Origin of the sequence: Planosporangium spinosum (assembly GCF_049999945.1) — a bacterium.
Classification (GTDB): Bacteria; Actinomycetota; Actinomycetes; order Mycobacteriales; family Micromonosporaceae; genus Planosporangium; species Planosporangium spinosum.
In genome coordinates this window covers 1-55,067 of record NZ_JBLYUB010000006.1, presented here as the reverse complement: position 1 = coordinate 55,067, position 55,067 = coordinate 1, and the positions used below count along the sequence as shown (strand labels likewise).

The following is a 55,067-nucleotide window of genomic DNA, read 5'->3' as shown; positions in this document are numbered from 1 at the left end:
CCAGGACCACGCTCACCGGGGCCGGGTTCAAGAACGTGACCGTGACCTACCGGGACACCGAGGACGCGACCCAGGTGGGCCGGGTCATCTCGCAGAACCCGGACGGCGGCGGCGCCGTCGACCCCGCCAGGACCCAGGTGACGATCTTCGTCGGCAAGGCGGCCGCACCGCCACCGTCCAGCACGCCGAGCGCGACCGCGACGCCGAGTCGGACGCCCGGTGGGGGAATCGGCGGCATCGGCGGTGGCGGAATCGGCGGCGCCGGCACCGGCGGCACCGGCGGCACCGGCGGTGCCGGCGGTGGCCTCGGTATCGGCCTCGGCCTGTAGCGCTGCAGCAACTGCGCCGGCGCGCCGGTCAGGCGAAGGCGGCGACCCGGCGCGCCTCGACCTCGGCGGCCAGCCGCGGCGCCCGCTCCAGCGCGTCGGGGTAGCCGCAAGCGGCTAGCCAGTTGGCGAGCATCAGGTGGCCGCCCTGGGTGAGCACCGACTCGGGGTGGAACTGCACCCCCTCGATCGGCAGATCCCGGTGGCGCATCGCCATCACGATGCCCGAGTCGGTACGTCCGGTCACCTCGATCTCCGGCGGCAGCGTCGACTCCACGACGGCGAGGGAGTGGTACCGCGTCGCGGTGAACGGCTCGGGCAGGCCGGCCAGCACCCCGGCGCTGGCGTGGTGCACGACCGACGTCTTGCCGTGCAGCAGTTCCGGGGCCCGGTCGACCGTGGCGCCGAACGCCGCACCGATCGCCTGGTGTCCCAGGCAGACCCCGAAGATCGGCAGCTTCCCCGCGTACTCGTCGATGACCCGCATGCAGATACCGGCGCGTTCGGGGGTACCCGGGCCGGGCGACAGCAGGACGCCGTCGGCTCCCACGCGACCGACCTCGCTGAGCGAGATCTCGTTGTTGCGGTGGACCACGCAGTCGACGCCCAACTGGCCCAGGTACTGCACGATGTTGAACACGAAGGAGTCGTAGTTGTCGATGACGAGTACGCGCACGGGGCTCACCTGGTCGTTGACGGTGCCGGTTCGTTGGAGACGGTCGAGTACGGGATGACGTCGGGCGGCAGGCTGGCGCTCCCGGAGGGCGTGACCAGGTCCGCACCGCCCGGCCCTCCGCCGTGCTCGGTCCCGGCTATCTGCCCGTCCGTGAACGGCATGTACTGCTCGACGTTGGGGAACACCTGGAACCACAGCAGCGCGGCGGCCGCGCCGACGAGCAGGATCGAGCCGATGATCCGGCCGGCGAGGCCGAACGGCAGGTGGCGCCAGATCCAGGAGTACATCGGTCAGCCTCCCAGCGCGGCCGGACGGCCCTGGTCGTGCGGGCGGGTCTGGCGGGGGTCGAGGACGGCGTGCACGATCAGGCGCTGGTAGTTGTTGAACTTCGGGTTGCAGGTGGTGATCGTCAGCATCGCCTGGGTCGGCGTCGTGCCCGGCTGGCCGGGCACCGGCGCCACCACCTCGACGGCGGTCGGGGCCACGATGCGGGTCTGGCTCGCGCGGTACACGTACCAGGTGTCCCTCGTCTCGACGATGATCTCGTCGTTCTCCTTGATCTGGTCGAGGTCCCAGAAGATCGCTGGGGTCCGGTGACCGGCCACGGAGAAGTTGCCGACCTGACCCGGCATGGCGCTGGTCGGATAGTGGCCGGGGGCGTACCGGATGTCGGCCGGGGTCACGCCCTGCACGACGATCCACTCCTTGCCCAGGCGCGGGATGTACAGCCGGGCGATGGCCTTGCCGTCCGGGGGTGCCAGCACGTTCGGCGCCGCGCTGGCGCCGGTGCTCGGGGTGGCGGACGCCGAGGCACCCCAGTCCTGGGCGAGCTGACCGTTGAGGTCCTGCTGGTACGCGTTGACCGCCGCGGTCTTGCCCCACACCTCGTACGCCGCGAAGAGCAGCAGGATCAGGCCGAGCGTGATGCACAGTTCACCCACGCCGCGCACGATCCCCCGGATCACCGTGCCGGGAGTGCGCCGGGTGAGGTCGGAGTACACGCTGCGGTACCCCTCCTCGGTGCGGACCGGCCGGAGCGGCACAACCTTGGCCCCACGTGGAGGGTCGTCGGCCGGGGAGGAGTCCGGGGTGTCCGCGTCGTCGGTGGCCGTCACCGGGATCTTGTGAATGACCGCGGTGGCGTCGGCCTCCGGCCCGGGAGGGGACGGGATCCGCGCGATGACCGCCGTCGTGTCGGGGTCCACCGCGCCGCCGCCCTGGTGGGCCGGGCCGTGGGGGGAGGCGTCGCGGAGTGGCGGCGGCGTGCCGCCGGCGGCGGTCCCCGGCAGTGGGGCGGCCGGGGGGTGCATCACCTCGGTGTCGGGCTCCATCGCGCCCGGAACCGTGCCCGCGGCGCCGGCCTGAGCCACGGCGGCGCCTGCCGCTGCGGCGCCCGCGGTGCCGCCGGTTCCTGCCTGAGCGGCGGCGGTGCCCGCTGCGGCGGTTCCTGCCTGGGGGGCTGCGCTCCGGAAAATGCCGGAGCGCCGGGGCAGCAGCGGTGGGTCCGCGGGAGCCGGAGTGGCCTCGCGGACCGGTTGCGGCCCGCCGGGAGCCGGCCCGGCACCCTGCTGCGGCCCGCCGGGCGGCACCTCGGCAGCCGGCTGCCGGCCGGCAGGTCCAGGGTCGTCGGCGGATCCCGTAGCGGGTCCGGCCGGCCCCGCCCCGTCGTCCGGTGCCGGAGGTTGCGCGTGCCGCAGCGGTACCGGCGGGACGGGTGCCTGGACCCCGATGGGTTCCTCGTCGACCTGGTCGATCGTCCAGATGATGGCCGGTTCGGCCGGATCGGCGGGCGTGTTCTCCGCACCCGCTGCCCGGCTGGCCCCCGGTGACGTGACGGGGTGAGCGGGGCGTCCGTGCTCTGAGGTCGGCGGCGTGACGGGGTGAGCGGGGCGTCCACGGTCCGGTGCGGGTGCGACGGGGTGCCCCGGGCCCGCCGCCGGCGGCGGCGCGGCGGGATGTGCGGCGCCCGGCGTCGGTACCGGGAATTCGGGGGCCGGTGACGGTGGCGGAGGAACCGGGGAGCGGACCCCCAGCGGTAGGTCGAGCGACGGACCGGGTGTCGTGGACCGGTGGTCGGGCGGCCCGGGCTGAAGCCACGGGACGGGCGGCGTCGATGGTTCCCGTCGCGGCAGCGGACCGGGCCGCTCCGCGGTTTCACGCGGTGGCTCGGGCTCGCGCGGGCTGGCCGCCGGGCCGAACCAGGACTCGGCCTCCGCCGCCCGCGTGGACAGTGGAGGCGTTCCCGGTCGCTGTTCGGCGGGCGGCACCGGGTCGGCCTCGACACGGGCCGCTCGCTCGCCGCCCACCGGCGGGAGCCCGATCGCCGGCATCGGGGCTACGGGTGTGGCGCCCTGCGGCGGGGGTGCGGCCTGCGGCGGGGGTGCGGCCTGCGTCGGGGGGTCGGCCGGGACGACCGGCAGGACGGCCGTCGGGATGGTGTCTTCGTCAGGCGCGCGGTGGCGGGGCCGGTGGCCCCGGTCGGGGGGAGGACTGGTCATCTGCGTGACCTCACGACGACCGTTGAGCGGTTCGCAGGGCGATGGAGCCCTCGTACGCCGGCACGGTGACGTCTCCCTCCACCTTCACCTCGTAGCCGAGGCCGAAGGAGATCGCCGCGCTGCGGAAGGCCCGGACCCCGCTCGATGCGTCGAGTGCGCGCTGGAGTTGCGCCGGGTCTCCGATGGCCGTGACCACGAAGGGCGGTGAGTACACCCGGCCGTCCAGCAGCAGAGTGTTGCCGACACAGCGTACTGCGCTGGTAGAAATCACCCGAACCCCCATGATCGACATGGCCTCGCCGCCGCCGGACCATAAGGCATTCACCACCGCTTGTACATCCTGTTGGTGTACCACCAGGTCGTCGGGTGAGCCGGCCGGTCGGGTACCGTCCGGCCGGCGGGGCGCGTCGTTGAGCCGTACCGTGACGCCCGGGCCGTGTACGGCCACGAGGCCGGCCGGCCCCACCTGGGCCTGGCCGCGGGCGCGCTGCTCCGCCACGTGTGCGTCGGAGCCGGCCTGCGCCTCCGTCCCGGACTCGACCTGGCGCCGTAGGGCGGCCGCCCGTTCCTCGGCTGCCGCGACGTCGAGTTTGCGTTCGCCGATCAGGTTCGCCAACTCCGGACGCCGGTCGTTACGTAGCTCGGTACCGTTGGCGGTGGTCGCGGTGGTGGTCAGCAGCAGTCCGGCGGCCAGCAGGACCACGGGTACGAGTAGCGACCAGACGGACCGCCGGCCGGTGCGGCGACGGGGGAGCAGCTCATCGGTGGCCCGGCGGAGCACCCGACCCCACGAGGGCGTTCCCTGCGCGGTGCCGGTCTGATCGAGGGACTCCTGGTCACGGCCGACGCCGTCACGGCTGACGCCTGCCGGGGTGACCGATGGGTGGCGGTCGCGCCCGGTGTACTCGCTGTCCGTGCTCACGTGCCCCCTTCCCCCACTGGCGTGCTGACTTGACTACGCTAACCGGGGAACATTATTCAGGCTCGCGAGACTCGCCTCGCCATGGTCGTCTGACGTACTGTTTCCGAGACGATCGTTCTCAGGAGAGCGCCGTGCCGAAGTCCCAAGTACGTAAGAAGAAGGTCTACACGCCGCCGGTCGAGCTGCGGCCGCAGCCAACGGCTGCGACGAAGCGGCCGAGTCCGGTGTGGGTGCCGGCCACCGCGGTGGCGCTGCTCGTGCTGGGCATCGCGTGGATGGTCGTGTTCTACCTGACGCAGGGGTTCGTCGACACCCCGGCGCTGCTGTTCCTGGCCAACATCGGCTACTGGAACTTCGCCATCGGCTTCGGTGCGATGATCGGTGCGCTGATCCTGCTGTCGAAGTGGCGCTGACCGGCGGAGCGGCGCCGGCCGTCGGGGTCACGCCCCCCGTTGACATGATGCCGTCCGGCAGCCTCAGGCTGCCGGACGGTCTTACACCGGTGTAGTTCTCCACAGCCTCGTCCACACTATGTGGATTGAAGAAAAGGGCAGACCACCCAAATGCCACGTCAAGGCATACTGGGTGGTCTAGTTTGTATGACGTCTGTGGCGCCTGTCATGTTACTTGGTGGTAACTGACGGGCTAGGCTCCGACGTCAAGGCCACGTTCTCAGGAGGACCCCCGGATGGGACCCGTACAGATCGTCTCGACGATCATCGCGGCGGTGGTGACGATCGCTGCGGTCGTCCTCGCGGTCCGCACGGTCGGCCAGATGGTCCGCGTGATCAGGGTCGGTCAGCCCGACCCGGAGCGCTTCGACCGCAAAGGTCAGCGCACGGCGACGATGCTCAAGGAGATCGTCGGCCACACCCGCATGCTGAAGTGGACCGTGGTCGGTGTCTCGCACTGGTTCGTCATGGTCAGCTTCATCATCCTGTCGACGCTGGTCCTGGGCGCCTACTTCGAGGTCGTCGACCCCAAGCTCGACCTGCCGATCATCGGCGGCTGGTCGGTCTACGGCTTCGTCACCGAGTGGATCGGCGTGCTCGGCTTCATCGGCATCCTGGTGCTGATGGCGATCCGGCTGCGTAACCTGCCGACCCGCACAGGGGGCCGGTCCCGCTTCACCGGATCGACCATGTGGCAGGCCTACTACGTCGAGTACACGATCGTCGGCGTGCTGGTCTGCGGCTTCCTGATCCGTGGCTTCAAGGCGGCGGCCGGCGACCTGCCCTACCCGACCTGGGTCGCCCCGGTCTCGCACGCCATCGGCGCCGCGTTCAGCGGGATGTCCGAATCGGGCGCGCACACCGCCGCGACCATCGTCGCTCTGGTCAAGATCTGCATCAGCATGGCGTGGCTGATCACGATCTCGCTCAACATCACCATGGGCGTGGCCTGGCACCGGTTCTCCGCCTTCTTCAACATCTTCTTCAAGCGCACCGCCAGTGAGAAGCCCGCGCTCGGTGCCTTGCGGCCGATGATGAGCGAGGGCAAGCCACTCGACTTCGAAGAGGCCGACCCGGAGTCCGACCAGTTCGGCGTGGCCCAGGTAGAGCAGTTCACCTGGAAGGGCCTGCTCGACTTCACCACCTGCACCGAGTGCGGCCGCTGCCAGTCGCAGTGCCCCGCGTGGAACACCGGCAAGCCGCTGTCGCCGAAGCTGCTCGTCCTGAGCCTGCGCGACCACGCGTACGCCAAGGCGCCTTACCTGCTCGCTGGCGGCGGCAAGGACCTGACCGGCGAGGAGAAGGCCACCCAGGAGCAGTTGGCCAAGGTCAACGTGCTCGCGCTCGCCGAGGCCGAGCGCCCGTTGATCGGCACCGAGGCCGAGGGCGGCATCATCGACCCCGACGTGCTGTGGTCGTGCACCACCTGCGGCGCCTGCGTCGAGCAGTGCCCGGTCGACATCGAGCACGTCGACCACATCGTCGACATGCGCCGCTACCAGGTGATGATCGAGTCCAACTTCCCCAGCGAGGCCGGCGTGATGCTGCGCAACCTGGAGAACAAGGGCAACCCGTGGGGCGCCGCGCCCAACACCCGCAGTGACTGGACCAAGGGCCTCGGCTTCGAGGTTCCCAAGGTCGGCGAGGTCGAGGACTTCGAGTACCTGTTCTGGGTCGGCTGCGCCGGCGCATTCGAGGACCGGGCGAAGAAGACCACCCGAGCCGTCGCCACGCTGCTGCACGAGGCGGGCGTGAACTTCGCGATCCTCGGCGAGGGCGAGACGTGTACGGGTGACCCGGCGCGCCGCATCGGTAACGAGTTCGTCTTCCAGATGCTCGCCCAGCAGAACGTCGAGACGATGAACGAGGCCGGCGTCAAGAAGATCGTCGCCACCTGCCCGCACTGCTTCAACACCTTGGCCAACGAGTATGGCCAGCTCGGCGGGAAGTTCGAGGTCGTGCACCACACCCAGCTGCTGGCCCACCTGGTCGAGACCGGCAAGCTGACCCCGGTGCAGCCGGTGGACGGCGGCGTCACCTACCACGACCCGTGCTACCTCGGCCGTCACAACCGCGTGTTCGAGCCGCCGCGCGAGGTGCTGGAGGCGGCGATCGGTGCGGGCGGCAACGGTGCCGGTACCGCTCCGAAGGGCGTCACCGAGATGGAGCGGTTCGCTGAGCGCTCGTTCTGCTGCGGCGCCGGTGGCGCCCGCATGTGGATGGAGGAGCGCATCGGTAAGCGCATCAATATCGAGCGCGTCGAGGAAGCCGTCGCCACCGGTGCGCAGACCGTGGCGGTCGGCTGCCCGTTCTGCCTGACCATGCTCGGCGACGGGGTGACCGCCAAGAAGTCGGTCGGCGAGGCGAGCACCGACGTCGAGGTCGTCGATGTGGCGACCGTCCTGCTGCGCTCGATCAAGTCCGAGTAGAAGCCGGCACGCTGCCGGCGTGACCGGCGTGCTCCCCAGGAGGGCCCCCGCTCACCGCGCCCACGCGGTCAGCGGGGGCCCTCCTGGTGAGGGGTCTTCTCGTGAAACCCGGGGGCTTTCTCGCGAAGCCGCACCGTGAACGGCCGCACCGTGAACGGCCGCACCGTGAACGGCCGCACCGTGAACGGCCGCACCGTGAACGGCCGCACCGTGAACGGCCGCACCGTGAACGGCCGCACCGGACGGCTGACCCCTCGCGCATGTGCGCACACGCGGATCAGACGCATGGAACAATTGGGTCCGAGGTGAGGGGATCATCGACAGCACACTACTGACGACGCTGCTGCCACTTCTGGCGTTCGTACTGCTCACCGTGGCCAACGCGGCTTTCGTCGCGGCGGAGTTCTCCCTGGTGACCGTCGATCGGGCGCAGATCGACCGGGATGCCGAAGCCGGTGACCGCGTCGCGCGTACCGTCCGGCACGCTCTGCACGAGCTGTCGTTCCAGCTCTCGGGCACCCAGCTCGGCATCACCCTGGCCGCACTGCTCACCGGTTACCTGGCCGAGCCGGCCCTGGCGCACCTGCTCGCGCCCCTGGTGCACCCCATCGCGGGTACCGCGACGACCGGCGTCACGCACGTGCTCGCGCTCGTGATCGCCACCCTGTTCTCGATGCTGTTCGGTGAGCTCGTGCCCAAGAACGCCGCGCTGGCCCGGCCGATGCCGATCGCGCGGGCGACGGCCGGGCCGCTGCGCGTGTTCTCCCGGCTGCTCTCCTGGATGATCACCGCGCTCAACGAGTCGGCCAACTGGATCGTGCGCCGGCTGGGCGTGGAGCCGCAGGAGGAGCTGGCGAGCGCCCGCTCCCCGGAGGAGCTGGGCCTGCTCGCCGTCATCTCGGCGCGGGCCGGTGCCCTGCCGCCGGAGACGGCGGTGCTGCTGCGCCGCACGATCCGGTTCGGCGACAAGCGGGCCGCCGAGGCGATGACCCCCCGGGTGGACGTGGAGGCGCTGCGCGCCGACGCCACCGTCGCGGATCTCCTCGCCGCGGCGCGTGAGACCGGGCACAGCAGGTTCCCGGTGTACGAGCAGACCCTCGACACGGTCACCGGGGTCGCCACGGTCAAGGACGCGCTGGGCGTACCCCCGGTGCGGAGGGCGACCACGAAGGTGGCCGCGGTGGCCCGCGAGCCGGTCTACGTGCCGGAGAGCCTGGACCTGGACGGGGTGCTGCACGTCCTGCGCAACAGTGCCGCGGACATGGCGATCGTGGTCGACGAGTACGGCGGTACCGACGGCGTGGTGACCGTGGAGGATCTGGTCGAGGAGCTCGTCGGCGAGATCGCCGACGAGCACGACGTGGCGCCGCCGGAGGAGTCCACGACGTACGAGCTGATTCTCCCGGACGCCAACGGTGCGCCCGGTCACGAGTGGCTGGTCGATGGGCTGCTGCGTGAGGACGAACTGGCGGAGCGGACCGGGTTCCGGCTCCCCGAGGGGCCGTACGAGACGCTCGCGGGCTTCCTGATGTCGCGGCTGGGGCACATTCCGGTCGTGGGGGAGAGCGTGCACGAGGACGGGTGGGAGTTCACCGTCGTGGAGGTCGACCGGCGCCGGGTCGAGCAGGTACGCGTCGCGCGTGCGGAGGCCGTCGATGCCTAAGCTGCTCGTCACGGTCCTGCTGTTGCTGGGCAACGCGTTCTTCGTGGGTGCGGAGTTCGCGCTGATCGCGTCCCGGCGTACCGCGATCGAGCCGCTCGCGGCTACCTCGCGGGCGGCCCGGCTGGCGCTGCGGGCGATGAACGAGATCCCGCTGATGATCGCCGGCTCCCAGCTCGGCATCACGATCTGTTCGCTCGCGCTGGGTGCGATCGCCGAGCCGGCGCTGGCGCACCTCCTGAGCGCCCCGCTGACCGCCGTCGGCCTGCACGACCTCGCGCATCCGGCGGGGTTCGTGCTGGCCCTCGTGGTCGTGGTGTTCGCGCACACCGTGATCGGCGAGATGGTGCCCAAGAACCTCACCCTCGCCGGACCGGAGCGGGCCGTCCTCTGGCTGGGCCCGCCGATGTACGCGTTCTGCGTCGCCACCAAGCCGGTGCTGGTGGCGATGCGGTGGGCGTCGCGGCTGATCCTGCGGCTGTGGCACATCGAGGCCACCGACGCGGTCAAGACCGTGTTCACGGCCGAGGAGCTGGCGGGACTGGTCGGCCAGGCGCGTACGGAGGGGCTGCTCGAGCCGGAGGAGCACGCGCGCCTCACCGGTGCGCTCGCGTTGAGCGAACGCGTCGCGTCCGACGCGCTGCGGCCGTGGTCGCGGGTCACGACGGTCGCCGAGGACGTCTCGCCGGCGGCGCTGGAGGTGCTCGCGACGCGTACCCGCCGGTCCCGCTTCCCGGTGGTGGACCGGACCAGCCGGCGCGTGCTCGGCTTCGTGCACGTCAAGGACGTCCTGGGCATCGTGGGGCCGCAGCGGCGCGCGCCGATGCCGGCGGAGCTGATCCGGCCGCTCGCTGTCGTGTCCTCCGATCGGACCCTGGCCGAGCTGCTCCTGGCGATGCGGCGCGAGCGGCGTCACATCGCGCTGGTCAGTGACGGCCGCCGGCCGCTGGGCATCGTGACCCTCGACGACGTACTGAACGCGGTGGTCGGCGAACCCGTTCCGACATCGAGCCCGGCCACCTGACGAATTGACGTAGGTGACGGCGACGAATTGGCCGGCGACTACCCGGGAAATCGTTTCCGATTACATGGACCGGCCGGTCCCGTTACCCATCCGGGCGCCCGGGAACCCGTGTGCCGTAGGCGTTCTCCGCAACTGTCGGTATCGACGTGCGCGCGGTACGAAATGGGTTGAATCATGGCTTGCCCGCGGTACGTGACCTTCACTACGCTCGCGTAGCGTCCGGCCGTACCGAGGTCGTCTCCCCCCACGACCGCGGCGGACACCGCCGAATCGTGCAAACGAGCCGGGGAACCGTGTTTCCCTCGGGGTGAATCCGTGGTCTCCTCGCCACGGTAGGGCCTGCTCCCAGTCCGGACCCGACAGCTAACCCGGCAGGCGGCCAGGGAAGAAGGAGTCGGACTCCCGTGGCACCCAATCGTGTGCTCACCGCGCTTCACACCGTCGCCTTCACCGCCATCGCAGGCGTCACGGCCCTTCTCGTCGCGATCGCTCCGGCGCACGCCGATCCGGCGCCGGCCCCCGGCGACATCGAGGCGCAGATCGAGCAGAAGTGGAACACCCTCGAGCCCACCATCGAGCAGTACAACGCCGTTCACGGCCAACTCACCGCGAACAAGGCCAAGGCCGACCAGTTGCAGGCGCAGTTGCAGCCCCTCCAGTTGCAGGTCGACATGGCGATGTCGACGGTCAGCAACCTCGCTGCCAGCGTCTACAAGGGCGGGCGCGGGTCGACCGTCAACGCCATCCTGAGCACCAACTCGCCCACGGCGCTCGCCGAGCAGTTGACGCTGCTGGACATGGTCGCGCGTAGTCAGCGCGACCAGATCAGCACGGTGGCTGCCGCGCGCGACAAGTTCGCCGCCGACAAGACGTCCCTCGACAATCTGATCGCACAGCAGGCGAAGCAGGACGCCGACCTCGCGGCGAAGAAGAAGCAGATCGAGGAGCAGCTCAGCCAGTTGCAGCGGATGCGCCAGCAGGCGTACGGGAGCAGCGGCTCCACCGGCGTGCTGAAGCCGACCGCCTGCCCGGTGGAGTTCACCGGTGGCCCGGGCGGGACCGCCGCGCAGAAGGCGTGCGGCCTGATCGGCAAGCCGTACTACTGGGGAGCAGCGGGCCCCAACGGTTACGACTGTTCCGGCCTGACGATGGTCGCCTGGCAGGCGGCCGGCGTCCGGCTGGACCACCTGGCCAGCGCCCAGCGGAGGAAGTCGACGGCGATCACCCGGGACCAGTTGCGCACCGGTGACCTGATCTTCTTCGGCTCCGACAACCACCATGTCGGTATCTACGTGGGCGGCGGCTGGATGGTTCACGCACCACACACCGGTGACTACGTCCGGATGGCGCAACTGACCGGGTACTACGCCAACAACGTGTCGGGGTACGGCCGCCCGGCCTGAGTTCCCGATCACAGAGAGCGCCGGCGATCGATTGATTGCCGGCGCTCTTTCGGCGTGTCACCCTTACGGTGAGCAGTGAAACGGTCACCATTCACCGACAACAGGCGTCCAGTTTGGGTGACATTCCGCACGTCCGATGGATTTGCGGGCAGCAAGATTCACATCCTCTGCCAGTTGCGCAATGGTTAGCCGGTGTGGCGATTTACACACCACCGTCCGTAGATGGCTAAGATCCGCTCTGTATCGCCGATGAGGACGCCGGAGCCGCGAAACGGCAGGTCAGAAGGGCTGTTTTGGGAATCCATGGCCGTCCCTGCCCACGGCCCAATCCTGGACTTGCCACAACCCTTGACGCGCCATAGCGTGATTGCTCGTCGGGCGGGAGTCCGTACCCAAAGCGGGTGCGCCGCGCGACACCGCTCAATCGTCTCATCGACGAGCCGGGGACCCAATCGTGTCCCGGGGTGAATCCGCTGCGTCAGCGGTAGGGCGAACTTCCCGCCCGAACCCGTCAGCTAACCCGGTAAGCGGTCATGGAAGTAAGGAGCCGGACTCCGGTGGAATTGCATACGATGCGGCCTTCCGGGTCGCGTCTGAAACCCGTGCGTACTGTCTTCGGTGGCGTCGGGGCGGTCTGCGCCGGACTGGTCATCGCGCTGGGCCTGTCGACCAGCGCCCACGCCGCGCCCGCCGATCCTGCCGCCATCGAGGCGCAGATCAACGAGGCATGGAACAAACTCGAACCCGTGCTGGAGCAGCACAACGGCGTCAAGGTCCAGCTCGCGGACAACCAGGCCAAGGTCGCGCAGCTCGAGGAGCAGATCAGGCCCCTGCGGCTGCAGGTGGACGTCGCGATGAGCCGGGTCGGTTCGATCTCCGAGCGCGCTTACAAGAGCGGCCAGGCGTCGGCGCTGAGTGCACTGCTCACCAGTAGCCAGCCGACCAACCTCGCCGACCAGCTCGCTCTGCTGGACGCCATGGCCAAGAACGAGCGGGACCGGGTCGCCGACGTGGCTCGGATGAAGGAACAGTACGACACGCAGAAGAAGCCGCTCGACGATCTGGTCAAGAAGCTGACGGTCCAGGAGAAGCAGCTCGCCGACCAGGAGAAGCAGCTCAACGACCAGATCGCGCAGTTCAACAAGATGCGCCTGGAGGCCTACGGCACCAACGCCCCGCAGGGCAACCTGCGCCCGGCGCCGTGCCCGGTCTTCCTGGACGGCAGCCCCGGCTCCAAGGCCGCCCAGATCGCTTGTAGCAAGATCGGAACCGCGTACATCTTCGGCGCCGAGGGTCCGAAGAACTTCGACTGCTCCGGCCTTACGAAGTGGGCCTGGGCGCAGGCGACCGGCGGCCGGGTCAACCTGTACCACTACACGGTGACCCAGTTCCAGACGACCAAGCGGGTCAGTCGTGACCAGTTGCGCACCGGTGACCTGATCTTCTGGTTCTCTGACATGCACCACATGGGCATGTACGTCGGTGACGGCTGGGCGCTGCACGCACCGCAGTCCGGTGACGTGGTCCGGATGGTCCGCATGGACGCGATGCCGATCTCCGGCCTCGGCCGACCGGGCTGATCCTCACTGTCTTCGGAATCGGGGTGGCGGGTTTTCCGCCGCCCCGATTTTCGTTGCCGCGTCGGTCACCCGTTCGCGCAATCGGCAGCGATCTCGTACATGTGTTCGATAAACTGTACCCATGGCTTCCTGGTCCGAGTTTGCCGCCGTCGAGCCCCAGCTCGCGGCGTCGATCCATGCGCTGGTCCATCAGTACGGGCCCGGCCTGGGCTACCTCGCGACCATCCGGCCGGACGGGGGTCCGCGGTTGCACCCGGTCTCGCCGTTCATCACCCGGGACGGCCTGTACTGCTTCGTCATCGACTCGCCCAAGCGCCGCGACCTGGAACGTGACGGGCGGTACGCGCTGCACTCGTTCCCGCCCGAGACCACCGACGACGAGGCGTACGTGTCGGGCATGGCACACCTGATCACCGACCCGGCGCGGGTCGAGCGGTACGCGATCGAGATGCGCGCCGAGCCCCTGGCCGACTGGCGGCTGTTCGAGTTCACCGTCGACGTGGCCATGATCGTGCGGCACCGCCAGTCCCCGAGCCCGGTCGACCAGTTCGCCCGCGCATACCGCCAGGTCTGGCGTGATCCACGCCCAACCCTGCGGTGCGAGGTGCGCTGAGGCGGCCGGGTCGGCTAGAGTAGGTTCCGCTCCACTCGCGGGTGTAGTTCAATGGCAGAACATCAGCTTCCCAAGCTGACAGTGCGGGTTCGATTCCCGTCACCCGCTCCACAGACAATCGCCCTGGTCAGGACCATGATCCCGACCGGGGCGTTTGGCTATTCGCGTTGTCAGATGGGCCGTCGGGCCATTAACCCACCGTGGTGAGCGCTTCGGCGGCACCGTCGTCCGGGTGTCCGGTCGGCCCGGTGCACGGCACGATCCTGGCGGTGGTCGACCAGCCCGCCTCGATCGGCGCGCTGCCGCGGAGGTACGCCGGGAGATGGCCGCGATGCCCGCGCTCGAGCAGGTCTCCGCCGGCTCCGGAACCTGGTGAGGTGACCGTGCCTCGGCGATGCCCAGCACCGGCCCGGGGAGCATTACAGGTGCAGAAGGGGTAAAACTGGAGATATCGGAATATAGCCGGGCAAAAGTTCGTATTGTGCTGGCCATGACTGACTTCTTCCCCGGTGGTACTCCCGCCCCCGCCATGCCGACCTCGGACAAGTCAAAGGTCGTGGCCGGTATTCTCCAGATTCTGCTGGGCTCGTTCGGCGCCGGCCGCTTCTACACCGGTCACATCGGCCTGGCGATCGGGCAGATCGCGGTGACCTGGCTCACCTGCGGCTTCGGCTACCTGTGGCCGCTGATCGACGGGATTCTGATTCTCGTCAAGGGTGGCACCGACGCACAGGGACGGCCGCTGCGCGAGAACTGAGCGGGCTGCGGCGGGCGACCGTCCTCGCCGTCCGTGCGTACGGACACCCCGGTGGGTTGGCCCCGCCGGGGTGTCCCGCGTTTCATGCCCGGTCCATGCATCCGGCCGCGCGGTCGGATGCCGCCCACCGGACCGCGGTCCTGGCCACCACCGACCGACCGTGCGGTCGCTGCCACTCACCGAACGCGGCCCTGCGGTCGCTACCGACCACGGGCGGGTGACATGCCGATGGTGGGTCCGCGCCCAGACCTTCCTGGTAGGTGACCTCCGCCATATGATCAGGTCCAGGTCGCTGTAAGGGGGAGGTAGGGGTGGTGCAACTTGAGTCTTCCGTTGAGCGAACGGGTGACCGGGTGACGGTCGCCCTTGCGGGCGAGGCCGACCTGGCGACCATCGGCCAGCTCCGCGACGCGCTCTTCGGCGCGGTCGCGCAGCGCCCCGGCCGGGTCGTCGTGGACCTTCGCGGCCTGCTCTTCATCGACTCGATGAGCATCAGCGCACTGATCGCCGCCCGCCGGGCCGCGTTCGAGCACGGCACCGAGTTCGTCGTCGCCAATCCGCGCGGACAGGTACTCAAGGTTTTCGTGGTCTCGGGTGTGCTGGACGCGCTCACCGGCGGCGAGGCTTCCGGGGACGAGGCCGGCACCGCGCTGGGGGCCTAGCGCGCCGATGCCCTCCAGTCCTGGCTGATCGAGGACGACTATCACGGACCCCACACCGCGCTGCGAGGCCAACCCCCGATCAACCGGGTGTCACCAACTTCATGATCCAGTACAGCTGGACGCCGAGTTCACCGGCCACCCCGGTCATCGCTGAGCGGCCATGCCCTGGATGACGTCGGCGAGTTCGGCCAGTTCCGGGGCCTCCCTGGCGTGGCTGAGCGCCCGCTCGAGGCTCGCATCGTGCACCGGACGCGCCTCCTCCAGGAGTTCCCGTCCGGCTGCGGTCAGCTCGGTGTAGATCCCACGGCGGTCGTCAGCGCAGAGGACCCTGGTGAGGAGCCCGCGATCCTCCAACCGGTTCACCAACCGCGTGGTCGCGCTCGGGCTCAGCGCGGCGGCGCGGCTGAGCTGCTGCATCCGCATGTGCCAGCCGTGCTGCCGGCTCAGCGCATCCAACACGGTGTACTCGACCACGGAGAGGGACACGGCCGTGCCGAGGGCCCGCTCGAGTTCGGACTCCACGAGTCCGTGCAGCGCGGCCAGCCGCCGCCAGCCCTGAGCCCGGATCTCCACGGCGTCGTCGCTGATGCCCATTCCGATCCCTCCACTTGGAGTAGTTGCACACGCACTGTACTGTCGGCTGCAACGAAAAAGCCAGCGCGTGCAAATACCAGCTTACGCAAGTGCTCGCGCTGGTGGAACGTAGAGAGGAAAGCTATGCCACTCGGATTGCTCGCCCTCGCCGCGGGCGGGTTCGGCATCGGGCTCACGGAGTTCGTGATCATGGGGCTGCTGCCGAACGTGGCCGCCGACTTCGGCGTCACGGAGGCCGTCGCCGGTTGGCTGATCACCGGCTACGCGCTCAGCGTCATGGTCGGCGCCCTCGGGCTGACCGCGGCCACGACCCGGCTCCCGCGCAAGCAGGTGCTGCTCGGACTCCTCACGCTCTTCATCGTCGGCAACCTGCTGTCCGCCACTGCTGGCAGCTACGAGGTCATGTTGCTCGGCCGGGTGGTCGCCGCTCTCTGTCACGGCGCGTTCTTCGGGATCGGCGCCGTCGTCGCCTCGGGGCTGGTCGCCCCGTCGCGGAAGGCCGCGGCAGTCGCCCTGATGTTCACGGGTCTCACGGCCGCGAACGTTCTGGGCGTTCCGTTCGGGACTCTGCTCGGCCAGCAGTTGGGCTGGCGTTCCACCTTCTGGGCGATCACCGGGATCGGCGTAGTGGCCTTCGCCGGGGTCACGTTCCTGGTCAACCCGCGCGAGGACGGCGCCCCCCGGTCGACCCTCCGCAGGGAGCTCGCCGCATTCAGGTCCGGCCAGGTCTGGCTGTCCATCGCCGTGACGGTGCTCGGGTACGGCGGCATGTTCGGGGCGTTCACCTACATCGCGTATACGCTCACGAGCGTCGCGGGTTTCTCTTCCGCGACCGTCCCCTGGCTGCTCGTCGTGTTCGGAATCGGGCTCTTCGTGGGCAACGTGCTGGGCGGCCGCTTCGCCGACCGGTCTGTCGACGGGACTCTCCTCGGCGTTCTCGCCGGCCTGACCGTTGTGCTGGTGTTCTTCGCACTCACGGCGCACAGCCAGTTGGCGACCTACGCGTCCCTGGTCCTGATGGGAGCCTTCGGGTTCGCGACGGTGCCCGGACTGCAGACCCGGGTCATGCACTTCGCACCCGGAGCCCCCACGCTCGCCTCCGGTGCGAACATCGCTGCGTTCAACCTCGGGAACGCCCTCGGCGCCTGGGTCGGCGGCCTCACCATCAGCGCGGGACTCGGCTACACGTCGCCCATCTGGGCGGGGGCGATGATCACCCTGACCGCGTTGTTCGTCATGGGGGTGGCCGCGCACTTGGCGCGACCCGGCCACCGTGCGGCGACCGTGAGTTTCGTGACCGGCGCCCCCGCGACGGCATCTGTCGTGGACGCCGCGTCCACCCGCTGACGTCCGCGGTGAACGAGGTCCTCCAGCCCCGTTTCCCGATGGGACGGCGCCACAGCGAACGTGGCGCCCCCCCCGGAAAGGACCTAGCTGGAGAACCCTGTCCCGTTGTTCAGTGGTCTCCTGCTAGGCGCCTCCGGTCGCGCGGCGGTGGCGCGGCGGGGCTGGATGCCATCCCGGCCACGGGCTGTCCACCATGGATGGACGAGCAGCATTGCGTGACAGTGTGAGTACCGGCGGTTATGTAGTCGAAATCTTAAGTTTGTCTTTGGTTATGAGGGCGGACCTCGACCATTCGGTTGGACATCAGACGACAATTCGTCCGTAAATGGCGTAGGCGTTTGACACCTCACCGCGGGTGCTGGTTACGGTCGCTTGGCCCCGTCGTCGACCGGAAGGCAGGACCTTGGCCGGTAAGCACGCCAGTTGGCGGATCCCGCGACCGTCCCGAAGGTCTCTTCCTCTCCTCGCCGGTACGGCGGTCGCGGCGGTGATCACCGGCACCACGGTCGCCGCGCTCGGGCTGAACCCGGTCGCGCACACCGCTGACGCCGCACTCCCGACGGCCGCCCCGTCCGACCGCACGCAGGCCCGCGCCGACCGCGGCGAGCAGCGCGCCGAGCCGAGCGTCGAGGCGACCCCGTCGGCCGTACCGTCGGCGGCGCCGACCAGCGCATCGCCGTCGCCATCGCTGTCACCGACAGCGAAGCCCACCCCGAAGCCGACGAAGAGCGCCACCCAGGCGCCGAAGCCACCGTCCGGCGGCGGCTCCGTGGTGAGCAGCGGCTCGTGCCAGGCGTCGTTCTACACCGACGAGGGCAGCCGCACGGCCAACGGCGAGACCTTCCACACCGCCGATTTCACCGCCGCCCACAAGACGCTGCCGTTCAACACGAGGGTTCGGGTCACCAACGTCACGAACGGCAAGTCGGTGGTGGTCCGGATCAACGACCGCGGTCCGTTTGTGTCCGGCCGGTGCCTGGACCTCACGCCGGCGGCGTTCAACACCATCTCGAGTACGAGCGCAGGAGTCGCGACCGTATCGTTCGAGGTCCTCCAGGGCTGAGGGTACGAACGTATTACTCTCCCTCGCGCCAGTCGTTACTTCGGCCGAATGTTTGATCGGTCGCGCGGTCCGCGGATGGCATGCTGATGGCCGTGGCGAGAAAGCCGCGTGCGTCGGGCGGGCGCCTGACCAACCGCGAGATGGTCTCCGTTAGCCGCGTCGGGCTCGGCGCGGCCTTCGCGCTGATCGCGTCGGTCGTCATGATGGAGCTGCTCTGCGGCGCGCAGGCCCGCCATATCGGTGTGCTGACGGCTGCGCCGGTCCTCGCCGCCGCGTTCGTGTCCTGGCGGCAGGTGCTGGCGGTGGGCGCGGTGTCCACCACGGTCGCCACCCTGGTCGCACTGCCGAACGGCGCCGACAACGAGAAGCTGGTCGCCAGCTTCGTCAACATCATCTTCATCGTCCTGGGCACCGCGGTCGCCGCCGTCCTGGGTGTCTACCGACAGCGGCAGGCCGAGCGCTTCATCGAGCTGTCCAAGCTCGCGTCGGCCGCGCAGGGCGCGGTGCTACGGCCGCTCGGCCCGCAACTCGGTCAGCTGTCGATCGCCGCGCGCTACATCTCGGCGAGCGCGGCCGCCGACATCGGTGGCGACCTGTACGAGGCGGTGGACACGCCGTACGGGGTACGCATGATCATCGGTGACGTACGCGGCAAGGGGCTGGACGCGGTACGCCTGGCGAGCATCGTCCTCGGATCGTACCGGCACGTCGCGTACGAGCGGGCGGACCTCCGCGCGGTCGTCGCCGACCTGGACAAGGCCGTCGCCCGCAACGTGGGCGACGAGGACTTCGTGACCGCCGCGCTCGTGGAGGAGCGCGGCGGGACACTGACGATTGTCAACTGCGGCCACCCGCCGCCGCTGCTGCTGCGCCGCGGTGAGGTCATCGAGCTGACCCCGCCGGCACCCGCACCGCCGCTGGGCTTCATGCCGGTGGTCCGACCCCGGGTGGAGCGCCTGGAGCCGGGTGACCGGCTGCTGTTCTACACCGACGGTCTGGCCGAGGCGCGCCGGGACGGCGAGTTCTTCCCGACCGCCGGCCGGGCCTGGCGGCTGCTGGGGCACGGTACGGTCGCCGATGGGCTGGCGTCGCTGGAGAGCGCACTCGTCGAGTGGGTGCGGGGTCGGCTCGACGACGACATCGCGTTGGTGCTGATGGAGTACGCGGGCGCGCACGACGCCACCGACCCGGTGCCGCGGTGGGAGATCGGCGGCGCCAGCTCGCCGGCGCTCACCTGATCGGATCCGCGACCCTTTACCCGGGTGCCGGATCCGCGTCCGACCTCAGGTGTCGGGCTGGCAACCGGTCTCCGGCGTGGGCCGCTCCCGGGTCCCGGTGCTCACCTGGTCGGAGTCGGTTCCGTCGGCTGGTGGGCGGCGGGCCGGTCGGTCCGCGGGGCGCGGTGGCGGCCGGTGTACTGGCGCCCCGGCTTCGGCGCCAACAGCGTGTCGAGCGTGTCCATCCACTTCACGAGCATGACGGGCCCCTTAGGTGCGGGCGTGGAGCGCGCCCGCGTTCGCCGTGACGGGTGTCACTCCGTCCAACGAGACGGATGCGAAGTGGGTGACGGTTTGTCCGGCGTGGTGGCTTGCGATCTTGCTGCAACTAGTCCCCATTTCGGACCAAGAGTGCATCGCGCTACTGGTTAGCTCTGTTTTCCCAGCTCATGCCCGATCCATGCTGTGATGGCGGTCACCGCCGCAGTTGCCTTGTCGCAAGTTACTGCTCGGTAATACAGTGGCTGTTACTGACTGGTAACCCCGGCCAGCAACCATTGTCACGACCGACCCGCCGCCGCGCGACACGGGAGAGACCAGCGAGATGAGCCACTACAAGAGCAACCTGCGAGACCTCGAGTTCAACCTGTTCGAGGTCTTCGGCGCCGACAAGGTGCTGGGCACCGGCCCGTATGCCGACCTCGACGTCGACACCGCGCGCAGCATCCTCGCGGAGGTCGACCGGCTCGCACGCGATGATCTCGGCGCCAGCTACACCGACGCCGACCGCAACCCGCCCGTCTTCGACCCGGCGACGCACACCGCGCCGCTGCCGGAGTCGTTCAAGAAGTCGTACCAGGCGTTCATGGACTCCGAGTTCTGGCGGCTGGACCTGCCGGCCGAGCTGGGTGGCACCAACGCGCCGCGCCTCTTCTGGTGGTCGCTGGCCGAGCTGGTGCTCGGCGCCAACGCTCCGATCTGGATGTACGCCTCGGGTCCGTCGTTCGCGAACGTGCTGTACCGCGAGGGCACCGAGCAGCAGAAGCGGTGGGCCAAGCTCTTCATCGAGAAGCAGTGGGGCTCCACGATGGTGCTGACCGAGCCCGACGCCGGCTCCGACGTCGGCGCCGGTCGTACCCGGGCGATCCCGCAGCCGGACGGCTCGTGGCACATCGAGGGTGTCAAGCGCTTCATCACCAGTGGTGAGCACGACCTGACCGACAACATCGTCCACTACGTGCTGGCCCGCCCGGTCGGCGTGGAGGGCGTCGGCGGTCCCGGCACCAAGGGCCTGTCGCTGTTCGTCGTGCCGAAGTTCCATTTTGACGAGGAGACCGGCGAGCTCGGCGAGCGCAACGGCGCCTTCGTCACCAACGTCGAGCACAAGATGGGCCTGAAGGTCTCCAACACCTGCGAGGTGACCTTCGGTGAGCACGGCGTGCCGGCGAAGGGCTGGCTGCTCGGCGACGTGCACGACGGCATCCGCCAGATGTTCCTGATCATCGAGTACGCCCGGATGATGGTCGGCACGAAGGCGATCGCCACGCTGTCGACGGGCTACCTGAACGCGCTCGACTACGCCAAGAACCGCGTCCAGGGCGCCGATCTGATCAACAACTCGAAGGCCGCCCCGCGGGTGACCATCACCCACCACCCGGACGTGCGCCGCAGCCTGATGCTGCAGAAGGCGTACGCCGAGGGTCTGCGCGCGCTGGTCGCCTACACCGCCTCGTGGCAGGACAAGTCCCGGCTGGCCGAGGCGGCCGGCGACGAGAAGGGCGTGCGGAAGGCGGAGCGGGTCAACGACCTGCTGCTGCCGCTGGTCAAGGGGTGCGGTTCGGAGCGGGCGTACGAGCTGCTCGGTCACGAGTCGCTGCAGACCTTCGGTGGCTCCGGCTTCCTGCAGGACTACCCGCTCGAGCAGTACGTGCGCGACTCGAAGATCGACACCCTGTACGAGGGGACGACCGCGATCCAGAGCCTCGACCTGGTGTTCCGCAAGATCGTGCGGGACCAGGGCAAGGCGCTGATGACGGTTGCCGCCGAGATCCAGGAGTTCGTGGCGTCCGACACCGGCAACGGCCAGCTCAAGGAGGAGCGCGCGGCGCTGGCCACCGCCCTCGAGGACGTGCAGGGCATGCTCGGCACCTTCATGGGCTGGCTGGGCGCCGCGCAGGGTGGTGACGCCCGCGAGCTGTACAAGGTCGGCCTGAGCAGCCGTCGGGTCCTGCTCGCCCTCGGCGACGTGGTGGTCGCCTGGCTGCTCCAGCGCCAGGCCGCCGTGGCGCTGGCCGCGCTCACCCGCGACGGTGTGTCGGCCAGTGACAAGGCCTTCTACGAGGGCAAAGTCGCCTCGGCCCGGTTCTTCGCCCGCGAGGTCCTGCCGCGGCTGGGCAGCGACCGCAAGATCATCGAATCGACCACCCTCGACATCATGGACCTGCCCGAGGAAGCTTTCTGACGCAGTTCCCCGCCGAACCGGCCGGTGACGAGTCCGCTCGTCACCGGCCGGTTCGTTTGTGTACCGGTCGGTGACGAGTGGCCCGGTCGGCCCATGCGTGGCCGGTTCGTCCCGAGCGCCGGGAGGGCTCAGGCCCGGGCGGTGTGCACCGCCGTACGCGGTGCGCCACCCGCCGTGAGTTCGCCCCAGACTCCCGGTACCCGGTGCACGGCGATCCCGCTGGTGTGCAGCTCGGCGTCGGGGCCGGGATCCAGCAGCGACGCCAGCATTGACAGGGTCGGGTTGTGCCCGATCACGAGCAGCGTCCTGACCTCCGGCCCGGTGGCGGCGACCAGGTCGAGGAGTTCCTGCCCGGTGGCCGCGTCGTAGAGGACCGGTTCGTAGCCGACGGTGGTGTGGGTCGCCGTGGTGCCGAGCGCGGGCGCCACCCCGTGCCAGGTCTCGCGGGTCCGGCGGGCCGGCGAGCACAGCACGACCTCGGGGAGCAGGTGCTGCTCGGCGAGCCATGCGCCGGCGGCCGCGGCGTCGGCCTGTCCCCGCGAGCTGAGCGCGCGCTGTAGATCGGGTACGTCCACCGGGTGGGCAGCCTTGGCGTGTCTGAGCAGTACCAGCGTTCGATCGGTCATCGTCAGAGCCTGCCTGATTGAGGTTCGTGAGTACTGGGTACATCCCTGGTGGCAGTCACCGAACGACAGCCGGTCAAACGGTGACAAAGGAGGCTACCAATGGGTATCGGCGGGAGCATCTTCCTCATCGCCGTCGGCGCGATCATCGCGTTCGGGGTCCGTGACCAGAACCTCGGCCCCTTCGACCTGACCGTCATCGGTTGGGTCCTCATGCTGGCCGGCCTCGCCGGTCTGTTGATCACACTGTGGGTGTGGAACTCCCGTCGGCGGCGGGTCGTCGCGGTGTCGTCGACCGCGGTGCCGCCGGCGCAGCGCGTCGAGCGGGAGCGGGTCGTCCAGACGCCGCCGCAGGGCGAGGTCGTCACGGACGACGGCTGGACGCAGCGGTCGTCCGAGCGCCGCTACTGACCACCCGGCCCGACTGTCGGACGCCAGGATCTCGCCACCGACCGAGATCGTCACAACTTTCCGGAAGTTGTGGTCTCGACCCCCTCGGAGGCCACAACAGGTCGGAAGTTGTGACGATCTTGTGTGCTCCGGCGTCGAGCGACGGTCAGGCGTACAGGGCGAAGTAGATCGCGATGTGGTGGCAGATCGCGGCGACCAGCGTGCAGGCGTGGAAGAACTCGTGGTGGCCGAAGACCGTCGGCCACGGGTTCGGTCGCCGCAGCGCGTAGAAGACCGCGCCGACGCTGTACGCGGCGCCGCCGGCGATCAGCAGGACCAGTGCGGTCACCCCGCCCTGGCGCAGGATGTCGGGGAGCACGGCGAGGGCGACCCAGCCGAGCGCGAGATACAGGGGCGCGGACAGCCAGCGCCGCGCGTTCGGGTACACCATCTTCATGACCACGCCGGCCACCGCGCCGCCCCACACGACGGCGAGGATGACCGTCGCCAGTCTGGCTCGAAGGAGCAGGACGCAGAACGGCGTGTAGGTACCGGCGATGAAGATGAAGATCATCGAGTGGTCGAGGCGCCGCATGATCTGGTAGCCGCGTTCGGACCACACCCGCCGGTGGTACAGGGCGCTGGTGGTGAACAGGGCGACGACCGTGATGCTGTAGACGAGGCAGCTGATCAACGGTGCCAGTCCGGGACGGGTGGCGGCCAGCGAGCAGAGCACGAGGCCGCAGACGACCGCGACACCGGCGGCGTACGCGTGCAGCCAACCGCGCATCCGTGGCTTGCCGATGTCGACCGGCCGCAGTCGGGAAGCGGTTTTCGTGGTCATTCCCAAAGGTTACGGTACCGTAGGTTACTTGGTCCTCGTGAGCTGGACCACGCAAGATTTCGTTGTGGTGAACATGCGGTCGGTCGGTGCCCACGCGCTGTTGATCGAAGTGGACGATCCGCTGGCCTGGCACGCCGAACTGGTCCGGCGCCGGAACCGCGGCGAGCTGACGGCCCGCGACATCGTCCCCGGCGCCCGGACCGTACTGGTTGACGGCGTACCCGATCCCGCGGCACTCATGCCGAGCCTGCGCGGCTGGCTTCCGACTGCCGGTACCTACCGCCGGTCGGACCGCCTGATCGAGATCCCGGTGACCTTCGACGGGCCCGACCTCGCCACGGTCGCCGGTCACTGGGGCTGCGACGGCGACGACGTCGTCGGCCGGCTGTGCGCCACCGAGTTCCGGGTGGCGTTCAGTGGCTTCGCGCCCGGCTTCGCGTACCTGACCGGGCTGCCGCCGGAGCTGGCGGTGCCCCGGCTGGACACCCCACGTACCCGTGTGCCGGCCGGCTCGGTCGGCCTGGCCGGACCGTACGCCGGGATCTACCCGACCGCGTCGCCCGGCGGCTGGCTGCTGGTCGGGCGTACCGGGGCGCGCCTGTTCGACGTGGACGCCCGGCCTCCGGCCCTGCTCGTACCCGGCGCCCGGGTCAGGTTCACGGCGTGATCACCGTGCTGCGGGCCGGCCCGCTGACGACGATCCAGGACCTCGGCCGGCCCGGCTGGGCGCACCTCGGAGTGCCGGTGTCGGGTGCCCTGGACACTCCGGCGCTGCGCCTGGCCAACCGGCTCATCGGCAACCCCGACGGTGCGGCCGGGCTGGAGATCACCGCCGCCGGCTGCGCGTTGCGGCTGGCACGGGCCACGACGGTCGCCCTGACCGGCGCCGACGCCGCGCTCACCGTCGCCGGCCGGCCGGCCCCGGTCGGCGCCGCCGTGCCGGTGCCCGCGGGCGCCGCCGTCGAGGTCGGCCCGGCCCGGTACGGGGTGCGCTCGTACCTCGCGGTCGCCGGTGGCGTCGACGTACCGGCGGTCCTGGGCAGCCGCAGCACGGACACCCTGTCCGGACTCGGGCCACGGCCGTTGCGCGACGGCGACGAGCTGCCGCTCGGCGAGCCGGCCGGGGACCCTGCCCCGGTGGACTTCGTACCGGTCTCCGTGCCGCGCGGCGATCTGGTGCTGCGGGTCCGGCTCGGCCCCCGCGACGACTGGTTCACCGACCCGACCGAACTGTTCCGGCACGGGTACACGATCGATGTGAACAGCAACCGGGTCGGCGCCCGGCTCACCGGGCGGGGTCTGACCCGCGCGGTCGCCGGTGAGCTGCCCAGCGAGGGGATCGTGCTCGGCGCGGTGCAGGTGCCGGCGAACGGCCAGCCGCTGGTGTTCCTCGCCGACCACCCGACCACCGGCGGGTACCCGGTGGTCGGGGTAGTCGACGACGCCGACCTGCCCCTGCTGGCGCAGGCCAGGCCGGGGGATCGGGTCCGGTTCCGGCTCGCCTGACCCGGGCTCAGCCGTTGTCGAGGCCGCGCAGGACCAGCGGCAGCCGGGTCGCGCCGCCCGCGACGATCCGCACCGGTACACCCCAGTCCTGGCGCGTCAGGTGGCAGGCGGCGTGCGCGACGTCGGCGTCGCAGGTGGCGGCCTGGGCGACCACCTGGAGCACGCCGGCGGGTACGGAGTCGGAGATGACCAGCCGCCGGCGCAGGTCGGTGCCCTCGCCGACCCCCTCGACCAGCAGGTCGGGCGGGGACGCCGACACCACCAGGCGGGTCGGCGGCCCGAACGAGTCGTCCAGCTTCTGCCCGGGCGCCGGTGAGAACACCACGTCGAGGACGAGTTCGCCGGGCGCCAGGTCGGTGACCGGCCGCTCGGTACGCTGCCGCGCCCCCGCGACGTCGCCGACGACCGCGTCCGGGGCGATCCGGACCAGGCGGTGCGCGGCCGACTCGACCACGAACACCTCGCCTCCGGCCGTGGCGACCAGGTCGCTCGGCTCGGCCAGGCCGGTCGCCACCGTGGTCACCTGACCGGTGGCCGGGTCGTAGCGGCGGACCGCGCCGTTGTAGGTGTCGGCGACCAGGACGGTGCCGTCGGCGAGGGCGAGCACGCCGAGCGGGTGCTGCAGCAGCGCCTCGGCCGCCGGACCGTCGACGTGACCGAAGTCGAACAGCCCCTGCCCGACCGCCGTGTGCAGCTCGCCGCCGCTCTCGCCGTCGGCTTCCACCCAGCGCAGCGCGCTCGACTCGCTGTCGGCGACCCACAGCTTCGTGCCGTCCGGCGACGTCGACAGCCCCGACGGCTGCGCCATCCACACCTCGTGCAGCGGCCCGTCGCGCAGCGCCTCCACGGTCGTACCGGCGTACCCGCCCGCCGTCCGGGTCACCGGGTCGAACCACCACAGCTGGTGGATGCCGGCCATGGCGATGACGACCTTGCCGTCGAAGTACGCCACGTCCCACGGCGACGACAGGTCGACCGCGAGGGAGTCGTGGGTACCGAAGTCGACCGTGCCGCGCCACTGCCGGCCGCTGCCCGCGACGGTCGACACCTCGCCGGTGTCCAGGCGTACCCCGCGCAGCAGGTGGTTGACGGTGTCGGCCACGACGACGTCGTAGCCGGCCAGCTCGGCCACCCGTGGGGGCAGCACGCACACGCCGCCGGGCTCGGAGAACTGCGCGACGGTCGGCTTGCCGTCGGCGCGGCCCCGGGTGCCGGTGCCGATGCGGCGCAGTACCGTCTCCCCGTCCGCCGCCAGCTCCACGAGGGAGTGGTTGGCCGAGTCGGCGACCAGCAGCGTCCCGCCGTCGAGCACCGCCGCCTTGCCGGGGAAGCGCAGCGCCGTGGGTGGTTCATCGGTGGGTACGGTGAAAGCTCCGCCCCGGCGCAGCGTCCCCTTCGCCCCGTGCTCGGCGATCAGCTCGTCCAGCAGCCGCGACAGCCCCTCGGCGTGCCCCTCGCCGGCCATCGATCCGACGACGTACCCCTCCGGGTCGATCAGGGTCAGCGTCGGCCAGGCCTTCGCCGCGTACTCCTGCCACATCCGCAGCGTCGGGTCGTCGAGGACCGGGTGGGCCACGCCGTACCGCTCGACGGCGGCGGCGAGGGCCGCCGGGTCCTTCTCGTGCTCGAACTTCGGCGAGTGCACACCGATGGTGACGAGCACGTCGGCGTACTTCTCCTCGACCGGACGCAGCTCGTCAAGGACATGGAGACAATTGATGCAGCAAAATGTCCAGAAATCGAGCAGGACCAGCTTTCCGCGCAGGTCGGCCAGGGTCAACGTGGTGCCGCCGGTGTTCAGCCAGGCGCGGCCACGTAGCTCGGGGGCGCGTACGCGAGGGGTGCGGAGGTGCTCGGTCATGCCGCCCAGTCTGCCTTGCGTGCCGCGACGCGGTACGTCGGCCGCCGGGCACGGGCGCCGACCGGGCAGGGAGCTGTAGCGGGAGTACAGGATCCTGATCGCGGTGGCGCGGCGCGGGCAGCGGTCGGCGCCGCACGCGGCACAGCGGGCCGTGCCCGGGTCGGGTACGTGTTCGCACAGGACCGCCCAGGCCCGGCGGACGAGGTCGAACCGGTTGTGGACGGTGCTCCGCGACGGGGTGAGCCACGATGGCCGGGGCTCGCGTGGCCGTATCCAACTCAGGAAGCGGTCGTACAGGTCGACGTCGAGCGGGCGCCCCAGGTCGATGACCGCGTCCGTCAGCTGGGCGGTGAGGTACATGGCCAGGCTGGCCCGGGCGTCGGCGTACTCGGTGAGGAGTTCGGCGCGGGCACCGAGGCACGGCCACTCCTCCCGGCAGGCCGCGCAGTGCCAGTCCGGGCGCCGGGGACGGTGACCGGTCAGCATGGCGACCTCCCGGCCAGGAGATACGCCGCCCACACCGCGACGGTGCACGGGTACGGCGTCAGGTGTCCCCACAGCTCCAGGCATCCTCGGCACAACCCGGAGCGGTCGCGTACGTGTACCTCGGCGGTACGCCGCGCGGCCGTAGCCGCGTCGTCGCCGCTCACCCGTCGCACTCCCGGATCACGTACGGCTTCACGTACGGCCGTACCGGATCGACGGTGTCGTACTGCGCGGTCGCCGCGTCCGCCCAGGCCGGACGCTCGACCGGGGTCTGGGTCGGCGCGGGCGCGGGAGCCGGTGCCTCGATCTGTCGCCTCGCTCGGCGTCCTTTCCACCGTGACCACACGGACGGACCTCCTCAGTCCTCGTGCCGGGTCCTCGTGCTGGGTTCTCGTGCTGGGTTCTCGTGCTGGCGGGGGAGCGTGACGGCCAGCGCCGCCGGGGCGACGGTTTCGGCCTGCGTGCCCCGCCTCTGGCGGCCGTCACGCTCCCGTTCTGGGCCCTGACCGGGGTGAGCGGACGTGTCCGTCTCCGAAGACGGATCAGTCTTGTTCGCTGCGCCTCGTTCGGGCACGCACAGGTTGCCACGCAAAAACTGTGCGCGCAATTGGTTGGCGTGGACATTGCTAACCGTTGTGCAAACCGGTTCGGTGGCGGAAAATGGCCGCGCCATCGGGCGAGCGAGGGGGACGGGCATGGCGGACGGGTCGACCGTCAAGCGGCGACGGCTGGGCATGCGGCTTCGCGAAATCCGTGAGGCGGCCGGGAAGACGCGCGACGAGGCAGCGGCGCACCTGGAGGTGACCGCCCAGACCATCAGTCGGTTCGAACTGGGACGCGGCGGTATCCGGGCAAAGACGGTCCGGGAACTGCTCGACCTCTACAGCGTGAAGCCCGACGACCCGATCCGCGTCGACCTGGAGCAGATGGCCAGGGAAGGCCGGACGCGCAGTTGGTGGAGTACGTATGCCAGCGTGATCGACAGCGGGTACGCCACCTTCATCGGCTTCGAGGACAGCGCTGCGGAAGTGCTGACCCATGCCGCGCTCGTGGTACCCGGTCTGCTGCAGACCGAGGACTACGCTCGGGCGGTCATCCGTGCCGCGCGGCCCGATCTGCCGACAGTACAACTGGACCGCCGCGTTCAGGTTCGGATGGAGCGCCAAGGTCGCCTCGCGGCCGGGTTGCGCTTCTGGGCAATCCTCGATGAGGCTGTCGTCCGACGAGTGGTCGGTGGCCCGGCCGTCATGCGGCCTCAACTGGAGCGGTTGATCGAGGCGGCACAGTTGTCGAACGTGACGATCCAGGTATTGCCGTTCGCGGCTGGTGGTCACGCCGGGATGCTCGGGGCCTTTACGATTCTCAGCTTCGAGGACGACCCGGACGTGGTGTACATCGAGGGCGCGACCGGAGATCAGTTCCTTGAGGGGGACGCGGCGCGGCCGTATACGCTGCACTTCAACGGCCTGCGAGCCGCAGGGCTGCATCCCGACGAGTCGATCCGGCTGATCGAGGAGGCGGCGAAGGCGCTGCGGTGACAAGTAGACAAGGAGGCGGCGAGCATGCCCCTCGACGAGAACTGGCGGAAGCCCAGTCGCTCGGGCAACGGCAGTGACTGCATGATCGTCCGCCGGGCATCCGACGGCATGATCGAGGTTGGCGACGACAAGGTTCCCGGTGGTCCGGTGCTGCGGTTCACGGTGGCGGAGTGGGAAGCGGCGGTCGACGGCTTCAAGCGCGGTGAGTTCGACCTCTGACCCGATATGTCTGAAAGGTCCCGGCTACAAGTCCGGGACCTTTCGTGTGTGTGATCGAATCTGGTGGATCTTGGAAACTTTGGCACCAATATTGGTGCCCACGTTTCCAAGATCGGAAAAAGTGGAGATCGAAAAGGGCGGTCACGGCGGCGGACGTGTGCGAGGCTGCTGCCATGATCGACGCGGACTGGGAACAGCGGCTGGCCGACGCCTGGGCGTCGATCGACCGGCACGACGAGGCGGACTTCCGCGCGCTGATCGACGCACTGGTCGCCGAGCTGCCCTCGGGCAGCGCGGTCGGGCCCTTCGAACGGGCCGCCGCGTTCGACTCGACCGGCCACTCCGACCGCGCCATCCCGCTGTACCGGGAAGCCCTCGACCGCGGCCTGACCGGCGAGCGCCGGCGCCGCGCGGTGATCCAGATGGCCAGCTCGCTGCGCAACCTGGGCCGGGCCGAGGAGAGCGTCGCGCTGCTGACGGCCGAGCTGGGCGCCGGCTCCGACCACCTCGACGACGCGGTACGGGCCTTCCTCGCGCTGGCGCTGGTCGACGTGGGGCGCGACCGGGAGGCCGTCTCGCTCGCGCTGGGCGCGCTCGCACCGCACCTTCCCCGGTACCAGCGGTCGCTCGCCAACTACGCCCGGCTGCTCATGGAACCTGATCCCGACGGTCGTGATTGATCCCGCCCGCCACGGTGCGCGGGAGAGGACGCACCGGCGTGCGGGAGAAGAGCTGTCACCCCGAGGCGACCGCGTGGCACGCGCCGTAGCCGTCGGCGCGGGCAACGATCCGGCCGCCCTCGACGCGTACCGCGCTTTCGGTGGCGTCGCTGCATGCGGGCACGCCCGCGGCCGCGGCGAGGACGCCCGATTCATCGTGGACGATCTGGATCCGGGGCCAGGCTGCCGCCGGAACGGCGGCTCGGAGACAGCCGCGTAGCTCGGTGATCGAGAGGCGGGCCAGCGGTCCCAGCTCGCCGGGGTTGCCGGTAACGAGGACCGCGGTCACCTCCGCGGTGGGTGGCGCGGCACGGCGCGCCTCCTCGATGGCGGCCACGCGGTGCAGGCCGAGGATCGCGACGACGCCGTCACGGGCCAGGTGTGCCGGCTCGGCGCGGAGGGCATCGATCATGGCCGGCGGGGCCCACGCCTGGTCGGTGGGGCGCGCGGGGGCGACGTGCGGCAGGTGGGAGGGTTCCCACGCATCGTCGAGATCGAGATCGGCCAGCCCCTCGCAGGCCCGGACCACGGCGAACGGCTCACCGAACCCCGGTGCGGCCGCCGCGAGCTGGCTCGCCCCGTGCAGTGTCGTCAGGGCGACCTCGGCCGCCCGGACCATGCGGGTCGCGGCCTTCGTCGGCCCCAGCCGCTCCAGCGACAGTCCGAGCAGGATCGCGCTCAGGCTCGTCAGCTGCGAGAACGGACGACTGGTCCGTTCGTCGGCCAGGATCTCGGGGATGAGATCGCGGCTCAGGCGGGTCGCGCTGTGCCGGTCCTCGGTGGACAGCGGCAGGCGGGCCATCCAGGCGCGCGCGAAGTCCGCCAGTGCCGCGCCGGCCGTCCCGGCGGTCGGAGGGTACGGCGGGTCGGCGGCCTCCTCGGCGGCCTGGGTCAGTACCGCGAAGTAGAGGGCGCGCTTGCTGGGGAAGTTGGAGTAGACCGCACCGCGGGTCAGGTCGGCCCGTTCGGCGATCTGGTCGATCTTGGCGTCCCGGAAGCCGTGTTCGGTGAATTCGTCGCGGGCGGCGGCCAGCACCCTGGCGCGGTTGTGTTCCTGCATCTCCGCCCTGCTGCGCCGAACCATCGTCCCCCTCGCCGTCGCGTCCATTGCCGTGGCCGTGATCGTAGGATACCGTCGCCATTCAAATGATATGAACATCTGGTATTAACATCTGAATCGAGGGTGAGGCATGGAGATCCCGCGCATCGAACTGTCCGATCCGGCCGTGCTGCGAGACCCATTCACCGCGTACGCCGCCGCACGCGAACGGGCCCCGCTCGCTCGCCTGGTGGCACCGGGGTTCGGTGAGATGTGGGCGGTGACGCGGTACGAGGACGCGAAGGCGATGCTCGCCGATTCCCGGTTCGCGCTGAACACCACCAGCTACCTGCGCCCTGACGTGCCCGAGCACTGCCTGAAGTACATGCGGACCATGGGTGAGATGGACGGCCCCGCGCACGCAAGGCTGCGCCGGTTGGTGTCGCCCGCGTTCACCGCCCGGCGCGCCGCTGAGTTCCGGCCGCGGATCGCGGCCCTGGTCGACGCCCTGCTCGACGATCTGGGTGAACAGGTCGCCGGGGGCGCGGTGGACCTGCTCGCGACCCTCGCCCGGCCGCTACCCATCGACGTCATCTGCGAGCTGGTCGGTATCCCGCCGGAGAGCCGGGCGAGCTGGCACGGGTACGGCGCCGCGGTCGCCGCCGGTCACGGCGCGGCGTTCGCCGAGGCCATCCCCGCCATCATGCGCGACGCGGTGGCGGCGATCGCCGATCGCACCGGCCGGCCCGGGCCAGACCTGCTGTCCGAGCTGATCGGCATCCACGCCGAGGACGAGGACCGGCTCAGCGAGGACGAGCTGGTCACGCTGGTCTGGCATCTCGTCCTCGCCGGACAGACCCCGGCGAACCTCATCGCCAACGCGGTCGAGGCTCTGCTCGGACACCCCGACCAGCTCGCGGCGCTGCGTGCCGACGCAGGTCTCATGCCGGGCGCCGTCGAGGAGCTGACCCGCTGGTGCGGCCCGCAACTACTGAGCGTGCCGCGCTTCGCCCACGAGGACGTCGAGATCGTCGGCGTACCGATCGGCAAGGGCGAGCCGGTCACTGCCGCGCTCGCCTCCGCCAACCGGGACCCCCGCGTGTTCACCGACCCGGATCGACTCGACGTCCGCCGCCCAGAGGACCGGAAGGCGCACCTGGGGTACGGCCACGGGCCGCACTTCTGCCTCGGCGCGGCGCTGGCGCGGGTACAGACCGAGGTCGCACTCACCGTACTACTGCGTCGCTTTCCCCGGCTGGCGCTCGCCGCGGACGGCGCCCGGCGGGTCCCCGACCCGGGAACCTGGCGCCTCACCGAACTGCTCGTGACCCTCTGACCGGGACGGCCGGTCACTGAACGGCGGAGCCCCCGGGACCGGTCCCGGGGGCTCCGCCGTGTCGTCTCCTGGGCGCTACTTCTGGTCAGCCGGACGCAGGCAGAGCACCTCGTCCTTGCCGTCCTTGGACACGACCACGTACGGCTGGTTGGCGTCGGGGCACTTGGACTGCTGCTCGACCTTGTTGACGACCCGGTAGGCACCGCTCTCGGAGCAGGTGGCCTTCACGGCCTTGCTGCCACTCTGCTTCACGCAGTCGTTGACCGCGAAGTCGGCGCTCGACCCCCGCATCGTCACCGTGATCGCCGTGGCCACCGCGGCGATCACGACGACCACCGCGACCAGCGCGAGGATGAGGAGCAGCCGCTTGTTCTTCCCACCCGGGGCGTTCGGATCCTGCGGTCCGTCCGGCGTCTCGCCGTAGGTGCCGTAGGTCTGCGGCCCGTACCCCTGGGCAGGCGGGGCGCTCGGCGTGCCGTAGACGTTGGGCGGGGCCTCCCGCTGTCCCTGGAACGGCGGTACCGGGTAACCGGCCTGTCCCGGCATCGGGTAGCCGCCGCTCGGCTGGCCGTAGCCCTGTCCAGCGGGGTTGAAGGCCTGGGTGGCCTGTCCGTACTCCTGGGCCGGTGGGGCGGGTGGGCTGAAGGGCTGGTTCGGCTGGCCGTAGTCCTGCCCGGCGGGGTTGAAGGGCTGGTTCGGCTGGCCGTAGTCCTGGCCGGGGTTGAAGGCCTGGGTGGCCTGTCCGTACTCCTGGGCCGGTGGGGCGGGTGGGCTGAAGGGCTGGTTCGGCTGGCCGTAGTCCTGGCCGGGGTTGAAGGCCTGGGTGGCCTGTCCGTACTCCTGGGCCGGTGGGGCGGGTGGGCTGAAGGGCTGGTTCGGCTGGCCGTAGTCCTGCCCGGCGGGGTTGAAGGGCTGGTTCGGCTGGCCGTAGTCCTGGCCGGGGTTGAAGGCCTGGGTGGCCTGCCCGTACTCCTGGGCCGGCGGGTAGGCGGGGAAGCTACCGGGCGGTGCCGGCGGCGGGGCGTACCCGGCCGGTGGCGAGACCGGTGCCTGACCGGCCGGTGGCGAGACCGGTGCCTGGGCGGGTGCCGGCGAGCCGTACACCTGGGCCTGGCCGGGTGGGGTCGCGCCGAATGCCGGTGGCTGGCCGGGCGGCGGCGAGCCGTACACCTGCGCCGCGCCGGCGGCGCGCGGCGGCACGGACGCGGTGCCCGAGGCGGGCGGCATGTACCCCTGCGGCGGCGGCCCGGCCGGTGGGAACGGCCCCGGCCGGCTGACCTGCTCGTCCGGCTGTCCCTGCCAGGCTTCGGACTCGCCGGGTACGGGGTGCGGTGCGGAGGGTGGCTGCACCGACGCGCTTCCCCTGGCCTGCGGTACCGAGGCCCGGGCGCGCGCCGCGCCGGCCCCCTCGGCGGCTACGGGCTCGTCAGCATCGGGCGGGGCTGCCCACGGTGAGCCCGCACCCGCATAGCCCTCCGCCGGCTCGTGGCCAGGCGGGTTCGCGTCGTGCGACATGCGTGCCTCCTCATCGCGTACCTGGCCACCCCGCCGGACGCACCGGCTCGACGATGCACAGGCATCGGCCCGTGGGGGTGGCAGCCCCAACCTACCTGGCACACGCCAGAGCCGGATGACGGCATCACCGACGTGCCCGAAAACGCCGCCGACCCGCCGGGAGCGGTCCCGACGGGTCGGCGGCGGTTAGGAGGGAAGGAAGGTCAGCGGTTCGCGATGTCCATCAGTTCGGCGCGAAGGGCGCGCGACGGGACCGCGTAGAGGGCGCGCTCGATCGCCTGGCGGCGACGGGCGGCGTCCCGCCGGGCGCGGTACCGGTCCATCACGGTGCTCATGGTCTCACTCCAGGTCGTACAGCTCGGTGTACCTCCAGTAGAGCGCACCGCCATGCGTGGGTGCCAACGATTATTAGGTGATCTCGCGCACTGACAAACGATTCGAAGGTTATCGGGTAGGTGCTCTTGGGTTGCTGAAGGGGATCCGGGCATAACGCCGCAACAGGGACGGCACGTCGATAATGGTCATCCGGCGCGCCGACCACGGAGGTCCGGGACGAAAACGGCCATCGTGGTCCGGGCACGGAAACGGCCCCCGTACCCGGCCGTGAAGCCGGGTACGGGGGCCGCTGCGTCGGGGTTCGTCTTCCCCGGACGGGCGCTCAGCCCCAGGCGAGCAGGGCCGCCTCCGGATCGGCGAGGAAGGCGCCGACGTCGCGGAGGAACTTCGAACCCAGCTCGCCGTCGATGATCCGATGGTCGAACGACAGACCCAGCGTGGTCACCTGCCGCGGCTTGACCTTGCCCTTGTGTACCCACGGCAGCTCACGCACGGCGCCGAAGGCCAGGATCGCGGACTCACCCGGCGGCAGGATCGGCGTCCCGGTGTCCACGCCGAACACGCCCACGTTGGTGATCGTGAACGTGCCACCGGCCATGTCGGCCGGCGAGGTGCGACCCTCCTTGGCGGTGCCGACCAGGGCCGTCATCGCGTCGGCCAGCTCGCGCAGGGTCAGCCTGCCGGCGTCCTTGATGTTGGGCACGATCAGCCCGCGCTCGGTCGCCGCCGCGATACCCAGGTTCACGTACTCCTTGACGACGATCTCCTCACCTGCCCAGGTGGAGTTGACCATCGGGTACCGCTTGAGTGCGACCAGGACGGCCTTCGCCACCAGCAGCAGCGGCGAGACCCGTACGTCCCGCCAGTCGGGCATCGCGCGCAGCCGGTCGAGGGCCTTCATCGCGCGGGTCACGTCGACCGTGAGGAACTCGGTGACGTGCGGCGCGGTGAACGCGCTCGCCACCATGTTCTCGGCGGTCAGCTTGCGTACCCCCTTGACCGGGATGCGCTGCTCGCGGTCGGGGCCGAAACTCGCCGCGGCCGGGAGCGGCGCCGCCGTCGCGGCCGGCCGCCGGACCGCCTGGTGCACGTCCTCCCGGGTGATCGAGCCGTTCGGCCCGGTCCCGGTCAGCGTGGACAGGTCGACGCCGAGATCCTTGGCGAGCTTGCGGACCGGCGGCTTGGCCAGCGGCCGGTGCAGTGCTGCCGGGGGCTGCTCCCGTTCCCGTACGGGCGGCTCGACCACCGGCGCGGACGTGGTTGCCGGCGCGGATGTCGTTGCCGGTGCGGCCGCACCCGCGGTGGTCGACCGCGGGCGCCGCTGGGCGACCGTGTTCTTCGGCCCGTACCCGACGAGCACCGCGGTACGCCCGCCGGGTGCCGGTCCGCCGATCAAACCGGGCTCCACGGCGCCTTCGGCCGGGGCGATCTCGACCGCCGCCAGCGACGCCGCCGACGGCGTGGCCGTGGCCGACCCGGCCGACCCGTTCACCGGGCCCGGGTGTTCCAGCGGGCCGGCAGTCGGGTCGGTGTCGATCGCGATGATCGGGGTGCCGACCTCGACCGTCTGGCCCTCCGGGTGGAAGATGGCGCTGACCCGGCCGGCCCACTTCGCCGGGATCTCCACCGCGGCCTTGGCCGTCTCCACCTCCACGATCGGCTGGTTGAGCTCGATCATGTCGCCGACGCCGACCAGCCACTTGAGGATCTCACCCTCGGTGAGGCCCTCGCCCAGGTCGGGCAGCGGGAACTCCTTGATCCGCGTCACCGGCGTCACCACCCGAACGTCCGGTCGACGCCGTCGAGTACCCGGTCCAGGTCGGGCAGGTACTCCTCCTCGACCCGGGCGGCCGGGTACGGCGTGTCGAAACCGGTGACCCGCAGCACGGGGGCCTCCAGCGAGTAGAAGCAGCGCTCGGTCACGCGGGCGGCCACCTCGGCGCCGAGGCCCAGGTTGGACGGCGCCTCGTGGACGACGACCAGCCGGCCGGTCTTGCGGACCGACTCGTAGACCGGCCCGAGGTCCAGCGGCGACAGCGTGCGCAGGTTGATCACCTCGAGGGAGCGCTCGCCCTCCACCGCGGTCGCGGCGTCCAGTGCGGTGCGCACCATCGGCCCGTACGCGACCACGGTGCAGTCGGTGCCGGGGCGCACCACCCGCGACGCGTGCAGCGGGTAGGGCTCGCCGGCCGGGTCGACCTCGCCCTTCTCCCAGTACCGCCGCTTGGGCTCCAGGAAGACGACCGGGTCGTCGGAGGCGATGGCCTGCTGGATCATCCAGTACGCGTCGTTCGGGTTGGCGCACGAGACGACCTTGAGCCCGGCGGTGTGCGCGAAGTACGCCTCCGGGGACTCGGAGTGGTGCTCGACCGCGCCGATACCGCCACCGAACGGGATCCGGATGACGATCGGCATCCGTACCTTGCCCCGCGACCGGTAGTGCAGCTTGGCCACCTGGGACACGATCTGGTCGTACGCCGGGTACACGAAGCCGTCGAACTGGATCTCGCAGACCGGCCGGTACCCGCGGATGGCCAGGCCCACGGCGGTGCCGATGATGCCCGACTCGGCCAGCGGGGTGTCGATGACGCGCTCGTCGCCGAAGTCCTTCTGCAGGCCGTCGGTGATGCGGAAGACGCCGCCGAGCTTGCCGACGTCCTCGCCCATGATGAGCACCTTGTCGTTGGACTCGAGGGCGCGCCGCAGGCCGTTGTTGAGCGCCTTGCCGAGGGTCAGGGTCTCGGTCATCAGTGTGCACCCCCCTCGAAGGAAGCCAGGTAGGCCGAGAACTGCTCGCGCTGCTCGTCCAGCAGTGGGGAGCCGTCGGCGTAGACGTGGTCGAACAGCGAAACCGGGTCCGGGTTGGGCATGTCCAGTACCCGTTCGCGCAGGTGCACCGCTATCTGCCGGGCCGACTCGTCGACCTCGTCGAAGAACGCGGCGTCGGCGAGCCCCTGCTTCTCCAGGAAGGCGCGGACCCGCTTGATCGGGTCCTTGGCCTGCCACGCCTCGACCTCGCTGGCGATGCGGTACCGGGTCGGGTCGTCGGAGGTGGTGTGCGCACCCATGCGGTAGGTGTACGCCTCGATCAGCATCGGGCCCTGGCCCTGGCGGGCGTGGTCGAGCGCGTCGCGGGTCACCGCGTACACGGCGAGCACGTCGTTGCCGTCGACCCGGATACCGGGGAAACCGAACCCGGCGGCCCGCTGGTACAGCGGCACCCGGGTCTGGCGCTCCAGCGGCTCGGAGATCGCGTACTGGTTGTTCTGGCAGAAGAACACGATGGGGGCGTTGAACACGCTCGACCAGACGAACGCCTCGTTCACGTCGCCCTGGCTGGTCGCGCCGTCACCGAAGTAGGCGATGACCGCCTCGCCGTCCGGGCCGCCGACCTTGCCGTCCTTGGCCACGCCCATGGCGTACCCGGTCGCGTGCAGCGTCTGCGCGCCGATGACGATCGTGTACATGTTGAACTTGAACTCGTTGGGGTCCCAGCCACCCTGGTCGACGCCGCGGAACAGGCTCAGCGGCATGATCGGGTCGATGCCCCGGCAGTAGAGCACCCCGTGCTCACGGTAGGTCGGGAAGACCATGTCCTGCGGCAGCAGCGCCCGGCCGGAGCCGACCTGCGCCGCCTCCTGGCCCAGCAGGCTGGCCCACAGGCCCAGCTCTCCCTGCCGTTGCAGGGCCGTCGCCTCGGCGTCGAGCCGCCGGACGGTGACGAGGTCGCGGTAGAGGCCGCGGTACTCCTCGTCGGTGAAGTCAACCGTGTAGGTCGGGTGATCGACCCGCTCCCCCTCCGGGGTGAGCAGCTGCACGAACTCCGGTGCCGGCGCGGGTTTCGCCCTGCGTGCGGTCCGGGTTCGAGCCGGGGCTCCGTCGCCCTTGGCCATCCGTGTCTCCCTGTCGTGTCTCGCGTCGGCAACGGGGGTGCCCCGCCGACCAGCGGATTGCGAGCTGGCGCGGCCGGCCCGGTCGGGGCCGTGCGCAGCTTCGGACGCGGGCGGTACCTCCGTTTCCCCAGCGTCCGGGAGCGACAACCCCGATCTTGTTCGCAGGGTATGCGGGTGTCGATCGGTGTCGTCGACTTCAGCATGGCAGAACCCGTGACCATCGCCACAGCCCGGATGGCTGATCTTTACCAGTCCATGATCGCGAGTCGGACAAACAGTGCGCTTCCCCATGGTCGGAAAGTGGGCACAGTGGTTATCAAGTCGCGGGTGGCGCGCCCACTGTGGGACGTACGGGTGCCGGCCGCCCGGGGCACGCCCTGTCTCGGCCGTCCGGGTGACCGCTGCCCGGACACCGAGGTGAGCACCTAGGACCGGAAGGAGTCGTCGCGTGTCACCCTCCGAGCCACGCCCGGTCGCCCGGCATCGCATGCGGCACCGCTTCCCGCGTGTCGTCCGCCCGTACCCTGTCGTCGTCTCGATTCTGGTGACGCTCGCCTCCGTACCGGTGTTCGCCGCCGTACTGGCCGGGTCGGCGACGCTGACCACCACCGCCACGCCGCGCGCGCCGATCCTGGCGGACGAGCCGCAGGGGCCGCCCGTCGTGGTGCCCCGGCGGCCCGACGTGACGGCGCCCCCGGCGTCCCCGGTGGAGGCCGACGCGGCGGCGTCCGGCCCGGTGTCCACCACGCCGCCGGCGACCCCGGAACCCGTGGTGACGCCGGAGGTGGCGGGCGACGTGGCACCGTCCACCGACGTGGTGACGGTACCGCCCAGGCCGGCGCCGCGCGACGGATCGGCCCCGGTCGGCGCCGCCGGTACCTCTCCATGGAGGCGGGCGCCGCAGCCGGTCGCACCGGGCAGCGGCGGTTCGGAACAGGACCGGGAGTCGCGGCCTCCGGCCGCGTCGCGGCCCGGACCGGCGCCGCAGCCGGGGTGGACCGGGAGGCCGGGGCGTCCGGGTGCGTCGCAGCAGCCCGGTACACCCGGCGGCTCGCCTCCGGTCACTCCGCCGGCTCCGGGTATCGGCGGGATCATCGACCGCCTCGATGACCTGCTGAGCCAGCTGGGGCGCCTTCTCGGTGAGGGCCGAACCGGGTGATGCTGCTTGTCGGGTACGTGCCCGTTTGAACCAACTGTCGGTACCCGGTCGGGGTGGCGGGTGGCCTCCGGGATCGCGCATGCCCAGGTACCTCTGGGCCGGAACGCGGGTACCTCCTTGCCGGAAACGGTGTCACGGGCTTGCCGGAAACGGTGTCACGGGCCCGGTCACGGGGTCACTATGAGCGCATGACGCAGACTCTTCTCTCCACGCGAGAAGCAGCCACGGTGGTGATCCGGGGTTACCGGCCGACCGACCACAGTGCGTGCCGGCGCCTGTGGGCCGAGTTGACGTCCGAGCACCGCCGGCTCTATCCGGGCGCGCCGCCGGTCCCCTCCGCGACGTCGCCGGTCATGGGGGAGCTGGGGGTCGCGGCGCCGGCCGACGCGTCCGGGGGCGCCGGCTTCGAGGAGTACCTGACCCGGCTCGACCTGTCCGGCATCTGGGTCGCCCAGCACGCCGACGCGGGCGTGGTCGGTCTGGTCGGCCTGATCCTGCAGGGCAGGGCGGGCCTGGTCGACCCGATCGTGGTCACCGCTGAGCGGCGTGGTCGGGGCATCGGGCGGGCCCTCCTCGAGTACGTCGCCGAGCAGGCCCGCCGTCGCGGCATGCGGGAACTGACGATCTCCCCGGCGCTGCGCAACCTGGACGCGATCCGGTGCCTGCACCGGGCCGGGTTCGACGCCGCGGCCACGGTCACGCTCGCGCTCGACCTGAGCCGGCGTAACGGTCAGTGGCGCGACGGCGTCGAGGTGCACGGAGTCCGGTTCCGGTACTGACGGCGCCGGCATCGCTGGTGGCCGCGGACGGTGGCGGCATTGCTGATGGCCGCCGACGGTGCCGGCATCGCTGGTGGCCGGGGACGGCATCGGTGGTTGCCGGCGGGGGGTTGGCGGGTCTGCCCGTACCGGTGGTTTCTCGGTTGTCCACAGGCAGAATCTCGTTGTCCACAGGCGGGAACTTCTCCTGTTGATCGTGGGCACGCCGGGGCCAGGCTCGACGGTCATGAGCTTCCCGACGCCCCGCATCACCCTGCACACACCGGCTGACCTGCTGGCCGCCGTGCCGTACCTGCTCGGCTTCCACCCCGCCGCCAGCGTGGTGGTCGTCGGCCTGGCCGGCACCCGCGTGGTCTTCACCGCCCGCGCCGACCTGCCCCCGCCCGACGCGCCACCCGACCGGGCGCTCGCCCTCGCCGACCAGCTCGGCGACGTGCTCGCCGTGCAACGCGTCGACGTGGCCCTCGTCATCGGGTACGGGGAGGGCCCGTCCGTCACCCGCACGGTGCTCCCGCTGCGCGACGCGCTGCACCGCTACGGGCTGCGCGTCGCCGAGATCCTGCGCGCCCACCAGGGTCGTTACTGGTCCTATCTGTGCGAGTCGGTGCGGTGTTGCCCGGCCGAGGGCACGCCGTACGACATCGCCGCCACCGAGGTGGCCGCCGCGGCGACCTACTCCGGCCAGGTCGCGCTACCCGACCGGGCCGCGCTGGAACAGCTCCTGGCCCCAGTCGAAGGCGCCGAACGCGACGCCGTGGACGCGGCGACCGAGCGTGCCGCCCGGGACCTGGCCGTCAGCGTCGGTGAGCAGGACGTCGCCCCCGAGGAGGGCGGGGTCGGCGACGAGCAGGGCCGGCCCGCCGGTGGTGCGGAGACCGATCCCGACGGTGTGGGCGCGGATGCCGGCCCGGGCGGCAGCCGGCGCCGGGCCGGGGTGCGTGCCCTCGCCGTGGCGGTCCGCCGCTACGCCGACGGCGGTCGCCTCACCGACGACGAGGTGGCCCGGCTGACCCTGCTGCTGGTCCGCGTCGAGGTGCGCGACCTGTGCTGGGCGCGGGTCACCGCGGCGGGCAGCAGGCTCCGCGCGCACCTCGACCTGTGGCGCGACGTCACCCGCCGGGCGCGGGCCGACCTGGTCCCGGCCCCGGCGACCCTGCTCGGGTACGCCGCCTGGAGATCCGGCAACGGTGCGCTGGCCCTGGTCGCGGTGCAGCGCGCGCTGGCGGCCAACCCGGCGTACCAGCTCGCGCTCCTGCTCGCCGAGGCGCTCGACCGGGGACTGCCGCCGTCGGTGTTCGACGACGAGCAACCGGTGCCCCGGCGTCACCGGCGACACCGGGGACGGCCGGCGCCGACCGGCTGACCCGTCAGTCGACGCTGATCCGCTGGGCTCCCGCGTACACGTTCATGTGCGTGCCACGCAGGAAGCCGACCAGTCCGAGGCCGGCCTCCGTCGCCAGGTCGATGGCGAGCGTGCTCGGCGCGGAGACGGCGGCGAGCACCGGTATACCGGCCATGGTGGCCTTCTGGGTCAGCTCGAAGCTGGCCCGGCCGCTGACCAGGAGTACGTGCCCGGCCAGCGGCAGCTGTCCCTGGCGGACCGCCCACCCGACGACCTTGTCCACCGCGTTGTGCCGGCCCACGTCCTCGCGCAGGCACACCAGGCCACCGTCGGCGGTGAACAGGCCCGCCGCGTGCAGGCCGCCGGTGCGCTCGAACCCGACCTGACCGGCGCGCAGCCGGTCCGGCAGTTCGGCGAGCAGAGCGGCCGGTACGACGGTCGGGTCGGCCGCCACGTCGAACCGGGACCGGGTGCGGACCGCGTCGATGCTGGCCTTGCCGCAGATGCCGCATGAGGAGGTGGTGTAGAAGTTTCGCGTCGGGTCGGTCGCCGGTGGGTCCACGCCCGGCGACAGGACGACGTCGACGACGTTGTACGTGTTCGGCGCGTCGTCGCCGGCGCACAACTGCGCCGTGTACACGTCCTCCGCGCTGCCGATGATGCCCTCGGTGAGCAGGAACCCGATCGCCAGGTCGAGATCGTCGCCGGGGGTGCGCATGGTGACCGCGAGCGGGCTGCGCTTGGCCGGCCCGGCCGGCCCCACCCGGATCTCCAGCGGCTCCTCCGCCGCCACGTGGTCGGGGGCGCGACGGACCGTGGGATTGGTGCTCGCGAGGTCGATGCGGGTCACCGGGTGCCTGACGTTTCGGCGTGCCATCCGTCCATTCTGCGCACACCGGTACGCCCTCGTGCCGAACGGACGGGCAGACTGGACCGGTGACGGCGGGGTACGCGGCGATTGTGCTGGCCGGCGGCGGTGGCCGCAGGCTGGGCGGGCGGGACAAGCCGGCGCTGCCGGTCGGCGGACGGTCGATGCTGCTCCGCGTACTCGACGCGGTCGGCGACGCGTCGCCCCGCATCGTGGTCGGCCCGGACCGGCCGGAGTTGGACACGGACGTCGTCCAGGTGCGGGAGCACCCGCCCGGTGGCGGCCCGGTGGCGGGTCTGGCCGCGGGTCTGGCAGCGCTCGACGCGTCGTCGGATGAGGTCGGGCTCGTCGCGGTACTCGCCGCCGACCTGCCGTTCCTCACGGCCGCCGACATCAGGGCGCTGCGCCGGGCAGCGGCGACCATCGCCCGGCGCGACGGTGGGCCGGGCGACCGGACCGTTGAATCGGGCGACCGGACCGTTGAATCGGGCGACCGGACCGTTGAAACGGGCGACCGGGAAGGCGGGCCGGGCGGCCGGGACGGCGCGGTCCTCGTCGACGCCGACGGCCACCCGCAGTGGCTGTGTGGGGTCTGGCGGCTCGCGGCCCTCCGGCGCCGGCTCGCGGAGTTGGGGCCGCCGGCCGGGCAGTCGATGCGGGCCCTGGCGGCCGGGCTGCGCCCCGACGGCGTCGGCCGACGTGAGATCGGCGGACCGCCGCCGTGGTACGACTGCGACACCGACGACGACTACCGACGCGCCGAGGAGTGGGCATGAGCCAACTGGACGACTGGATCTCGCAGGTACGCGCCGCGCTGGACCTGACGCCGGCCCACCCCGACGAGCACAAGCTGGTCCTCGACCTGGCCCGGGACGTCGCGCACGGCGTTCTCCGGCCGGCCGCGCCGGTCTCGGCGTACCTGCTGGGGCTCGCCGTCGGCCGTGGGGCCGACCCCACCGCGTCCGCCGCGGCGATCAGCGACCTGGCCACCCGTTGGGCGGCGCAGCAGCCCGACGCGGCGCAGTGACCTGACGCGGTGCAGTGACCGGTAATGACGCGCAGTGACCGGTGGGATGACCCCGGTGCCGGGGAACCTCGCCGGTCGCCGGTTGGGCCCTAGCGGTCGCCGGTTGGGCCCTGGCGGTCACCGGGTGAGCCCTACCGGTCGCCGGGTGAGCACGGACCCGCCCAGGGGTGGGCGGTGAGCCGGCACGGGTGAGCGCCGGCCGCGGACGATGAGCGATGGTCGTGCCTGTCAAGCCACTCGATAGGGTGTGGCTGTGGGGATGGAGGCGACCATGACCGTTGAGTCGACGGACGGGCCTGCTGAGCCGATCGGTGGAGCGGCTCAGCTGCCGAGCGAGGCGCTCCTGCTGGATATGGACGACACCGCGGCCGGTGCCGACCTGAAGGGCAAGGTCCGGGAGGCGTGGCAGGACTTCGCGCGTACCCTCGCCGCGGCCCTGCGGCGGCTCGCGCCCGGCACCGTCCTCGACGTGACCCTCGACCCGACCGCGTCGGGCACCGGCGACGCGGTGTACGAGGTCCGCGTCACGGTCGGCGAGTCAGGTGAGCTGACCGCGCTGGCGGTCGGGAACGCCCTGCTGCCCGAGGGGTACCGGCTCGACCGCGCGGCCGTCGGAGCCCTCGTCGCGCTGGGCTGGTCGCCACCGGGCGTGCTCGACGGATCGGGTGGCTTCTTCGGCCTGCGCCTGCCCACGTCCGAGATTAGCCAGCTGGCGGTCATCCTGTCGCGGACGCTGCGCGACGTGTACGGGGCGCCGCACCCGGCCTTCCTCACCTACGAGGCCAGCGACGCCGCCGGCGAGGCGGTCAACATCGGTGCACTGGGTGCCGCCCGGCTGCTGGCCGCCGGCGCCGGCGCCGGCGAGAGCGACGAGGACGCGACCGAGCGTGCCCTGTCCCGTCTCGGTGACGACATGATCGAGCTGCCGCTCGCCGACCAGGTCGCCGCCGTGGTCGCCTCACTGCTCAAGACCACGCCGGACGCGCTGTCGGTCGACCCGGACGGCGACATCGGTATCCGGGCCGGCTCGGCGATGGTGTTCGTGCGGGTACGCGACAACCCGCCGCTGATCGACGTGTTCTCGCCCGTCCTCACCGCGGTCGAGCCGAGCGAACGGCTCTACGTCAAGCTCTCCGAGCTGACCAACCGGATGCCGATCGGCCGGCTGTACTGCACCAACGACACCGTCTGGGCGTCCGTACCGGTGTTCGGCCGCGACTTCCAGCCCACCCACCTGATGCTCGCCGTCCAGGTGATGACCGGGCTGGCCGACGAACTGGACGACCGGCTGCACGGCGAGTTCGGCGGTAAGCGATTCTTCGGCGAGGGCGACAAGCCGGCGGGGCGGAGCGCCGAGAACGAGCGGACCGGGATGTACCTCTAACTCTCCGGCTCCGGGATCGCGGCGACCGCCGACCCGGTCAGGTCGCCGGCGTGGCGGTGGTGCTCACCGAGTCGATCAGGCGGGACAGCACGATCATGCTGCGCGTGGACGTGACGAACGGCTCCGCGCGCAGCCGCTCCAGGGCCTGCTCCAGGTGGGCGATGTCGGCCGCGCGCAGGTGGACGAGCGCATCTGCCTCCCCGGACACGGTGTACGCCCCGACGACCGCGGGATCCTTGCGTGCCATGGCCGCGAGCTGCGCCGGTGTGGTGCGACCGGTGCAGAACAGCTCGACGAACGCCTCCGTCGTCCAGCCCACCGCCGCCGGGTCGATGACCGCCGTGAACCCTCTGATGACGCCGGCCGCGCGGAGCCGATCGACGCGCCTTTTCACCGCCGGGGCCGACAGCGAGACCTTCGCGCCGATGTCGGCGTACGACGCACGGGCATCGCTGGCCAACGACGCAATGATCTGTTGGTCTGTGGCGTCCATCTGCAACGAACCGCTCCCGTGACGCAATGACTGTCGCTATTATCGTCGCTCCAGCGTACCTACCCTTAATTATCGTGAACCCTCAAGTGCGGACGGCGCGCGGCCGGATCTACCTGATGTGCCCGCCGGAACACTTCGCGGTCGAGTACGCGATCAACCCGTGGATGGACACGTCCACGCCGGTCGACGCGGATCTTGCCCTCAAGCAGTGGCAACTGCTGCGGGAGACGCTCGGGCGGCTCGGCCACACCGTTCATGTCCTGCCGGCGGAGACCGGCCTGCCGGACATGGTGTACGCGGCCAACGGCGCGTTCACCGTCGACGGCGTGGCGTACGGTGCCCGGTTCCGGTACCCGCAGCGGATCGCCGAGGCGGCGGCGCACCGGGCGTTCTACCAGTCCTCCCCGGTCTGGCGGTTCGTCGAGCCCACTGAGATCAACGAGGGTGAGGGCGACTTCGCCTACCTGCCCGAGGCGCACGGCGGGCTGATCCTCGCCGGGTACGGCTTCCGGACCGCACCCGCGGCGCACGCCGAGGCGCAGGAGGCGCTGGGACGGCCGGCGATCTCGCTGCGCCTAGTGGATCCGCGCTTCTACCACCTTGACGTGGCCCTCGCCGCGCTCGACGACGGCAACATCGTGTACTACCCCGGCGCGTTCTCCGACGCCTCGCAGCGGATCCTGCGCCAGATCTTCCCCGACGCCGTGATCGCCGACGAGGCCGACGCGCTCGCGTTCGGGCTCAACCTGGTCAGCGACGGGCGGCACGTCGTCCTCAACAGCGAGGCGAGCGCGCTGGCGGCGAAACTGCGGACGGCCGGGTACGTGCCGGTCCCGGTCGACCTGGCCGAGCTGAAGAAGGGCGGCGGCAGCGTGAAGTGCTGCGTCGCCGAGTTGCGCCCGTAACGCGTGATCGGCGCGCCCCTAGCCGCGTGATCGGCGTGCTCGTGTGGCTTGATCGACACAACTTCCGGGAAATTGTTGCCTCAGGTACGTGCTGAGACCACAACTTCCCGGAAGTTGTGTCGATCGACGTTGCGCAGTTGTCCACAGGGTTATCCACATGGTGGCGGCGCCGGTGTTCCGGCCGCGAACCTGGCCGGATGCCGAAATCGCCGTACCGGCCTGACAATCTGCAATGGCAGGTGTTCCGAGGCAGCCTGGCGCTCGACGAGGGCCTGCTGACCCCCAGCCAGCTGCGAAGCTCTGCTTGGCGCCGGCTCATGCGCGACGTGTACGCCGACAGTCGCCTCGACGTCGACCATGGTCTGTCCTGCCACGCCGCCGCGCTCCTCATGCCACCGGCCGCGGCCCTGGCGGGCACTTCCGCCGCCTGGCTGCACGGCGTCGAATCGGCTGCGGGTAGGACCGACCGGGTGCACGTGGCGGTGCCGCCGGGCACCCGCTTAGGGCCGGTACTCGGCCTGGCCGTACACGCCGTCGAACTGCCGGACGACGACGTGACCAGCCGGCTGGGCATCCGTTGTACCACCGCGACCCGGACCGCATGGGACACCGCGAGCTGGTTCGACCCGGTCAGGGCCGTGCCGATCCTGGACGCGATGCTCGGACGCGGGCTCGTCACACCCGCGGAACTCACGTCGTGGGTGCGGGAACGGGAGGGTACGCGGGGCTGGCGCCGAGCGGCTGTCGCGTTCGACCTGGCCGACGGGCGGGCGCAGTCGCCGCCCGAGTCCGTGATCCGGGTGCGACTGGTACGCGCCGGCCTGCCTCGGCCCGAACCGCAGTATCCGATTCCGTTGCCCGGCGCCCTCACCCTGCATCCCGACCTGGCGTGGCCCGAGTTTCGGGTGGCGGTCGAGTACGACGGCGCCTACCACGCCGACCCGGGTCAGCTCGAACTCGACCGACGCCGGCTGAATCTGCTGGTCGGAGCCGGCTGGGTGGTCCTGCACGCCACCAGGAAGCACCTCGGTCGTGACTTCGCCCAGCTCGTGCGTGAGGTGACGGCGGCATTGCGCTCAGCCGGTTGGGACGGCCGGCCATGAGTCACGGCCGGCCACGAGCCACGGCCGGCCACGAGCCACGGCCGGCCATGAGCCATGGCCGGCTACGAGCCATGGTCAACACAACTTCCGGGAAGTTGGGGTCTCAGAGGGGGAGGGAGACCACAACTTCCCGGAAGTTGTTTCGATCTTGGCCCGGGGCATGCGCTGCGGCGGGGCTCAGCGGATCACGATCAGGTGGGCCGTCGTCGTATCGCCGTCCTTGGTCCCCGCCAGACCGACCTCGGTGCCTGCCTTCACCGCGCTCGGCTGCACGGCCGTGCGGTGCTCCACCACCTTGATCGGGCTACCGAAGGTCCACGCCAGTGTGAAGCCGTCGGTGGACCTGACCGTCACCGTCCTGTCGTCGATGGCGGTGACCGTGCCCCGCTGGAAGTCGACGGTCTTCGTACCCTCCTTGGTCTTCACGACCGCCTCGCCGTGCAACGTGTTCTTGCGGAGCAGCCGACGGGCAGGCCCTCTGCGGGCGTGGGACTGCGTGCTCGATGCCGTGCCCGGGGTGCTCGGCGACGCGGCCGGCGCAGGCGCGGCAACGGGGTCCGCCACCACAGCCGACGTGTCGAAGCCCAGTTCGTCGAGGCCTTGGACCTCGATCTGCCGCGCCGTGTCGGCGACCAGGGTGGTCGGTGTCGCGAGCTCCTCTCGTCCGCATGCGGTGAGTCCGACCAGACCGGCGAAACCGACAACCAGCGCGATACCGATACGTGTACGAGTCATGCCGATGATGCTGGACCAGCGATGAGCGGGTCCGGTCAACGCCGCGTTCGGGCTTCGTAAGAGCAGTTCGTAAGAGCAGACAGTGGGCGTGGGCGCCGTTGTACCTGGCCCTGCTGTTGTACCTGGCCCTGCTGCTGATCCGGCCGGTCAGTCACTTCCGCCGCCTTCCGTCGGTGATTCTCCGCCGCTTCTGGGAAGCAGCCGCGCGATCCCCGTCGCCGCCCGCAGGTCCGGCTGCCATGCCGGGCGACGGGGTGCCCGGCCGCCCCGGCCGGGCGGTCGGCGGAAGGAGCGGCGGGTCATTGCAGAACGCGCCGGCGAATCTTGCGCGCGAACGCGTCGACGTCGTACCGCCACGGCCCCGCCGCCCCCTCCCTCCCGGGCGCGCGGCCGTCCTCGCTGCCGTGCTCGGTGCCGTCGGGACCCTGTTGCGGCTGTGGCTGGTCGTCGCCGACTATCCGCGGTCGGACAGCGACGAGGCGACGATCGGGCTGGCGGCGCTGCACATCGCGGCCGGCCAGCAGTTCCCGATCTTCTTCTACGGCCAGCACTACATGGGCACGATCGAGGCGTACCTGGCTGCCCCGTTACTGGCCGTCGGTGGCCCGTCCGTACTGCTGCTGCGGCTGCCGCTGGTCGGTCTGTACGTTGTCTTCCTCGTCGCGATGTACCGGCTCGTCGCGGCGGTCTACAGCGCGTGGTTCGCCGTACTGGTCGTCGCGGTGCTGTCGCTGGGGTCCGACCGGATCATCAAGGACCAGTTGATCGCTCATGGCGGCACTGCCGAGGTCAAGCCCGCCGCGGCGCTCCTGCTCCTGCTGGCGTACGGCTTGGCGGTCGGGCGTTGCCGGTACCGCGCCGCCGGGTTCTTCGCCTGCGGGCTGGTGGCCGGCCTCTGCCTGTGGGACCACCTGGTGATCGTGCCGTACCTCCTGGTGGTCGCCGGTGTCCTCGTGGTCCTCACCGGCCGCGAGGTCGTCGGACGGATGGGCGGCCAGCTGCTGGCCGGCCTGGTCACCGGGGCCGCGCCGCTGATCGCGTACAACCTCCGGGCCCGGCCCGGGCAGGACTCCCTGTCCATCTTCCTGAGCCAGAACGACGGGCCCCCGGTACCGCTCGCGCAGCGCCTCGGTGGCGGGACGCTGATCGGCGTGCCACTGAGTACCGGCGTGTGCAGCCCCGGCGCGTGTCATCCGTGGCAGCGGGCGTGGGCGCCGCTGTACCTGGCGCTGCTGGTCGCCAGCGCGGTGCTCGCGGTACGCGCCCTGCGGGCCGGGCCGCGCGCCCGGCCGGGGCGGCTCATCCGGTCGGCGCGGCTCATCCGGTCGGCACGGTTCGTCCGGTCGGCGCGGTTCGTCCGGTTGGCGCGGCGCGTCCGGCGCGGTCCGGCGGAGGTGATCCCGCCGCCACAGCCGACCGCGCGGCCGGACCCGGTGGAGCGGGCCCGGCTCCTGCTCCGGCTCGCGCTGGCGCTCGGTGCGCTGCTCAGCGTCGTCGCCTACGCCCGCAGTCCGGCCGCCGGGCTCACGCCGATGGAGAGCGGGCGGTACCTGTGCTGCCTGCCGGTGTCGGTGCCCGCCGTGCTCTGGCCGCTGTGGCGGCTCGGCACCCGGCACCCGCGCGGCGGAGGCGGGCACCCGCGCGGCGGAGGCGGGCACCCGCGCGGCGGAGGCGGGCACCCGCGCGGCGGAGGCGGGCACCCGCGCGACGGAGGCCGGGCAGGTCCGGGGCGGGTGTGGATGGCGCGCGCCGCGCTCCTCGCGGTGCTCGCCGCGATGACGGTGACGACGCTGCAGGTGGTCGGGTCGGCGGTACCGGATGCCGCCGCGGACACACGGGAGCAGCGGGAACTGATCGGGGCGCTGCGGTCGGTCGGTGTCCGGCACGTGTACGCCGGCTACTGGACCTGCAACCGGATCAGCTTCGACAGTGGCGAGGCGGTGACCTGCGCGGTGCTCGACGACCACCTCCGGCCGGGGTTCGACCGGTACCGGCCGTACCGGGCGGAGGTGGCGGCGGACAGCCGGCCGGCGTACGTGTTCGTGGCGGACTCGCCGGCCGACCGCCGGCTGCGCGCCCACCTGCGCGACCACGGCGGGTCGGACGCACCGGCCCGGACGGCCGGCCGGTACCGCGTGTACCGGCCGGCCGTCCGGATCGATCTGCCTTAGACGAGTTCCAGGATGGTCGCGTTGGCCATCCCGCCGCCCTCGCACATGGTCTGGAGCCCGTACCGGATGCCGTTGTCGCGCATGTGGTGCACCAGCGTGGTCATCAGCCGGGCGCCGGAGCCGCCGAGCGGGTGGCCGAGCGCGATCGCGCCGCCGCGCGGGTTGAGCCGGGCCGGGTCGGCACCGGTCTCGGCGAGCCACGCCAGCGGCACCGGGGCGAACGCCTCGTTCACCTCGTACGCGCCGATGTCGCCGATGGAGAGCCCGGCCCGCTTGAGCGCCTTGGCGGTCGCCGGGATCGGGCCGGTGAGCATGATGACCGGGTCGTCGCCGGCGACGACGGCGGTGTGGATACGCGCGAGCGGGGTCAGTCCGTGTGCGGCCGCCCACTCGCTGGTCGTGATGGCGAGTGCGGCGGCACCGTCGGAGATCTGGGAGGCCGAGCCGGCGGTGACCACGCCGTCTTCGGAGAACGGGGTCTTCAGCGCGCCGAGCGCCTCCAGCGTGGTGTCGCGCCGGATGCCCTCGTCGGCGGTGACGCCGTCGATCGGGGCGATCTCCTTGGCGAACTCGCCACCGTCGCTGGCCTTCGCCGCGCGGGCGTGGCTGGACAGGGCGTACTCGTCGAGCTGCCGCCGCGAGAAGCCCCAGCGGGCGGCGATCATCTCGGCGCCGACGCCCTGGTTGAACGGGGCGACCTCGCCGTCGGCGTACCCCTCCTGCCCGGCGTAGCGGGCGCGGACCCGCTCGCCGAACGGCATTCCACCTGCGACCGAAGAGCCCATCGGCACCCGGGTCATCGACTCGACGCCGCCGGCGACCACGAGATCGGCCTGGCCGGAGATCACCGCGCCGGCCGCGAAGTGGACGGCCTGCTGGCTGGAGCCGCACTGGCGGTCGACCGTGGTGCCCGGCACCGACTCGGGCCAGCCGGCGGCGAGCACGGCGCTGCGGCCCACGTTCCAGGACTGCTCGCCGACCTGCGACACGCAGCCCCACACCGCGTCGTCGACGTCCGCCGGGTCGAAGCCGGTCCGCTCGGCGAGCGCGGAGAGGACGTGGCCGGAAAGGTCGACCGGGTGGATGTGTGACAGGCCGCCCTTGCGTCGGCCAACGGGGGTGCGAACGGCCCCGACGATCACCGCGTCCCGCATTGTTACTCCTCAGTAGGCTCTGTCGATCGTACCTCCCGGGGCACCCTGCGGGTCCCGACCCGTGACATCCTGGGCCCGTGGAGGTGCGCACCCCGTGGATGCCGGACGACCACGAGCCGGACGACCGTGAGCCGGACGACCGCAGGGCAGACTCCGGCGCGGCCCCGACCGAGCTGAGATGGCGGGTCAACCGGCGGCTCACCGTGCTCAAGGCCGCCGTCGCGGTCGTGTTCCTGCTCGTGGCGCTGCTGTTCCGCGCCGACCCGGTCGGGTTCGGGGTCGCGCTGCTCGCCGCCCTCGCGCTCGGTGCGTTCGCGCTGCGTGACCTGCTGTTGCCGATACGGCTCGCCGTCGATCCCACCGGCGTGACCGTGCCCAGCGGCTTCACGGGCACGCGCCACCTGCCGTGGGAGCGCATCGAGCGGATCCGGGTGGACGAGCGGCGCCGGTTCGGCACCCGCAGTGAGCTCCTCGAGATCGACACGGGCGACTCGTTGCACCTCTTCAGCGGGTACGAGCTGAGCGCCTCCTGCGCCGAGGTCGCCGACCTGCTGTGCAAGCTGCGGTCGCAGGCGGCCCGGACGCGCTAGCCACCCCATGGCCAGCGGCCGTCAGACCACCTGGTCGTTGCGCAGCGCGAAGATCGCGATGTCGTCGCGCGGCAGCTCGTGCGAGAAGCTGAGCGTCGCGGCGCGCAACCGGGCCGCGACCGCGTCCGCCGGGAAGCCCGCGAGGTTGGCCGCTTCCACCCGCAGCCGCTCCACTCCGTACAGTTCCGCGCCGCGCCGCCGCTCGGTGACCCCGTCGGTGTAGAACACGAGCGTCTCACCCGGCCCCAGCGACAGCGTGGCCTGCGGTGACGAGACCTTGTCGAGCAGGCCGAGCGCCGTGCCGCACTCGCCGACCAGCTCGGTCCGGCCGTCGGCGCGCAGCAGGACCGGCCGGTCGTGCCCGGCCAGGTACAGCGACACGTCGAGCTGGTCGTCGGCGCCTGGCGCGACGGCGGCCAGGACCAGCGTGCAGAAGCGACCGTTGCCTCGTTCGCACAGGATCTCGTTGAGCCGGCCGAGCGCCTCCGGCAGTGGCCGGCCGTCGCGGACCAGGGTCCGGGTGACCTCGCGGACCAGGCCGGTCACGGTCGCGGCGTGTACCCCCTTGCCGGAGACGTCGCCGACCACGACGAGCCAGCGGCCGTCGTCGAGTCCCACCACGTCGTAGAAGTCGCCGCCGACGTCGATGCCCTCACCGGTCGGTACGTACTCCGCGCCGAACTCGATCCCGGCCACCCGGGGCAGGGTGGGCGGCAGCAGCGAGCGCTGCAGCCCCTCGGCGATCCGTCGGCGTTCGGCGTGGATGCGGGCGTTGTCGAGGGCCAGCGCCGCCCGGCGGGTCACGTCCTCCACCACCGCCAGCTCCTCAGCGCCCATCCGGTGCTCGGCGCTGTGGCCGATCGAGAGAACGCCCAGCTGCTGGCCGCGGGCGGACATCGACACCGCGTACCCGTCGATCGGTGCGGGTAGCGGCACGGCCACGCCGACCTGCTGCGCCTCCTGCAGCAGGGGTTGCGCCTCCGCGAGCCGTTCGTGCAGCTCGGCGGTGGCGGTCTCGTCGACGTGGGTCACCGCCGCGAGCCGCAGCCGGTCCGGGCCGTCGGAGACGTGGACCGCACACCACCGGCCCAGCCGGGGCACGACGAGCCGGGGGATCAGCGCGAGCGTCAGCTCGGCGTCGAGGGACTGTGCGAGCAGCTCGCTGACCTCGGCCAGGTAGGTCAGCCAGGTGCGCCGCTCGGCGTCGGTGCGGTGCAGCCGCTCGTTCTCGAGCGCCAGGGAGATCCGGTCCGCGCACAGGTCGACCAGCGCGGCGACGTACCCGCCGCCGGGCTCGGTGACCACCAGCTCGCCCTGCCACGGGCGGGGCAGCCGCAGCGGCACCCGTACCCCGCCGACGGCGGGCACCGGTGCACCGTACCCGGCGATCGGGAGCGTGCCCCGGCCGTCGCCCCGGTCGACGAGGACGGCCGCACCCTCGGCGCCGATGGCGGCGCAGAGCTGGCTCAGGAACTGGTCGCCGAGGTCGCGCAGGGTGCCCCCGGCGGCCGACCGGCTACCGGAGATGAGCGCCTCGATGGTCTCCACGCTGACCGTCGCGGCGTCACCGGTGCCCGGCTGCTGTGGAGCCCGCTCGGCGAGCAGTGGCCTGATCGTGGTGGCGACCAGGTCCGCGGCGGGTTGGCTCGGGGGGATGAGGCCGGTCGCTGTGGGGTTGGTCATGCTACCCGGGGCCGCCGGCCCGGTCCCGGCGGGTGACGCGGGGCGGTTCAACCGGAACCACACGCCCTTGCCGTCCGGATGGTGCAGTGTGCCCCAGTACGTTGCGATCTGGTCGACCAGCAGCAGGCCACGCCCGCGCTCCTCGATCTGGTCGGCCGGGCGCGGGGAACCGTTCGGCGGCTTGCGGTTGTGCGTGATCGGACCGGTGCGGAAGTCCATGACGGTGACCGTGATGCTGCCGTCGTCGGCGACGACCTCCAGGTCCAGCGCGGTACGCGCGTGTACGACGGCGTTCGTGGCGAGCTCGGTGGTGAGCAGGAGTGCCTCGTCGAGGACGGAGGTGAGGTCGACCTCCGCGAGGACGGATCGAACGACGGCACGCGCCGCACCCGGGGAGCTATGGTCGGCGGGGAGTCGGACGCGCCGCACCACCTGAGCTGTCACATCTCGCAGTCTCCACGGAACGGTGGTAACAATCCAACCGGGGCGCTCGCTCATGTTCGTCGTTGGTACGACCATTAGGGTGCGGCCTGGCTCCATCGACCCTCCGGGAGGACCGCCATGACGACCGTCGACGAGGCGCCTGTGACCGCCGGCGACCAGGCCGACGACGACCTGCTCCAGGAGCTGGCGCACGTGCTGGGGCGGATCACCGCCGGCGACTTCAAACCCCGGCTGCGACGCCGGGTCGGCCTGGCCGGCGAGGTGGCCGACCAGCTCAACCGGGTCATCGACACCCAGCAGCACCGCAACCGCGAGCTGCTGCGGATCCGCCGCGTCGTCGGCCGGGAGGGCCGGCTGACCGAGCGCATCGACGAGGAGCAGTTCCAGGGCGAGTGGGCCGACGGCGTCCGGGCGGTCAACGATCTCATCGACTACCTGGCGCGTCCGACCACCGAGATCGCCCGCGTGATCGTCGCGGTGGCCGAGGGTGACCTGTCGCAGAAGATGGCCCTGGAGATGGACGGGCACTCCCTCAAGGGTGAATTCCTGCGCATCGGCCGGACCGTGAACACGATGGTCGACCAGCTGTCGTCGTTCGCCGACGAGGTCACGCGGGTGGCCCGCGAGGTGGGTACCGAGGGCAAGCTGGGCGGCCAGGCCGACGTGCGCGGCGTGGCCGGTACCTGGCGCGACCTGACCGACTCGGTCAACACCATGGCGTCGAACCTGACCAGCCAGGTCCGGTCGATCTCCGAGGTGACCACGGCCATCGCGCACGGTGACCTGTCGCAGAAGATCACCGTTTCGGCGAAGGGCGAGGTCGCGGAGCTGGCCGACACGATCAACTCGCTCACCGACACCCTGCGGATCTTCGCTCAGCAGGTCATCACCGTGGCCCGCGAGGTCGGTACCGAGGGCAAGCTGGGTGGCCAGGCCGAGGTGCCGGGCGTGGCGGGTACCTGGAAGGACCTCACCGACGCGGTGAACTTCATGGCGTCCAACCTGACCAGCCAGGTGCGCAACATCGCCCAGGTGACCACCGCGGTGGCCCGCGGCGACCTGTCGCAGAAGATCACCGTCAGCGCCGAGGGTGAGATCCTGGAGCTCAAGGAAGCCGTCAACACGATGGTCGACCAGCTGTCGTCGTTCGCCGACGAGGTCACGCGGGTGGCCCGTGAGGTGGGTACCGAGGGCAAGCTGGGTGGTCAGGCGCAGGTGTCGGGGGTGTCGGGTACCTGGCG

The 55,067-nt window shown here is 71.2% G+C and carries 55 protein-coding genes, 1 tRNA gene and 2 riboswitches (1 of these 58 running past the window's edge); of the genes, 34 read left to right on the top strand and 22 right to left on the bottom strand.

Features of this window, described 5'->3' with window-relative positions; genetic code table 11:
* Window positions 1–329 carry the end of a Stk1 family PASTA domain-containing Ser/Thr kinase gene (gene pknB / locus ACNTMW_RS10335; RefSeq protein ID WP_426633217.1) on the top strand. Its footprint begins 1,501 nt before the window's first position, so the window shows 329 of its 1,830 coding nt (coding positions 1,502–1,830); its start codon lies off the left edge, out of view; its stop codon occupies window positions 327–329.
* A 28-nt stretch (window positions 330–357) separates the two neighbouring features.
* Here the strand turns inward: pknB and ACNTMW_RS10330 are convergent, their stop codons facing one another.
* From ACNTMW_RS10330 to ACNTMW_RS10315, 4 genes are all read right to left on the bottom strand, one after another.
* On the bottom strand, window positions 358–1,002 hold the full coding sequence (locus ACNTMW_RS10330) for an aminodeoxychorismate/anthranilate synthase component II (protein ID WP_426633216.1): 645 nt from the start codon (window positions 1,000–1,002) through the stop codon (window positions 358–360).
* 5 nt (window positions 1,003–1,007) lie between these two features.
* Window positions 1,008–1,289 (bottom strand): hypothetical protein, encoded by a 282-nt coding sequence (locus ACNTMW_RS10325; RefSeq protein ID WP_426633215.1) that lies wholly within the window; start codon window positions 1,287–1,289, stop codon window positions 1,008–1,010.
* 3 nt (window positions 1,290–1,292) lie between these two features.
* A complete protein-coding gene (locus tag ACNTMW_RS10320) occupies window positions 1,293–2,333 on the bottom strand; it encodes a class E sortase (protein ID WP_426633214.1) in 1,041 nt (346 codons plus the stop codon).
* A 1,177-nt stretch (window positions 2,334–3,510) separates the two neighbouring features.
* Entirely contained in the window at window positions 3,511–4,281 is a 771-nt protein-coding gene (locus ACNTMW_RS10315) for a DUF881 domain-containing protein (RefSeq protein WP_426633438.1), read from the bottom strand.
* Between the two features lie 272 nt (window positions 4,282–4,553).
* Between ACNTMW_RS10315 and ACNTMW_RS10310 the strand changes: the two genes are divergently transcribed.
* The gene (locus ACNTMW_RS10310) at window positions 4,554–4,835 is read left to right on the top strand and encodes a cell division protein CrgA (RefSeq protein WP_426633213.1); all 282 of its coding nucleotides are present in this window, start codon (window positions 4,554–4,556) and stop codon (window positions 4,833–4,835) included.
* 275 nt (window positions 4,836–5,110) lie between these two features.
* Window positions 5,111–7,303: a (Fe-S)-binding protein gene (locus ACNTMW_RS10305; protein ID WP_426633212.1), complete on the top strand. Its 2,193-nt coding sequence runs from the start codon at window positions 5,111–5,113 to the stop codon at window positions 7,301–7,303.
* Window positions 7,304–7,371: 68 nt separating this feature from the next.
* Here the strand turns inward: ACNTMW_RS10305 and ACNTMW_RS10300 are convergent, their stop codons facing one another.
* A complete protein-coding gene (locus tag ACNTMW_RS10300; RefSeq protein ID WP_426633463.1) occupies window positions 7,372–7,590 on the bottom strand; it encodes a hypothetical protein in 219 nt (72 codons plus the stop codon).
* Between the two features lie 29 nt (window positions 7,591–7,619).
* Here ACNTMW_RS10300 and ACNTMW_RS10295 point away from each other — a divergent pair, with 29 nt between their 5' ends.
* The 8 genes from ACNTMW_RS10295 to ACNTMW_RS10260 all read left to right on the top strand — a co-directional run bounded on the left by ACNTMW_RS10295 (window position 7,620) and on the right by ACNTMW_RS10260 (window position 15,002).
* On the top strand, window positions 7,620–8,966 hold the full coding sequence (locus ACNTMW_RS10295) for a hemolysin family protein (protein ID WP_426633437.1): 1,347 nt from the start codon (window positions 7,620–7,622) through the stop codon (window positions 8,964–8,966).
* On the top strand, window positions 8,959–9,987 hold the full coding sequence (locus tag ACNTMW_RS10290) for a hemolysin family protein (RefSeq protein WP_426633211.1): 1,029 nt from the start codon (window positions 8,959–8,961) through the stop codon (window positions 9,985–9,987). Before ACNTMW_RS10295 ends, ACNTMW_RS10290 begins: the two co-directional genes overlap by 8 nt.
* Before the next feature lie 253 nt (window positions 9,988–10,240).
* A riboswitch (cyclic di-AMP (ydaO/yuaA leader) is annotated at window positions 10,241–10,380 on the top strand.
* An 11-nt stretch (window positions 10,381–10,391) separates the two neighbouring features.
* Window positions 10,392–11,390 (top strand): C40 family peptidase, encoded by a 999-nt coding sequence (locus tag ACNTMW_RS10285; protein WP_426633210.1) that lies wholly within the window; start codon window positions 10,392–10,394, stop codon window positions 11,388–11,390.
* 407 nt (window positions 11,391–11,797) lie between these two features.
* Window positions 11,798–11,935: riboswitch (cyclic di-AMP (ydaO/yuaA leader) on the top strand.
* Between the two features lie 57 nt (window positions 11,936–11,992).
* Complete coding sequence (locus tag ACNTMW_RS10280) at window positions 11,993–12,970, top strand: C40 family peptidase (protein WP_426633209.1); 978 nt, start codon at window positions 11,993–11,995, stop codon at window positions 12,968–12,970.
* A 121-nt stretch (window positions 12,971–13,091) separates the two neighbouring features.
* Window positions 13,092–13,583, top strand: a complete 492-nt coding sequence (locus ACNTMW_RS10275; RefSeq protein WP_426633208.1) for a pyridoxamine 5'-phosphate oxidase family protein — start codon at window positions 13,092–13,094, stop codon at window positions 13,581–13,583.
* 37 nt (window positions 13,584–13,620) lie between these two features.
* Window positions 13,621–13,694, top strand: a tRNA-Gly gene (locus tag ACNTMW_RS10270).
* A gap of 418 nt (window positions 13,695–14,112) precedes the next feature.
* Window positions 14,113–14,340 carry a TM2 domain-containing protein gene (locus ACNTMW_RS10265; protein ID WP_426633436.1) on the top strand — a complete coding sequence of 76 codons (228 nt, stop codon included), beginning with the start codon at window positions 14,113–14,115 and terminating at the stop codon, window positions 14,338–14,340.
* A 311-nt stretch (window positions 14,341–14,651) separates the two neighbouring features.
* On the top strand, window positions 14,652–15,002 hold the full coding sequence (locus ACNTMW_RS10260) for an STAS domain-containing protein (RefSeq protein WP_426633207.1): 351 nt from the start codon (window positions 14,652–14,654) through the stop codon (window positions 15,000–15,002).
* Window positions 15,003–15,146: 144 nt separating this feature from the next.
* Here the strand turns inward: ACNTMW_RS10260 and ACNTMW_RS10255 are convergent, their stop codons facing one another.
* On the bottom strand, window positions 15,147–15,596 hold the full coding sequence (locus tag ACNTMW_RS10255) for a MarR family winged helix-turn-helix transcriptional regulator (RefSeq protein WP_426633206.1): 450 nt from the start codon (window positions 15,594–15,596) through the stop codon (window positions 15,147–15,149).
* A gap of 123 nt (window positions 15,597–15,719) precedes the next feature.
* Here ACNTMW_RS10255 and ACNTMW_RS10250 point away from each other — a divergent pair, with 123 nt between their 5' ends.
* The 3 genes from ACNTMW_RS10250 (at window position 15,720) to ACNTMW_RS10240 (ending at window position 19,244) form a co-directional block, all read left to right on the top strand.
* Window positions 15,720–16,943, top strand: a complete 1,224-nt coding sequence (locus ACNTMW_RS10250; protein WP_426633205.1) for an MFS transporter — start codon at window positions 15,720–15,722, stop codon at window positions 16,941–16,943.
* 487 nt (window positions 16,944–17,430) lie between these two features.
* A complete protein-coding gene (locus ACNTMW_RS10245) occupies window positions 17,431–18,006 on the top strand; it encodes a septal ring lytic transglycosylase RlpA family protein (protein ID WP_426633204.1) in 576 nt (191 codons plus the stop codon).
* 80 nt (window positions 18,007–18,086) lie between these two features.
* Complete coding sequence (locus ACNTMW_RS10240; RefSeq protein ID WP_426633203.1) at window positions 18,087–19,244, top strand: PP2C family protein-serine/threonine phosphatase; 1,158 nt, start codon at window positions 18,087–18,089, stop codon at window positions 19,242–19,244.
* A 101-nt stretch (window positions 19,245–19,345) separates the two neighbouring features.
* Here the strand turns inward: ACNTMW_RS10240 and ACNTMW_RS10235 are convergent, their stop codons facing one another.
* The gene (locus tag ACNTMW_RS10235; RefSeq protein ID WP_426633202.1) at window positions 19,346–19,483 is read right to left on the bottom strand and encodes a hypothetical protein; all 138 of its coding nucleotides are present in this window, start codon (window positions 19,481–19,483) and stop codon (window positions 19,346–19,348) included.
* A 344-nt stretch (window positions 19,484–19,827) separates the two neighbouring features.
* Here ACNTMW_RS10235 and ACNTMW_RS10230 point away from each other — a divergent pair, with 344 nt between their 5' ends.
* Window positions 19,828–21,684: an acyl-CoA dehydrogenase gene (locus ACNTMW_RS10230; RefSeq protein WP_426633201.1), complete on the top strand. Its 1,857-nt coding sequence runs from the start codon at window positions 19,828–19,830 to the stop codon at window positions 21,682–21,684.
* Window positions 21,685–21,812: 128 nt separating this feature from the next.
* Here ACNTMW_RS10230 and ACNTMW_RS10225 read toward each other — a convergent pair whose 3' ends face one another.
* Window positions 21,813–22,310 carry a SixA phosphatase family protein gene (locus ACNTMW_RS10225; RefSeq protein ID WP_426633200.1) on the bottom strand — a complete coding sequence of 166 codons (498 nt, stop codon included), beginning with the start codon at window positions 22,308–22,310 and terminating at the stop codon, window positions 21,813–21,815.
* Window positions 22,311–22,409: 99 nt separating this feature from the next.
* On the opposite strand from ACNTMW_RS10225, the gene ACNTMW_RS10220 reads away from it, so the two are divergent.
* Window positions 22,410–22,718: a DUF6458 family protein gene (locus ACNTMW_RS10220; protein ID WP_426633199.1), complete on the top strand. Its 309-nt coding sequence runs from the start codon at window positions 22,410–22,412 to the stop codon at window positions 22,716–22,718.
* A gap of 145 nt (window positions 22,719–22,863) precedes the next feature.
* On the opposite strand, the gene trhA is transcribed toward ACNTMW_RS10220, so the two are convergent.
* Window positions 22,864–23,541: a PAQR family membrane homeostasis protein TrhA gene (trhA, locus tag ACNTMW_RS10215; RefSeq protein WP_426633198.1), complete on the bottom strand. Its 678-nt coding sequence runs from the start codon at window positions 23,539–23,541 to the stop codon at window positions 22,864–22,866.
* 67 nt (window positions 23,542–23,608) lie between these two features.
* On the opposite strand from trhA, the gene ACNTMW_RS10210 reads away from it, so the two are divergent.
* Together ACNTMW_RS10210 and ACNTMW_RS10205 are read left to right on the top strand one after the other, a co-directional pair.
* Window positions 23,609–24,208 (top strand): 5-oxoprolinase subunit B family protein, encoded by a 600-nt coding sequence (locus ACNTMW_RS10210; RefSeq protein ID WP_426633197.1) that lies wholly within the window; start codon window positions 23,609–23,611, stop codon window positions 24,206–24,208.
* Window positions 24,109–25,047: a 5-oxoprolinase subunit C family protein gene (locus ACNTMW_RS10205; RefSeq protein WP_426633435.1), complete on the top strand. Its 939-nt coding sequence runs from the start codon at window positions 24,109–24,111 to the stop codon at window positions 25,045–25,047. Before ACNTMW_RS10210 ends, ACNTMW_RS10205 begins: the two co-directional genes overlap by 100 nt.
* A 7-nt stretch (window positions 25,048–25,054) precedes the next feature.
* Here the strand turns inward: ACNTMW_RS10205 and ACNTMW_RS10200 are convergent, their stop codons facing one another.
* On the bottom strand, window positions 25,055–26,908 hold the full coding sequence (locus tag ACNTMW_RS10200) for an NHL domain-containing thioredoxin family protein (RefSeq protein WP_426633434.1): 1,854 nt from the start codon (window positions 26,906–26,908) through the stop codon (window positions 25,055–25,057).
* A 646-nt stretch (window positions 26,909–27,554) separates the two neighbouring features.
* Window positions 27,555–27,740 (bottom strand): hypothetical protein, encoded by a 186-nt coding sequence (locus ACNTMW_RS10195; RefSeq protein ID WP_426633196.1) that lies wholly within the window; start codon window positions 27,738–27,740, stop codon window positions 27,555–27,557.
* A gap of 349 nt (window positions 27,741–28,089) precedes the next feature.
* Here ACNTMW_RS10195 and ACNTMW_RS10190 point away from each other — a divergent pair, with 349 nt between their 5' ends.
* The 3 genes from ACNTMW_RS10190 (at window position 28,090) to ACNTMW_RS10180 (ending at window position 29,831) form a co-directional block, all read left to right on the top strand.
* Complete coding sequence (locus ACNTMW_RS10190) at window positions 28,090–28,932, top strand: helix-turn-helix domain-containing protein (RefSeq protein WP_426633195.1); 843 nt, start codon at window positions 28,090–28,092, stop codon at window positions 28,930–28,932.
* Between the two features lie 24 nt (window positions 28,933–28,956).
* Entirely contained in the window at window positions 28,957–29,151 is a 195-nt protein-coding gene (locus ACNTMW_RS10185) for a DUF397 domain-containing protein (RefSeq protein ID WP_426633194.1), read from the top strand.
* A gap of 173 nt (window positions 29,152–29,324) precedes the next feature.
* Window positions 29,325–29,831 carry a tetratricopeptide repeat protein gene (locus tag ACNTMW_RS10180; protein WP_426633193.1) on the top strand — a complete coding sequence of 169 codons (507 nt, stop codon included), beginning with the start codon at window positions 29,325–29,327 and terminating at the stop codon, window positions 29,829–29,831.
* Between the two features lie 55 nt (window positions 29,832–29,886).
* On the opposite strand, the gene ACNTMW_RS10175 is transcribed toward ACNTMW_RS10180, so the two are convergent.
* Complete coding sequence (locus ACNTMW_RS10175) at window positions 29,887–30,930, bottom strand: TetR/AcrR family transcriptional regulator (protein ID WP_426633192.1); 1,044 nt, start codon at window positions 30,928–30,930, stop codon at window positions 29,887–29,889.
* A 130-nt stretch (window positions 30,931–31,060) separates the two neighbouring features.
* Here ACNTMW_RS10175 and ACNTMW_RS10170 point away from each other — a divergent pair, with 130 nt between their 5' ends.
* Complete coding sequence (locus ACNTMW_RS10170; RefSeq protein WP_426633191.1) at window positions 31,061–32,245, top strand: cytochrome P450 family protein; 1,185 nt, start codon at window positions 31,061–31,063, stop codon at window positions 32,243–32,245.
* A gap of 75 nt (window positions 32,246–32,320) precedes the next feature.
* On the opposite strand, the gene ACNTMW_RS10165 is transcribed toward ACNTMW_RS10170, so the two are convergent.
* From ACNTMW_RS10165 to pdhA, 5 genes are all read right to left on the bottom strand, one after another.
* Entirely contained in the window at window positions 32,321–33,760 is a 1,440-nt protein-coding gene (locus ACNTMW_RS10165; RefSeq protein WP_426633190.1) for an LppU/SCO3897 family protein, read from the bottom strand.
* 203 nt (window positions 33,761–33,963) lie between these two features.
* Entirely contained in the window at window positions 33,964–34,095 is a 132-nt protein-coding gene (locus ACNTMW_RS10160) for a hypothetical protein (RefSeq protein ID WP_426633189.1), read from the bottom strand.
* 323 nt (window positions 34,096–34,418) lie between these two features.
* On the bottom strand, window positions 34,419–35,864 hold the full coding sequence (locus tag ACNTMW_RS10155; protein WP_426633433.1) for a dihydrolipoamide acetyltransferase family protein: 1,446 nt from the start codon (window positions 35,862–35,864) through the stop codon (window positions 34,419–34,421).
* A gap of 5 nt (window positions 35,865–35,869) precedes the next feature.
* Complete coding sequence (locus ACNTMW_RS10150; protein WP_426633432.1) at window positions 35,870–36,847, bottom strand: alpha-ketoacid dehydrogenase subunit beta; 978 nt, start codon at window positions 36,845–36,847, stop codon at window positions 35,870–35,872.
* Window positions 36,844–37,989 carry a pyruvate dehydrogenase (acetyl-transferring) E1 component subunit alpha gene (pdhA, locus tag ACNTMW_RS10145; protein WP_426633188.1) on the bottom strand — a complete coding sequence of 382 codons (1,146 nt, stop codon included), beginning with the start codon at window positions 37,987–37,989 and terminating at the stop codon, window positions 36,844–36,846. Before pdhA ends, ACNTMW_RS10150 begins: the two co-directional genes overlap by 4 nt.
* Before the next feature lie 300 nt (window positions 37,990–38,289).
* Between pdhA and ACNTMW_RS10140 the strand changes: the two genes are divergently transcribed.
* From ACNTMW_RS10140 to ACNTMW_RS10125, 4 genes are all read left to right on the top strand, one after another.
* The gene (locus tag ACNTMW_RS10140) at window positions 38,290–38,418 is read left to right on the top strand and encodes a hypothetical protein (protein ID WP_426633187.1); all 129 of its coding nucleotides are present in this window, start codon (window positions 38,290–38,292) and stop codon (window positions 38,416–38,418) included.
* A 19-nt stretch (window positions 38,419–38,437) separates the two neighbouring features.
* The gene (locus ACNTMW_RS10135; protein ID WP_426633186.1) at window positions 38,438–39,148 is read left to right on the top strand and encodes a hypothetical protein; all 711 of its coding nucleotides are present in this window, start codon (window positions 38,438–38,440) and stop codon (window positions 39,146–39,148) included.
* Between the two features lie 188 nt (window positions 39,149–39,336).
* Window positions 39,337–39,927: a GNAT family N-acetyltransferase gene (locus ACNTMW_RS10130; RefSeq protein ID WP_426633185.1), complete on the top strand. Its 591-nt coding sequence runs from the start codon at window positions 39,337–39,339 to the stop codon at window positions 39,925–39,927.
* 226 nt (window positions 39,928–40,153) lie between these two features.
* Window positions 40,154–41,290: a DUF4192 domain-containing protein gene (locus tag ACNTMW_RS10125; RefSeq protein ID WP_426633184.1), complete on the top strand. Its 1,137-nt coding sequence runs from the start codon at window positions 40,154–40,156 to the stop codon at window positions 41,288–41,290.
* Between the two features lie 4 nt (window positions 41,291–41,294).
* On the opposite strand, the gene fdhD is transcribed toward ACNTMW_RS10125, so the two are convergent.
* Complete coding sequence (gene fdhD / locus ACNTMW_RS10120) at window positions 41,295–42,146, bottom strand: formate dehydrogenase accessory sulfurtransferase FdhD (RefSeq protein WP_426633183.1); 852 nt, start codon at window positions 42,144–42,146, stop codon at window positions 41,295–41,297.
* A gap of 59 nt (window positions 42,147–42,205) precedes the next feature.
* On the opposite strand from fdhD, the gene mobA reads away from it, so the two are divergent.
* The 3 genes from mobA (at window position 42,206) to ACNTMW_RS10105 (ending at window position 44,548) form a co-directional block, all read left to right on the top strand.
* On the top strand, window positions 42,206–42,913 hold the full coding sequence (mobA, locus tag ACNTMW_RS10115) for a molybdenum cofactor guanylyltransferase (protein ID WP_426633182.1): 708 nt from the start codon (window positions 42,206–42,208) through the stop codon (window positions 42,911–42,913).
* Window positions 42,910–43,164: a DUF6457 domain-containing protein gene (locus tag ACNTMW_RS10110; RefSeq protein WP_426633181.1), complete on the top strand. Its 255-nt coding sequence runs from the start codon at window positions 42,910–42,912 to the stop codon at window positions 43,162–43,164. The genes mobA and ACNTMW_RS10110 overlap by 4 nt, the downstream gene beginning before the upstream one ends.
* A gap of 271 nt (window positions 43,165–43,435) precedes the next feature.
* Window positions 43,436–44,548, top strand: a complete 1,113-nt coding sequence (locus ACNTMW_RS10105) for a T3SS (YopN, CesT) and YbjN peptide-binding chaperone 1 (RefSeq protein ID WP_426633180.1) — start codon at window positions 43,436–43,438, stop codon at window positions 44,546–44,548.
* A gap of 37 nt (window positions 44,549–44,585) precedes the next feature.
* Here ACNTMW_RS10105 and ACNTMW_RS10100 read toward each other — a convergent pair whose 3' ends face one another.
* Window positions 44,586–45,047 (bottom strand): Lrp/AsnC family transcriptional regulator, encoded by a 462-nt coding sequence (locus ACNTMW_RS10100; protein WP_426633179.1) that lies wholly within the window; start codon window positions 45,045–45,047, stop codon window positions 44,586–44,588.
* 20 nt (window positions 45,048–45,067) lie between these two features.
* On the opposite strand from ACNTMW_RS10100, the gene ddaH reads away from it, so the two are divergent.
* Window positions 45,068–45,946 (top strand): dimethylargininase, encoded by an 879-nt coding sequence (gene ddaH / locus ACNTMW_RS10095; protein ID WP_426633178.1) that lies wholly within the window; start codon window positions 45,068–45,070, stop codon window positions 45,944–45,946.
* A gap of 239 nt (window positions 45,947–46,185) precedes the next feature.
* Window positions 46,186–47,049 (top strand): endonuclease domain-containing protein, encoded by an 864-nt coding sequence (locus ACNTMW_RS10090; RefSeq protein WP_426633177.1) that lies wholly within the window; start codon window positions 46,186–46,188, stop codon window positions 47,047–47,049.
* Between the two features lie 177 nt (window positions 47,050–47,226).
* On the opposite strand, the gene ACNTMW_RS10085 is transcribed toward ACNTMW_RS10090, so the two are convergent.
* On the bottom strand, window positions 47,227–47,784 hold the full coding sequence (locus tag ACNTMW_RS10085) for a hypothetical protein (protein WP_426633176.1): 558 nt from the start codon (window positions 47,782–47,784) through the stop codon (window positions 47,227–47,229).
* A gap of 302 nt (window positions 47,785–48,086) precedes the next feature.
* Here ACNTMW_RS10085 and ACNTMW_RS10080 point away from each other — a divergent pair, with 302 nt between their 5' ends.
* Complete coding sequence (locus tag ACNTMW_RS10080) at window positions 48,087–49,955, top strand: hypothetical protein (protein WP_426633175.1); 1,869 nt, start codon at window positions 48,087–48,089, stop codon at window positions 49,953–49,955.
* On the opposite strand, the gene ACNTMW_RS10075 is transcribed toward ACNTMW_RS10080, so the two are convergent.
* Window positions 49,952–51,109, bottom strand: coding sequence for an acetyl-CoA C-acyltransferase (locus ACNTMW_RS10075; RefSeq protein WP_426633174.1), 1,158 nt, complete (start codon window positions 51,107–51,109; stop codon window positions 49,952–49,954). The genes ACNTMW_RS10080 and ACNTMW_RS10075 overlap by 4 nt on opposite strands.
* Before the next feature lie 77 nt (window positions 51,110–51,186).
* Between ACNTMW_RS10075 and ACNTMW_RS10070 the strand changes: the two genes are divergently transcribed.
* Window positions 51,187–51,699, top strand: coding sequence for a PH domain-containing protein (locus tag ACNTMW_RS10070; RefSeq protein WP_426633173.1), 513 nt, complete (start codon window positions 51,187–51,189; stop codon window positions 51,697–51,699).
* Between the two features lie 21 nt (window positions 51,700–51,720).
* Here ACNTMW_RS10070 and ACNTMW_RS10065 read toward each other — a convergent pair whose 3' ends face one another.
* Window positions 51,721–53,826 (bottom strand): SpoIIE family protein phosphatase, encoded by a 2,106-nt coding sequence (locus ACNTMW_RS10065; protein ID WP_426633172.1) that lies wholly within the window; start codon window positions 53,824–53,826, stop codon window positions 51,721–51,723.
* 117 nt (window positions 53,827–53,943) lie between these two features.
* Here ACNTMW_RS10065 and ACNTMW_RS10060 point away from each other — a divergent pair.
* The coding region (locus ACNTMW_RS10060; RefSeq protein ID WP_426633171.1) for a HAMP domain-containing protein at window positions 53,944–55,067 on the top strand (1,124 nt) is incomplete at its 3' end.

What these genes read in the sequence shown, in the direction of transcription:
- ACNTMW_RS10325 (WP_426633215.1), bottom strand. Translation starts at nt 1,289, where the DNA reads ATGTACTCCTGGATCTGGCGCCACCTGCCGTTCGGCCTCGCCGGCCGG.
- ACNTMW_RS10320 (WP_426633214.1), bottom strand. Translation starts at nt 2,333, where the DNA reads ATGGAGCCCGACACCGAGGTGATGCACCCCCCGGCCGCCCCACTGCCG.
- ACNTMW_RS10305 (WP_426633212.1), top strand. Translation starts at nt 5,111, where the DNA reads ATGGGACCCGTACAGATCGTCTCGACGATCATCGCGGCGGTGGTGACG.
- ACNTMW_RS10300 (WP_426633463.1), bottom strand. Translation starts at nt 7,590, where the DNA reads ATGCGTCTGATCCGCGTGTGCGCACATGCGCGAGGGGTCAGCCGTCCG.
- ACNTMW_RS10290 (WP_426633211.1), top strand. Translation starts at nt 8,959, where the DNA reads ATGCCTAAGCTGCTCGTCACGGTCCTGCTGTTGCTGGGCAACGCGTTC.
- ACNTMW_RS10275 (WP_426633208.1), top strand. Translation starts at nt 13,092, where the DNA reads ATGGCTTCCTGGTCCGAGTTTGCCGCCGTCGAGCCCCAGCTCGCGGCG.
- ACNTMW_RS10265 (WP_426633436.1), top strand. Translation starts at nt 14,113, where the DNA reads ATGCCGACCTCGGACAAGTCAAAGGTCGTGGCCGGTATTCTCCAGATT.
- ACNTMW_RS10255 (WP_426633206.1), bottom strand. Translation starts at nt 15,596, where the DNA reads ATGGGCATCAGCGACGACGCCGTGGAGATCCGGGCTCAGGGCTGGCGG.
- ACNTMW_RS10250 (WP_426633205.1), top strand. Translation starts at nt 15,720, where the DNA reads ATGCCACTCGGATTGCTCGCCCTCGCCGCGGGCGGGTTCGGCATCGGG.
- ACNTMW_RS10240 (WP_426633203.1), top strand. Translation starts at nt 18,087, where the DNA reads ATGCTGATGGCCGTGGCGAGAAAGCCGCGTGCGTCGGGCGGGCGCCTG.
- ACNTMW_RS10235 (WP_426633202.1), bottom strand. Translation starts at nt 19,483, where the DNA reads ATGCTCGTGAAGTGGATGGACACGCTCGACACGCTGTTGGCGCCGAAG.
- ACNTMW_RS10230 (WP_426633201.1), top strand. Translation starts at nt 19,828, where the DNA reads ATGAGCCACTACAAGAGCAACCTGCGAGACCTCGAGTTCAACCTGTTC.
- ACNTMW_RS10225 (WP_426633200.1), bottom strand. Translation starts at nt 22,310, where the DNA reads ATGACCGATCGAACGCTGGTACTGCTCAGACACGCCAAGGCTGCCCAC.
- ACNTMW_RS10220 (WP_426633199.1), top strand. Translation starts at nt 22,410, where the DNA reads ATGGGTATCGGCGGGAGCATCTTCCTCATCGCCGTCGGCGCGATCATC.
- trhA (WP_426633198.1), bottom strand. Translation starts at nt 23,541, where the DNA reads ATGACCACGAAAACCGCTTCCCGACTGCGGCCGGTCGACATCGGCAAG.
- ACNTMW_RS10200 (WP_426633434.1), bottom strand. Translation starts at nt 26,908, where the DNA reads ATGACCGAGCACCTCCGCACCCCTCGCGTACGCGCCCCCGAGCTACGT.
- ACNTMW_RS10190 (WP_426633195.1), top strand. Translation starts at nt 28,090, where the DNA reads ATGGCGGACGGGTCGACCGTCAAGCGGCGACGGCTGGGCATGCGGCTT.
- ACNTMW_RS10185 (WP_426633194.1), top strand. Translation starts at nt 28,957, where the DNA reads ATGCCCCTCGACGAGAACTGGCGGAAGCCCAGTCGCTCGGGCAACGGC.
- ACNTMW_RS10180 (WP_426633193.1), top strand. Translation starts at nt 29,325, where the DNA reads ATGATCGACGCGGACTGGGAACAGCGGCTGGCCGACGCCTGGGCGTCG.
- ACNTMW_RS10175 (WP_426633192.1), bottom strand. Translation starts at nt 30,930, where the DNA reads ATGCAGGAACACAACCGCGCCAGGGTGCTGGCCGCCGCCCGCGACGAA.
- ACNTMW_RS10170 (WP_426633191.1), top strand. Translation starts at nt 31,061, where the DNA reads ATGGAGATCCCGCGCATCGAACTGTCCGATCCGGCCGTGCTGCGAGAC.
- ACNTMW_RS10165 (WP_426633190.1), bottom strand. Translation starts at nt 33,760, where the DNA reads ATGTCGCACGACGCGAACCCGCCTGGCCACGAGCCGGCGGAGGGCTAT.
- ACNTMW_RS10160 (WP_426633189.1), bottom strand. Translation starts at nt 34,095, where the DNA reads ATGAGCACCGTGATGGACCGGTACCGCGCCCGGCGGGACGCCGCCCGT.
- pdhA (WP_426633188.1), bottom strand. Translation starts at nt 37,989, where the DNA reads ATGGCCAAGGGCGACGGAGCCCCGGCTCGAACCCGGACCGCACGCAGG.
- ACNTMW_RS10130 (WP_426633185.1), top strand. Translation starts at nt 39,337, where the DNA reads ATGACGCAGACTCTTCTCTCCACGCGAGAAGCAGCCACGGTGGTGATC.
- ACNTMW_RS10125 (WP_426633184.1), top strand. Translation starts at nt 40,154, where the DNA reads ATGAGCTTCCCGACGCCCCGCATCACCCTGCACACACCGGCTGACCTG.
- fdhD (WP_426633183.1), bottom strand. Translation starts at nt 42,146, where the DNA reads ATGGCACGCCGAAACGTCAGGCACCCGGTGACCCGCATCGACCTCGCG.
- ACNTMW_RS10110 (WP_426633181.1), top strand. Translation starts at nt 42,910, where the DNA reads ATGAGCCAACTGGACGACTGGATCTCGCAGGTACGCGCCGCGCTGGAC.
- ACNTMW_RS10105 (WP_426633180.1), top strand. Translation starts at nt 43,436, where the DNA reads ATGACCGTTGAGTCGACGGACGGGCCTGCTGAGCCGATCGGTGGAGCG.
- ddaH (WP_426633178.1), top strand. Translation starts at nt 45,068, where the DNA reads ATGACTGTCGCTATTATCGTCGCTCCAGCGTACCTACCCTTAATTATC.
- ACNTMW_RS10085 (WP_426633176.1), bottom strand. Translation starts at nt 47,784, where the DNA reads ATGACTCGTACACGTATCGGTATCGCGCTGGTTGTCGGTTTCGCCGGT.
- ACNTMW_RS10075 (WP_426633174.1), bottom strand. Translation starts at nt 51,109, where the DNA reads ATGCGGGACGCGGTGATCGTCGGGGCCGTTCGCACCCCCGTTGGCCGA.